The organism is Limosilactobacillus sp., assembly GCF_051873075.1.
Taxonomy (GTDB): domain Bacteria; phylum Bacillota; class Bacilli; order Lactobacillales; family Lactobacillaceae; genus Limosilactobacillus.
Map to the genome: position 1 here is coordinate 86328 of NZ_JBJEEM010000035.1, position 56500 is coordinate 142827.

58 protein-coding genes and 1 riboswitch (1 of these 59 running past the window's edge) are annotated in these 56500 nt (G+C 51.4%); of the genes, 27 read left to right on the top strand and 31 right to left on the bottom strand.

The features are described from left to right. Window positions 1-2: 2 nt before the first annotated feature. On the bottom strand, window positions 3-1577 hold the full coding sequence (locus ACI31J_RS04420; protein WP_439773226.1) for an amidohydrolase: 1575 nt from the start codon (window positions 1575-1577) through the stop codon (window positions 3-5). A 217-nt stretch (window positions 1578-1794) separates the two neighbouring features. On the opposite strand from ACI31J_RS04420, the gene ACI31J_RS04425 reads away from it, so the two are divergent. Further along, the gene (locus ACI31J_RS04425) at window positions 1795-3078 is read left to right on the top strand and encodes a dicarboxylate/amino acid:cation symporter (RefSeq protein ID WP_439773227.1); all 1284 of its coding nucleotides are present in this window, start codon (window positions 1795-1797) and stop codon (window positions 3076-3078) included. Between the two features lie 107 nt (window positions 3079-3185). On the opposite strand, the gene ACI31J_RS04430 is transcribed toward ACI31J_RS04425, so the two are convergent. Continuing rightward, entirely contained in the window at window positions 3186-3653 is a 468-nt protein-coding gene (locus ACI31J_RS04430; RefSeq protein WP_439773228.1) for an Lrp/AsnC family transcriptional regulator, read from the bottom strand. A 234-nt stretch (window positions 3654-3887) separates the two neighbouring features. Between ACI31J_RS04430 and ACI31J_RS04435 the strand changes: the two genes are divergently transcribed. Further along, a complete protein-coding gene (locus tag ACI31J_RS04435) occupies window positions 3888-4352 on the top strand; it encodes a universal stress protein (protein ID WP_283595062.1) in 465 nt (154 codons plus the stop codon). A 111-nt stretch (window positions 4353-4463) separates the two neighbouring features. Here the strand turns inward: ACI31J_RS04435 and ACI31J_RS04440 are convergent, their stop codons facing one another. The 4 genes from ACI31J_RS04440 to ACI31J_RS04455 all read right to left on the bottom strand — a co-directional run bounded on the left by ACI31J_RS04440 (window position 4464) and on the right by ACI31J_RS04455 (window position 11249). After that, window positions 4464-6419, bottom strand: a complete 1956-nt coding sequence (locus tag ACI31J_RS04440; RefSeq protein ID WP_439773229.1) for a glycoside-pentoside-hexuronide (GPH):cation symporter — start codon at window positions 6417-6419, stop codon at window positions 4464-4466. 280 nt (window positions 6420-6699) lie between these two features. Further along, window positions 6700-8136, bottom strand: coding sequence for an NADP-dependent phosphogluconate dehydrogenase (gndA, locus tag ACI31J_RS04445; protein WP_439773230.1), 1437 nt, complete (start codon window positions 8134-8136; stop codon window positions 6700-6702). Between the two features lie 138 nt (window positions 8137-8274). Then, window positions 8275-9756: a glucose-6-phosphate dehydrogenase gene (gene zwf / locus ACI31J_RS04450; RefSeq protein ID WP_439773231.1), complete on the bottom strand. Its 1482-nt coding sequence runs from the start codon at window positions 9754-9756 to the stop codon at window positions 8275-8277. Between the two features lie 323 nt (window positions 9757-10079). Then, a complete protein-coding gene (locus tag ACI31J_RS04455) occupies window positions 10080-11249 on the bottom strand; it encodes a CynX/NimT family MFS transporter (protein ID WP_439773232.1) in 1170 nt (389 codons plus the stop codon). Window positions 11250-11438: 189 nt separating this feature from the next. Between ACI31J_RS04455 and ACI31J_RS04460 the strand changes: the two genes are divergently transcribed. Continuing rightward, window positions 11439-11879, top strand: coding sequence for a VOC family protein (locus tag ACI31J_RS04460; RefSeq protein ID WP_439773233.1), 441 nt, complete (start codon window positions 11439-11441; stop codon window positions 11877-11879). A gap of 176 nt (window positions 11880-12055) precedes the next feature. Here the strand turns inward: ACI31J_RS04460 and nrdI are convergent, their stop codons facing one another. Then, window positions 12056-12523 (bottom strand): class Ib ribonucleoside-diphosphate reductase assembly flavoprotein NrdI, encoded by a 468-nt coding sequence (gene nrdI, locus ACI31J_RS04465; protein WP_439773234.1) that lies wholly within the window; start codon window positions 12521-12523, stop codon window positions 12056-12058. 195 nt (window positions 12524-12718) lie between these two features. Between nrdI and ACI31J_RS04470 the strand changes: the two genes are divergently transcribed. From ACI31J_RS04470 to ACI31J_RS04480, 3 genes are read left to right on the top strand one after another with little or no spacing between them, the layout of a single operon-like run. Further along, window positions 12719-13582, top strand: coding sequence for a multidrug ABC transporter ATPase (locus ACI31J_RS04470; protein WP_439773235.1), 864 nt, complete (start codon window positions 12719-12721; stop codon window positions 13580-13582). Window positions 13583-13594: 12 nt separating this feature from the next. Then, the gene (locus tag ACI31J_RS04475) at window positions 13595-14125 is read left to right on the top strand and encodes an NAD(P)H-binding protein (protein WP_439773236.1); all 531 of its coding nucleotides are present in this window, start codon (window positions 13595-13597) and stop codon (window positions 14123-14125) included. 14 nt (window positions 14126-14139) lie between these two features. After that, window positions 14140-14667, top strand: coding sequence for a DUF1836 domain-containing protein (locus ACI31J_RS04480; protein ID WP_439773237.1), 528 nt, complete (start codon window positions 14140-14142; stop codon window positions 14665-14667). A gap of 126 nt (window positions 14668-14793) precedes the next feature. Here ACI31J_RS04480 and ACI31J_RS04485 read toward each other — a convergent pair whose 3' ends face one another. Together ACI31J_RS04485 and ACI31J_RS04490 are read right to left on the bottom strand one after the other, a co-directional pair. Further along, window positions 14794-15897, bottom strand: a complete 1104-nt coding sequence (locus tag ACI31J_RS04485) for an AI-2E family transporter (protein ID WP_439773238.1) — start codon at window positions 15895-15897, stop codon at window positions 14794-14796. Between the two features lies 1 nt (window position 15898). Next, window positions 15899-16732, bottom strand: a complete 834-nt coding sequence (locus ACI31J_RS04490; protein WP_439773239.1) for a TIM barrel protein — start codon at window positions 16730-16732, stop codon at window positions 15899-15901. A gap of 96 nt (window positions 16733-16828) precedes the next feature. Here ACI31J_RS04490 and ACI31J_RS04495 point away from each other — a divergent pair, with 96 nt between their 5' ends. Further along, window positions 16829-17719: a hypothetical protein gene (locus ACI31J_RS04495; RefSeq protein WP_439773240.1), complete on the top strand. Its 891-nt coding sequence runs from the start codon at window positions 16829-16831 to the stop codon at window positions 17717-17719. An 82-nt stretch (window positions 17720-17801) separates the two neighbouring features. Here the strand turns inward: ACI31J_RS04495 and ACI31J_RS04500 are convergent, their stop codons facing one another. Then, window positions 17802-19235, bottom strand: a complete 1434-nt coding sequence (locus ACI31J_RS04500) for a C69 family dipeptidase (RefSeq protein WP_439773241.1) — start codon at window positions 19233-19235, stop codon at window positions 17802-17804. A gap of 74 nt (window positions 19236-19309) precedes the next feature. After that, window positions 19310-19816, bottom strand: coding sequence for a Cys-tRNA(Pro) deacylase (gene ybaK, locus ACI31J_RS04505; protein WP_439773242.1), 507 nt, complete (start codon window positions 19814-19816; stop codon window positions 19310-19312). 140 nt (window positions 19817-19956) lie between these two features. Between ybaK and ACI31J_RS04510 the strand changes: the two genes are divergently transcribed. Next, window positions 19957-20688 (top strand): GntR family transcriptional regulator, encoded by a 732-nt coding sequence (locus tag ACI31J_RS04510; RefSeq protein ID WP_439773243.1) that lies wholly within the window; start codon window positions 19957-19959, stop codon window positions 20686-20688. Window positions 20689-20745: 57 nt separating this feature from the next. Here ACI31J_RS04510 and ACI31J_RS04515 read toward each other — a convergent pair whose 3' ends face one another. Continuing rightward, window positions 20746-21858: an acyltransferase family protein gene (locus tag ACI31J_RS04515; protein WP_439773244.1), complete on the bottom strand. Its 1113-nt coding sequence runs from the start codon at window positions 21856-21858 to the stop codon at window positions 20746-20748. A gap of 265 nt (window positions 21859-22123) precedes the next feature. Here ACI31J_RS04515 and ACI31J_RS04520 point away from each other — a divergent pair, with 265 nt between their 5' ends. Further along, window positions 22124-24535, top strand: a complete 2412-nt coding sequence (locus ACI31J_RS04520; RefSeq protein WP_439773245.1) for a phosphoketolase family protein — start codon at window positions 22124-22126, stop codon at window positions 24533-24535. A gap of 147 nt (window positions 24536-24682) precedes the next feature. Here the strand turns inward: ACI31J_RS04520 and ACI31J_RS04525 are convergent, their stop codons facing one another. Continuing rightward, window positions 24683-26080 carry a GHKL domain-containing protein gene (locus ACI31J_RS04525; RefSeq protein WP_439773246.1) on the bottom strand — a complete coding sequence of 466 codons (1398 nt, stop codon included), beginning with the start codon at window positions 26078-26080 and terminating at the stop codon, window positions 24683-24685. A gap of 69 nt (window positions 26081-26149) precedes the next feature. Here ACI31J_RS04525 and ACI31J_RS04530 point away from each other — a divergent pair, with 69 nt between their 5' ends. Next, window positions 26150-26728, top strand: a complete 579-nt coding sequence (locus tag ACI31J_RS04530) for a hypothetical protein (protein ID WP_439773247.1) — start codon at window positions 26150-26152, stop codon at window positions 26726-26728. Here the strand turns inward: ACI31J_RS04530 and ACI31J_RS04535 are convergent. Continuing rightward, window positions 26721-27479, bottom strand: a complete 759-nt coding sequence (locus ACI31J_RS04535; RefSeq protein WP_439773248.1) for a DNA-binding response regulator — start codon at window positions 27477-27479, stop codon at window positions 26721-26723. The genes ACI31J_RS04530 and ACI31J_RS04535 overlap by 8 nt on opposite strands. Window positions 27480-27676: 197 nt before the next feature. Here ACI31J_RS04535 and brnQ point away from each other — a divergent pair, with 197 nt between their 5' ends. Genes brnQ through ACI31J_RS04560 form a run of 5 tightly spaced genes read left to right on the top strand, consistent with a single transcriptional unit; the run spans window position 27677 to window position 30969 of the window. Then, entirely contained in the window at window positions 27677-29029 is a 1353-nt protein-coding gene (gene brnQ, locus ACI31J_RS04540; RefSeq protein ID WP_439773249.1) for a branched-chain amino acid transport system II carrier protein, read from the top strand. A 46-nt stretch (window positions 29030-29075) separates the two neighbouring features. Further along, window positions 29076-29984 (top strand): ROK family protein, encoded by a 909-nt coding sequence (locus tag ACI31J_RS04545; RefSeq protein WP_439773250.1) that lies wholly within the window; start codon window positions 29076-29078, stop codon window positions 29982-29984. 1 nt (window position 29985) lies between these two features. Continuing rightward, window positions 29986-30261 (top strand): HAD hydrolase family protein, encoded by a 276-nt coding sequence (locus ACI31J_RS04550; RefSeq protein WP_439773251.1) that lies wholly within the window; start codon window positions 29986-29988, stop codon window positions 30259-30261. Then, a complete protein-coding gene (locus ACI31J_RS04555) occupies window positions 30254-30784 on the top strand; it encodes a Cof-type HAD-IIB family hydrolase (protein ID WP_439773252.1) in 531 nt (176 codons plus the stop codon). Before ACI31J_RS04550 ends, ACI31J_RS04555 begins: the two co-directional genes overlap by 8 nt. Next, the gene (locus ACI31J_RS04560) at window positions 30781-30969 is read left to right on the top strand and encodes a hypothetical protein (protein ID WP_439773253.1); all 189 of its coding nucleotides are present in this window, start codon (window positions 30781-30783) and stop codon (window positions 30967-30969) included. The genes ACI31J_RS04555 and ACI31J_RS04560 overlap by 4 nt, the downstream gene beginning before the upstream one ends. Before the next feature lie 66 nt (window positions 30970-31035). On the opposite strand, the gene ACI31J_RS04565 is transcribed toward ACI31J_RS04560, so the two are convergent. Together ACI31J_RS04565 and ACI31J_RS04570 are read right to left on the bottom strand one after the other, a co-directional pair. Further along, window positions 31036-32961 carry a GTP-binding protein gene (locus ACI31J_RS04565; protein ID WP_439773254.1) on the bottom strand — a complete coding sequence of 642 codons (1926 nt, stop codon included), beginning with the start codon at window positions 32959-32961 and terminating at the stop codon, window positions 31036-31038. Window positions 32962-32974: 13 nt separating this feature from the next. Next, complete coding sequence (locus ACI31J_RS04570; RefSeq protein WP_439773255.1) at window positions 32975-33433, bottom strand: universal stress protein; 459 nt, start codon at window positions 33431-33433, stop codon at window positions 32975-32977. Between the two features lie 180 nt (window positions 33434-33613). On the opposite strand from ACI31J_RS04570, the gene ACI31J_RS04575 reads away from it, so the two are divergent. The 3 genes from ACI31J_RS04575 (at window position 33614) to ACI31J_RS04585 (ending at window position 35586) form a co-directional block, all read left to right on the top strand. Beyond that, the gene (locus tag ACI31J_RS04575; protein ID WP_439773256.1) at window positions 33614-34627 is read left to right on the top strand and encodes a lipoate--protein ligase; all 1014 of its coding nucleotides are present in this window, start codon (window positions 33614-33616) and stop codon (window positions 34625-34627) included. A gap of 93 nt (window positions 34628-34720) precedes the next feature. Next, window positions 34721-35131, top strand: coding sequence for a hypothetical protein (locus ACI31J_RS04580; RefSeq protein ID WP_439773257.1), 411 nt, complete (start codon window positions 34721-34723; stop codon window positions 35129-35131). Further along, a complete protein-coding gene (locus ACI31J_RS04585) occupies window positions 35128-35586 on the top strand; it encodes a hypothetical protein (RefSeq protein WP_439773258.1) in 459 nt (152 codons plus the stop codon). The genes ACI31J_RS04580 and ACI31J_RS04585 overlap by 4 nt, the downstream gene beginning before the upstream one ends. A gap of 253 nt (window positions 35587-35839) precedes the next feature. Here ACI31J_RS04585 and ACI31J_RS04590 read toward each other — a convergent pair whose 3' ends face one another. The 3 genes from ACI31J_RS04590 to ACI31J_RS04600 form a co-directional block, all read right to left on the bottom strand. Beyond that, window positions 35840-37006 carry an MFS transporter gene (locus ACI31J_RS04590; RefSeq protein ID WP_439773259.1) on the bottom strand — a complete coding sequence of 389 codons (1167 nt, stop codon included), beginning with the start codon at window positions 37004-37006 and terminating at the stop codon, window positions 35840-35842. 178 nt (window positions 37007-37184) lie between these two features. Beyond that, window positions 37185-38042 (bottom strand): SAM-dependent methyltransferase, encoded by an 858-nt coding sequence (locus tag ACI31J_RS04595; protein WP_439773260.1) that lies wholly within the window; start codon window positions 38040-38042, stop codon window positions 37185-37187. Between the two features lie 9 nt (window positions 38043-38051). After that, the gene (locus ACI31J_RS04600) at window positions 38052-38465 is read right to left on the bottom strand and encodes a helix-turn-helix domain-containing protein (protein WP_057806894.1); all 414 of its coding nucleotides are present in this window, start codon (window positions 38463-38465) and stop codon (window positions 38052-38054) included. Between the two features lie 121 nt (window positions 38466-38586). On the opposite strand from ACI31J_RS04600, the gene ACI31J_RS04605 reads away from it, so the two are divergent. Then, the gene (locus ACI31J_RS04605) at window positions 38587-39570 is read left to right on the top strand and encodes an alpha/beta hydrolase (RefSeq protein WP_439773261.1); all 984 of its coding nucleotides are present in this window, start codon (window positions 38587-38589) and stop codon (window positions 39568-39570) included. 13 nt (window positions 39571-39583) lie between these two features. Next, window positions 39584-39940 carry a DUF1304 domain-containing protein gene (locus tag ACI31J_RS04610; protein ID WP_320610075.1) on the top strand — a complete coding sequence of 119 codons (357 nt, stop codon included), beginning with the start codon at window positions 39584-39586 and terminating at the stop codon, window positions 39938-39940. 43 nt (window positions 39941-39983) lie between these two features. Here ACI31J_RS04610 and ACI31J_RS04615 read toward each other — a convergent pair whose 3' ends face one another. The 5 genes from ACI31J_RS04615 to ACI31J_RS04635 all read right to left on the bottom strand — a co-directional run bounded on the left by ACI31J_RS04615 (window position 39984) and on the right by ACI31J_RS04635 (window position 45085). Continuing rightward, complete coding sequence (locus ACI31J_RS04615; RefSeq protein ID WP_439773262.1) at window positions 39984-41966, bottom strand: cation:proton antiporter; 1983 nt, start codon at window positions 41964-41966, stop codon at window positions 39984-39986. Between the two features lie 124 nt (window positions 41967-42090). Next, entirely contained in the window at window positions 42091-42429 is a 339-nt protein-coding gene (locus ACI31J_RS04620) for a DUF4870 domain-containing protein (protein WP_320610657.1), read from the bottom strand. Window positions 42430-42467: 38 nt separating this feature from the next. Beyond that, window positions 42468-43121 carry an energy-coupling factor transporter transmembrane component T family protein gene (locus ACI31J_RS04625; protein WP_439773263.1) on the bottom strand — a complete coding sequence of 218 codons (654 nt, stop codon included), beginning with the start codon at window positions 43119-43121 and terminating at the stop codon, window positions 42468-42470. Continuing rightward, window positions 43118-44521, bottom strand: coding sequence for an ATP-binding cassette domain-containing protein (locus ACI31J_RS04630; RefSeq protein WP_439773264.1), 1404 nt, complete (start codon window positions 44519-44521; stop codon window positions 43118-43120). Before ACI31J_RS04630 ends, ACI31J_RS04625 begins: the two co-directional genes overlap by 4 nt. A 6-nt stretch (window positions 44522-44527) precedes the next feature. Further along, a complete protein-coding gene (locus tag ACI31J_RS04635; protein WP_439773265.1) occupies window positions 44528-45085 on the bottom strand; it encodes an ECF transporter S component in 558 nt (185 codons plus the stop codon). 83 nt (window positions 45086-45168) lie between these two features. Continuing rightward, a riboswitch (TPP riboswitch) is annotated at window positions 45169-45258 on the bottom strand. Between the two features lie 116 nt (window positions 45259-45374). Here ACI31J_RS04635 and ACI31J_RS04640 point away from each other — a divergent pair. Both ACI31J_RS04640 and ACI31J_RS04645 read left to right on the top strand, forming a co-directional pair. Then, a complete protein-coding gene (locus ACI31J_RS04640) occupies window positions 45375-46160 on the top strand; it encodes a sulfite exporter TauE/SafE family protein (protein WP_439773266.1) in 786 nt (261 codons plus the stop codon). Window positions 46161-46170: 10 nt separating this feature from the next. Then, a complete protein-coding gene (locus ACI31J_RS04645; RefSeq protein ID WP_439773267.1) occupies window positions 46171-46677 on the top strand; it encodes a TetR/AcrR family transcriptional regulator in 507 nt (168 codons plus the stop codon). Window positions 46678-46733: 56 nt separating this feature from the next. Here the strand turns inward: ACI31J_RS04645 and ACI31J_RS04650 are convergent, their stop codons facing one another. Further along, window positions 46734-47696, bottom strand: coding sequence for a nucleoside hydrolase (locus ACI31J_RS04650; RefSeq protein ID WP_439773268.1), 963 nt, complete (start codon window positions 47694-47696; stop codon window positions 46734-46736). Between the two features lie 174 nt (window positions 47697-47870). On the opposite strand from ACI31J_RS04650, the gene ACI31J_RS04655 reads away from it, so the two are divergent. Next, complete coding sequence (locus ACI31J_RS04655; RefSeq protein WP_439773269.1) at window positions 47871-48869, top strand: NAD(P)/FAD-dependent oxidoreductase; 999 nt, start codon at window positions 47871-47873, stop codon at window positions 48867-48869. An 86-nt stretch (window positions 48870-48955) separates the two neighbouring features. Here the strand turns inward: ACI31J_RS04655 and ACI31J_RS04660 are convergent, their stop codons facing one another. Continuing rightward, complete coding sequence (locus tag ACI31J_RS04660; RefSeq protein ID WP_439773270.1) at window positions 48956-49198, bottom strand: hypothetical protein; 243 nt, start codon at window positions 49196-49198, stop codon at window positions 48956-48958. 189 nt (window positions 49199-49387) lie between these two features. On the opposite strand from ACI31J_RS04660, the gene ACI31J_RS04665 reads away from it, so the two are divergent. Continuing rightward, on the top strand, window positions 49388-50035 hold the full coding sequence (locus tag ACI31J_RS04665; protein WP_439773271.1) for a L,D-transpeptidase: 648 nt from the start codon (window positions 49388-49390) through the stop codon (window positions 50033-50035). Here ACI31J_RS04665 and ACI31J_RS04670 read toward each other — a convergent pair. Continuing rightward, window positions 50013-50231 (bottom strand): hypothetical protein, encoded by a 219-nt coding sequence (locus tag ACI31J_RS04670; RefSeq protein WP_439773272.1) that lies wholly within the window; start codon window positions 50229-50231, stop codon window positions 50013-50015. The genes ACI31J_RS04665 and ACI31J_RS04670 overlap by 23 nt on opposite strands. 12 nt (window positions 50232-50243) lie before the next feature. Beyond that, a complete protein-coding gene (locus tag ACI31J_RS04675) occupies window positions 50244-50810 on the bottom strand; it encodes a hypothetical protein (protein ID WP_439773273.1) in 567 nt (188 codons plus the stop codon). Window positions 50811-50894: 84 nt separating this feature from the next. On the opposite strand from ACI31J_RS04675, the gene ACI31J_RS04680 reads away from it, so the two are divergent. Further along, a complete protein-coding gene (locus tag ACI31J_RS04680; RefSeq protein ID WP_439773274.1) occupies window positions 50895-52124 on the top strand; it encodes a D-alanyl-D-alanine carboxypeptidase family protein in 1230 nt (409 codons plus the stop codon). A gap of 46 nt (window positions 52125-52170) precedes the next feature. Here the strand turns inward: ACI31J_RS04680 and ACI31J_RS04685 are convergent, their stop codons facing one another. From ACI31J_RS04685 to ACI31J_RS04695, 3 genes are all read right to left on the bottom strand, one after another. After that, window positions 52171-52692, bottom strand: a complete 522-nt coding sequence (locus ACI31J_RS04685) for a GNAT family N-acetyltransferase (RefSeq protein ID WP_439773275.1) — start codon at window positions 52690-52692, stop codon at window positions 52171-52173. Between the two features lie 156 nt (window positions 52693-52848). After that, window positions 52849-54981, bottom strand: coding sequence for an LTA synthase family protein (locus ACI31J_RS04690; RefSeq protein ID WP_439773276.1), 2133 nt, complete (start codon window positions 54979-54981; stop codon window positions 52849-52851). Between the two features lie 120 nt (window positions 54982-55101). Further along, window positions 55102-55362, bottom strand: a complete 261-nt coding sequence (locus ACI31J_RS04695; RefSeq protein WP_439773277.1) for a hypothetical protein — start codon at window positions 55360-55362, stop codon at window positions 55102-55104. A gap of 173 nt (window positions 55363-55535) precedes the next feature. Between ACI31J_RS04695 and ACI31J_RS04700 the strand changes: the two genes are divergently transcribed. Continuing rightward, on the top strand, window positions 55536-56189 hold the full coding sequence (locus ACI31J_RS04700) for a histidine phosphatase family protein (protein WP_439773278.1): 654 nt from the start codon (window positions 55536-55538) through the stop codon (window positions 56187-56189). A gap of 125 nt (window positions 56190-56314) precedes the next feature. Continuing rightward, window positions 56315-56500 carry the 5' end (the start) of a basic amino acid/polyamine antiporter gene (locus tag ACI31J_RS04705; protein ID WP_439773279.1) on the top strand. The gene runs 1233 nt beyond the window's last position, so the window shows 186 of its 1419 coding nt (coding positions 1-186); it begins with the start codon at window positions 56315-56317; its stop codon lies off the right edge, out of view.

Consider the following 56500-nt stretch of genomic DNA (forward strand, 5'->3'; position numbering starts at 1 on the left):
GGTTAGTTTTGGTAGACGCGGTGTCCACCGATCCATGTTTCACTTACTTTAACATGTTGTAAGTCATCAGGCGAGACCGTGAAGATATCTTTATTCAAAATTACGAAATCGGCGTCCTTGCCGGCCGTCAGGGTTCCATTGTTAGTGAAGCCGCCGATCTTGGCAGCGTCACGGGTGTAACCCAGTACTGCTTGGGGAACCGTAATTGCCTCGTCAGCGTTTACCACGTCGCCGTTAGCGGCCTTCCGAGTAACGGCGGCATAGATGCTGTAGAAGGGACTGTCCGGCTCTGCCCACGGCGTACATGGCGCATCAGAGCTCAACCCAAGGAAGGCAGTGGAATCACGCATGGTCTTAACCCGGTAGGCCGTCTTAAATTGTTCGGGGGAGAGGTAGGTGCGGTAGGATTCATCCTCGGCAAAGTAGAAGATCGGCTGGGTGACCAGGGCGTAGTTCATTGGGCTCTCGTCGATTTCTTTGAACATTTCATCCGTCATCAGTGAAGCGTGTTCGATCCGCACTGATGGCATCTCCGTGAGCCACGGCTGGAGGTCTTTGGTGACGTCGATGACCCGCTGAATGGCGGCATTGCCCATCGCGTGGATGGCAATCTGGAGCTTGTTCTTTCTAGCGAATTCAACCTCCTGCTTGAGCTTGGCAACACTGGTCAGGCTGACTCCCATCTTGCCGGACGGGTAGGGTTCCTTGTTGAAGGCCGTCTCACCGGAGATGCTGCCGTCCATGAAGACTTTGATCCCGGCAACCCGGAGCTGCTGATCACCGTTTGGCAACAGGGGTGTAGCGGGATCAAGTTCGTCAAAGACGTAGTAGATCGAGGCCTTCGGGGCAAAACCCTTGGCAACGGAGTCCTGGTACAGCTTGAGGGTCGTGTAAGGCTTCATCCGGCCCATCATCTCCCCGATGGCAACCAGACCGTTTGCCAGGTAGTGGGCCGAGCTGTTGACCATGTTGGTCAGGTCGGTTTGATAGCTCTGGGCGGACTTAGCCCGGATCAGGAGCTGGGTCGCCGCAACTTCGCGCATAAACCCGGTCGGCCGCCCGTCAGCGAAGCGTTCGATCTTACCGCCAACCGGATCGGGGGTGTTATCGTCGATCCCGGCCAGCTCCAGGGCCTTGGAATTGCCGACAGAGGAATGGCAGTCAGACCGGTAGATGAAGATTGGCTGTTCGGTGGAGACGGCATCGAGGTCGTCTCTGTTCGGGCTGCGGTGTTCTGCCAGTTTGGTCTCGTCAAATCCCCAGCCCTCGATCCAGGTAGCTGGGCCCTGACCATAGCTCGGTGACTTGCGCAGGGCTTCCTGCATTTCGACAATGCTATTGACGTTTGGCGGCGTGCAGGCGGTGCCGTGGAGGGCGTCGGCAATGTACTTCGGGTGGGTGTGACAGTCGATCAGTCCCGGAAGGACAGTTTTGCCGGCCAGGTCGATCACGGTGTCGGTTGGTGTCAGGTCGTCGCCAACCTGCTTGACCTTACCGTCCTCAATGATCATTGAGTTGGCAAAGGTGTGTTCGTCGGTGCCGACAAAAATCTTACCGTTAACATAGGTAGTTAGCATAGTAGAACCCCATTTCTTAAATTAGTCTCTCAGTATTATCCTACCTGACTTTTAGACATTGTAAACCGCTTTCACCTGTTTAAATTAAAAAGTGAATGCCGTCATTACTATCAAGTAAACTGTTCGGCTTTTGATGTGAAATTCTTAAAATTTCGCGAAATTTAGTTAAAAATATGCTAAAGTAGAACAAGACTTATCTGAGAGGTTTGATGGAAAAGTGAAACACTATCGCTTTAGTCGGCTCAGCATGGGCTGGCAGATTATGATTGGGTTGGTACTGGGGATCATCTGCGGGGTGATCTTCTACCACAATAACGGGGCCATCGTCGTGATGCAGAGCCTCGGAACTATCTTTATTCGCCTGATCCAAATGATCGTGATGCCGATCGTGGTTTCCTGCCTGACGGTGGGGATTGCCAACATCGGTGATATCAAGAAACTGGGCCGGATCGGTGGGAAGACCCTGATCTACTTCGAGGTCTTAACAACGATTGCCTTGATACTTGGGATTACCATGGCGAATGTCACCCACCCGGGGACGTTTATCAATATTCACGATCTGCACGGGACGGATATCTCCAAGTACATGGCCACCGCAAAGACGGCTGAGCATAACAGTGGTTTCTGGCCGCTGGTCCTGTCGATTATCCCGACGAACATCTTCAAGTCGATGTCCGATGGGGACATGATGCCGGTGATCCTCTTCTCCGTACTCTTTGGTTTGGGAATCGCAGCGGTTGGTGAGAAGGCCAAGATCCTGATTGATGTCTTAAATGGGGTGGCCGAGGTAATGTTCAAGGTCACTAACTGGGTCATGAAGATTGCCCCAATCGGGGTCTTCGGACTGATTGGAATGACGATTGCCGAAATGGGACTTGGGGCCCTGCTGCCACTAGGCTACTTCATCCTGATTGCCTACGTGACGATGCTGATCTTCATTGTGGTTATTCTCGGGATCACGGCTCATATTTTCCACCTGCGCTACTGGAAGACCATGCACGTCATTTTAGACGAGATTGTTCTGGCCTTCACCACGGCCAGCTCTGAAGTTACCTTGCCGCGTCTGATGCGCAAGACCCACCAGATGGGGGTGAACAAGGGGATTGTCTCCTTCGTTATTCCGACGGGTTATACTTTTAACCTGGATGGCTCGGCGATCTACCAGTCACTGGCCGCCATCTTCCTGGCTCAGGCATACGGGTTACACCTGTCCCTGACCCACCAGATCACGCTGTTGATTGTTTTGATGATCACTAGTAAGGGGATGGCCGGGGTCCCTGGGGCTTCATTTGTGGTCCTGCTAGCCAGTGTCTCCACGATTGGGGTGCCGATGGCTGGACTGACCTTCATCGCCGGGATTGACCGCTTTGTCGACATGGGCCGGACCGCCGTTAACGTGGTTGGGAACTCAATCGCAACCCTGGTCATCGGTGAATCCGAGGGTGAGCTTGACCGCAAGCAATATAATGAGTACCTCGACAATTATGGGAAAAATAAATAGTTAAGCTGGGGAAAATACTAAAACGCTTCACATGGCTAAGGTTTTCCCGCATAAAATAAAGGGCTGAGAAAAAAATTGCTTTTCTCAGCCCTTTATCATTGCTTGCTTTATTTGTCTTTTTCATCCTCGTCGTGCGGTTCGGCGAGCTTTACGCCCCGGTGGTCAACGCTAGTGCTGAAGACGATTTGGGTGCTGGTCTTGCCGAAACGTTGCTGAATGGTGTTGATGAAGTCGTCAAGGTTGGTTGTCGATGGGAAGACGACCTCCATGATTTCGGAGTAGTCGCCAGTAACACAGTTGCACTCGATGACGTTGGGAATACTTTGGATGTAAGGGTAAAATTCCTGTTTTTGCCGAGGCTCTAACTGGACTTGGATGAAGGCCTTGACGTGAAAGCCGATTTTCTCCATGTTGATGCTGGAGTGATAGCCGGTGATGATTCCCGCTTTTTCCAGCTTCGTGATCCGGGCCGCGATTGCTGGTGAGGAAATGAAGCATTCCTTAGAAAGCTCCTTGAGCGAGGCCCGTGCATTGGTCTGTAGCAGGTTAACAATTTTCCGATCGATTTTATCCATAATAGCCTCGCTTCCTAAGATTATAAAACATTCATTTTTTAATCATTACTTAATATACTTTCAAATTGTAGGAGATTTTTTGTGAAAAGTCAATTTTCCAGCAGAAAAGAATGGCGACCGACCGATAATTGACAAATAGGCAAAAAATTGCCAGAACAGCAAAGCAATGTTACGTAGAAACCACAAATAATGTTACAATATATACAAAAGCTGTTTGAAGTGGAGGCTGAAAATATGGATCAAGAATACCAAAACATTTTAGTACCAGTTGATGGCTCAAAAGAATCAGAGCTGGCTTTGCACCGGGCAATCTTTGTTGCTAAGCGTAATGGCGCTCACATTGACATCTTAAACGTAATCGACACCCGGGCAATGGCATACAACTTTGCAGGGATGTCCGATGGAAGCATTGCTTACCAATTGGTTGATAAGTCTAAGGAATACCTGGATGGTCTGCTGAAGGACGCCAAGTCCAAGGATGGCTTTGACAACCTTGACATCCACATTCGTCTTGGTAACCCAAAGACCATCATCTCCTTTGACTTCCCACACGACCACCACAACGACATGATCATCATGGGTGCTAGTGGTCTTTCCCGGATGCAGCGTGCGGTAATGGGCTCCGTTACTTCTTATGTTAAGCGGAACGCACCGGTTGACGTATTAGTTGTCCGGACCGCTGTGGACCAAGTTAAGTAATTGATAAAATAAGTTCAGGTTGACTGGCAGCTTGTCGGTCAACCTTTTTTTATACGCAAAAAGCCACTCGCGAGTATTTCTCGCGAGTGGCTTAGTATTTAATCGGCTTGGCTATTCGTTAGCCTGGTCCTTCTTGGTAACCTTCAGGATGTTATCCATGCTGGTAACCTCAGCACCGGCCTGCTTCAGCATGTCAAAGTCGAACTCTTCGCTGTTCGTGACGGTGACAATGACGGTATCATCGAGACCAGCCTTCTTGATGGTTGGGTCCCAGAATTCCATCAACTCATCACCCTTTTCAACGTGCTGGCCCTTGTCGAAGTAGGTGACGAAGCCAGTACCGTGCAACTTAACCGTGTCGATCCCAATGTGGATCAAGAGGGCAACCCCGCTATCGGAGACCAACCCAACTGCGTGCTTGGTTGAGAAGGTAGCCCGAACGGTTCCGCTGAATGGTGCGAAGACCTTACCATCAGATGGCTTGATGGCAAAACCTTGACCCATGCTGCCGTTGGCAAAGGCTGGGTCCTTAACATTCTTCAGGTCAACGAGGGTCCCGGCAACTGGTGCAGGAATTTCAGTAACGCCTGGTTGTGGTTGCGTTGCTGGTTCTTCAGCATCAGCATCTTGGCCGCCCTTGTTGAATTGCTTACCCCAAGTTTGTTCCAGTTCAGCAACAATCTTGGCGTGAGAGGATTCATCCAGCTTAACCTTGAGGGCAAAGATGATGATCCCGACAACGATCAGGGCGATTGGAATTAAGAACATGTAGATCTTGAAGATGCTTACGCCGTGTGCAGTAATTGAAGCGGCAGTAGCACCACCGGTCATCCCGGCAGCAACGGTAGCGGCACCAACAACACCGTTGGCAACGGCACCACCGAACTTATCAAGCAGTGGACGAACTGACAGGGTCAATGATTCATCACGGTGACCCAGCTTCAATTGACCATATTCAACAGAGTCGGTAATCGTCATCAGAACAACCAGGAAGATGATTGGTTGTGGGATGAAGAACAGTTCGGCACCAAGTAATACGAGCGCCAGGGACTTGCCGGCGAAGGCAAAGATCAATGCACCGACAACTTCGATCGAAGCAGCACCGTAGAAGAGCTTGTGACGGCCGACCTTACCAGAGAAGAGTGGGAATGCGAAGACGGAAATCACACCGACAACCGTGTTCAGACCACCCAGGATGGAGAAGGCCTTGGAGTCACCTAAGATGTAGGTGAAGTAGTAAAGTTCAAAACTGTTCAGCAGGGTCTGACCAGTTGTGAAGAACAGGTAAGACATCGCAATGGCCAGCAGTTGGTCGTTCTTAACCAAGATCTTCAGGATATCCTTGAACTTAGTCTGTTCCTTGTTTTCACGAAGGAGTGACTTCTGTTCGTGGGTGAACATCCCAACACCGATCGCAGTGATGGCGGAGATGGCAGCAACAATGGCAGCAAAGGTGAACCAACCACGGTCATCACCAGTCCCACCATTTTGGTTGACGGAGAAGAACAGGACCATCGGCATGATGACAAAACCAATGATTTGACCACCAATGGTTGAACCAACCCGGGCAAAGGTAGCGATCTTGTCACGTTCGTGCGAATCGAATGACATCGCAGGAACCATGGACCAGAAACCAACATCATTAAAGGAGTAGAACACATCCATAATAATGTAAATAATAGCAAACAGAACTAAGTAGAGCATCGGGTTGCTCATGTTCAGACCACCCAGTGGCGTGAACAGTGCAGCAAGCAAGACGGCTGAAATAATACCACCGCCGACAACCCAAGGCTTGAATTTACCCCATTTGGTGTTGGTACGGTCAATTGCGTTCCCGATCATTGGGTCGATGATTAATTCACCAATCCGCAGAACAAGAATAATCAGTGTGACATAACCGACCATCTTATTGTCGAAGTGCTTATCACCGGAATCAAACAGGTGACCGGTGACGTACATCATAAAGTAAGTAGAAAGCAATGCAAAGAACGCATCATGACCAAAGGCCCCCAGCGAGTATGCCAGGCGCGAGCGGACAACATGCTGTTCTTTCTTTGAACTATCCATATTGACTCCCCTTTTCTGCAACAGCTTTGATATAACTTACAACTGTTATGTTAAGCGCTTTCAATAAAGATGTCAATGATTTTTAGTAAAGTTTTACGAAAGTTGCCGATTGCTAAGCGGAGATTCATATACAAATTTACCGAATGTGTCGGGTGAATTACGGGCTTAAGACGTGTGATCCGCGGCCCCAAGCGGTCAGGTAAAAGTACTGGGTAAATATTTATACAAAAAAACAGCCGACAAGCAATTGCTCATCGGCCGCAGTAGTTTAAATATTAGATTATTGTTCAGTGTACCAGCTGTAGTGGAAGTTGCCTGGACGGTCAACCCGCTCGTAAGTGTGAGCACCGAAGTAGTCCCGCTGTGCTTGCAGGAGATTGGCAGGAAGAACTTCTGCCCGGTAGGAGTCGTAGTAGCTGATCGCAGCACTAAGGGCTGGAACAGGGATCCCGGCCTTAACGGCAAGGGCAACCACGTCCCGGATGGCCTTTTGGTACTTCTTGGCAATGTCCTTGAAGTAGTCATCCAGCAGCAGGTTCTTCAGGTCAGGGTTCTTATCAAAGGCATCGGTGATGTTTTGCAAGAATTGAGCCCGAATGATGCAACCAGCCCGCCAAATTTGAGCTAATTCACCCATCTTGAGGTTCCAGTTGTAACGTTCGGAGTCGATCCGCATCTGTTCGAACCCTTGGGCGTAAGACATAACCTTGCCGAAGTAGAGGGCTTGACGAACCTTTTCAATCATTTCCTTCTTGTCGTCAATGCTGATGGATTCAGTGACTTCTGGTAGTACCTTGCTTGCGGCTACCCGTTCGTCCTTCATCATGGAGATGTAACGAGCGTAAACGGCTTCGGTGATGACTGATTGTGGGGCACCACCGTCAAGAGCAGTTTCAGAACTCCACTTACCAGTACCCTTGTTGGCACCACGGTCAAGGATCATGTCGACGATTGGCTTGTCCTTGTCGTCGCCCAGATCATCCTTGCGCGTCAGAATGTCAGCGGTGATGTCAACCAGGTAGCTGGACAGTTCACCCTTGTTCCATTCGGCAAAAGTCTTAGCGATGTCGTCAACCGGCATCTTCAGGACGTTGCGCATGATGTTGTAACTTTCGTCGATTAGCTCTTCGTCACCGTATTCGATCCCGTTGTGGACCATCTTGACGTAGTGACCGGCACCGTTAGGACCGATGTAGGCAACACATGGCTTGCCGTCTTCTTCGGCCTTGGCGGCGATCTGGGTCAGGATTGGGGCAACCAGGTCGTAGGCTTCCTTTTGGCCACCTGGCATCAGGGCAGGACCGTGAAGGGCACCCAATTCACCACCGGAAACCCCCATGCCGATGAAGTTGATTCCTGATTCGTCCAGCTTGGCATTCCGGGCCATCGTGTCGTGGAAGTTGGTGTTCCCACCATCGATCAGAACGTCACCCTTGTCAAGCAGAGGGAGTAATTCATTAATTACCGCATCAGTTGGCTTACCAGCCTTAACCATCATCAGGATCCGCCGTGGCTTTTCCAAGGAGTCTACAAAGTCTTCAATTGTGTAACTTGGCACGAGCTTCTTGTCGCTGTGATCCTTCATCATTTCATCAGTCCGGTTGCGGTGACGGTTGTAGATACCAACCGTGAAGCCCCGGCTTTCAATGTTAAGCGCCAGGTTCTTACCCATGACCGCTAAACCAACAACACCAATTTGTGCTTTTTGATCAGACATTAAAGTCACTCTCCTCATAAAACTTGTATTTCGTTTCACAATGTCCATTATAACAGATAAGTACTCGTCTGCAATCAATCCAATGGATAAATTAAAAAGACTTTAAAACTTAACGTTTTAAAGTCTTTTGGTTAATTATTAGTGGTTAAGCCGGTAAACCCACTTGCGGCCGTCACGAGCCAGCAGTTCATCAGATGCAGCTGGGCCCATTGAACCAGGCGTGTAGTTAGGGAATTGTGGCTTCTCGATGTCCCAGAGCTTCCGGATAACATCAACGAACTTCCAAGCATAGGCAATTTCAGCCCATGATGCGAAGTTGGTGTGGTTACCTTCCAGAGCATCGTGGAAAAGACGTTCGTATGGTTCTGGAGCTTCCTTCTTGTCAGAGTCGCTTTGCAGGTAGCTCAGGTTGACTGGTTGGGTAGTGAAGCCTTGACCAGCGCGCTTAGCGTTCAGTTGCATAGCAAAACCGGACTTTGGTTCAACAAAGATCGTCAAAACGTTGGAGTTCAGGGATTGGTCACTTTCGTTGCGTGGGTCAGCGAAGATGTCGATCAATGGCTTCTTGAAGACAACGTCAATTCGAGTGAACTTATCAGCTAACTTCTTACCAGTCCGAACGTAGAATGGCACGCCTGACCAGCGGTAGTTGTCAAACAAGAGCTTGGCAGCAACGAAAGTTTCAGTACCGGACTCTGGGTCAACCCCGTCAGCGTGACGGTAAGCTTCCGTGCCGTCGCCAGCGTCGTATTGACCACGGACAAAGTTAGCAGCTGCTTCAGATGGAGTGTAAACCCGCAAGCTCCGCAGTGCCTTGATCTTTTCAACCCGCACATCGGTGTCCGTGAAGGAAACTGGTTGTTCCATTGCTAATTGGGCAACGATTTGCATGATGTGGTTTTGAACCATGTCACGGAGGGCACCAGAATTGTCGTAGTAACCGGCACGTTCTTCGACACCCAGCTTTTCACTCAGCGTTACTTGGATGTTATCGATGTAACGGTTGTTCCAGAGAGATTCGATGATCGTGTTACCAAAGCGCAGTGCTTGGATGTTTTGAACCATTTCCTTACCCAGGTAGTGGTCGATCCGGAAGATTTGATCTTCGTCGAAGGTCTTGGAAAGTTCGTCGTTCAGCTTCTTGGCAGAGTCGAAGTCACGACCGAATGGCTTTTCGATAACCAGCCGGTTGAAACCATCGTCAGACAGCAGACCTTGCTTCTTCAGGTTCAATGCAATGGTGCCGAAGAATTGTGGAGCCATTGACATGTAGAAGAGCCGGTTGCCATCTGTGCCGAATTGCTTGTCTAATTCAGCAATCCGATCCTTTAAGATGGTGTAGTGTTCAGGCTTCGTAACGTCGTGAGCCTTGTAGAAGAAATGCTTGGAGAAGTCGGCAGCTTCACCATCGCGAGTTTCTTCGATATCCTTGATTGAGTTTTGAACCAACTTTTGGAATTCTTCGTCGCTCATTTCGTGACGAGAAGTACCAAGAAGGGCAAAGTGGTCAGCCAAGTAGCCCTTTTGATAGAGCTTGAAGAGGGCGGTGTACAACTTACGCTTAGCCAGGTCACCAGTTGCCCCGAATAATGTAATGACAGCTTTATTTTCTGTAGCCAAAAAAGTTCACTCCTTCTGAGATTTCAGAAATTCTATAACGCCCCAATTATATACTTTTCGTGGCTTTTCTGCACTAAAAAAGGAACCGTTTTCGTGATAATAATAATTTGATCGTAAATGGAATACCGGGATTAAAGGGCGTCATAGTGGCCATTTGTCAAGCGGTTATCATTTAATGGTCTAGATCAAAATTTTTTGGAATTTTATGTAGCCTGTTGTATATATGGAAAAGGTGCTGGAGAAAGAGAAGCTTCCCAGCACCTTAATCTTTATACAATAATCAATCGCGGAAAGCGCTTGAGCGTTTTTCAGCTTATTGAGGGTTAAATATATTGTTTCCGCTCAGCCAAGACACCACAGACGGTGAAGAAGATGGCCGCGATGGCAATCACGATCAGGCTGGCGAACCAGTTATGAGTTTGCGCGTTGAGGTTGCCGACGATGATCGGTCCCAATGCGGAGATCAGGTACCCGACGGACTGAACCATCCCGGACAGGTTTCGGGTATCGGCTGCATTCTTGGTCTTAAGGCCAAACAGGGTCATTGCCAAAACGAAGGTGGTGGTGGTTCCCATCCCCAAGAGGAGGGCGACCACGCAGTAGTAGGCAAATGAGCCGATCGGGAAGAACATCATAATTGTTCCCGCCAATGATGAGATACCGGCAAAGAGCATGATTGGCTGCCGGTTGTGCATCTTGGTGGCAATGACTGGTACCAAGAAGGCAAATGGGATAGAGAAGAGCTGGAGCAGGCCGGCAATCAGGCTGGCCTGATCACTGGAAAGGCCAGCGTCCATAGCGATGGATGGCAACCAAGCCACGATGCTGTAAAAGACGAAGCACTGACCACCGAAGAAGAGGAGGAGCCACCAGGCGTTCATGTTCTTCCACATATTGGTTCCCTTGGCCGGCTCTTCCTCATTTGTGGTGGCCCGCTCGTTGTACTTGAGGTTTGGCAACCAGACGATAGCCGTGATCAGAGCGATGGCACTGATAATCGTAACGGCAGTCTGCCAGCTGCTCTGGTGGGTGATCGGCGTAATGGCGTACGCACCGATGGCTGCAAACAGGGTCATGGCGGTGTTGTACATCCCCGTAACGCTCCCGATCTTGTCAGGGTACTTGTCAGCGATGATTGCTGGCAGGAGTACGTTGATACAAGTAATCGCGATCCCGACCATGATGGTTCCGATAATCAGGGATGTAAAGTTGAGGATCCGGAGATAGGAACCGATAAACATGATCACCATGGCGACTTCAAGGGTTAATTCATTACCAAAGCGCTGGGCGGTACTGGACACCACTGCCGACAGCAGGCCGAAGCACAGCAGGGGAATTGTCGTCAAGATTCCCAGACTGGTCGGGGCGACCCCAAAGGTATGGGCGATCTCCTTGATGACTGACGGGATAGCCGTGATCGGCATACGCATGCAGACACCGAGCAAGAGAAGCCCGAGAATGAGCAGCGGACTGTGTTTTTTTACTGCTTTCACGAGATGTTCATTCCTTTCGTTTTGAGTGTAAGTAAAACATTAAACTAAGTAAGCCATACCATTATAGCATAAAGCATTTCCAGCTACGGTTAAATAACAATGAGAGCATAATAAACCATTTAGTGAAAATTTGACGTGGACCCAATTGAACCATATAATCAACGGTGAACATGGATCCGGAGGAAAACTATGACGGCAAAAATATACCCGTACTTAACATTCAAAAATGCCAAGGAAGCTATGGACTACTATGTCCAGGCTTTCGGGGCGGAAATCACGTACCACCAGTCGTTTAATGAAGAGCAGGCGGAAAACCTCGGTATGGCCACGGATGACGAGAGCCTTCAGAAAACGACGCTGCGGGGTGAATTTACCATTGCCGGGCAGAAAATTATCTGTGCGGATGTAACAATGGGTACCCCCCAATCCTCGGCATTGGTTTCAATTATGCTGAACTTCGATGATGCTGCTCAGGCGCGTCAGCTCTTTGATCGTCTGGCTGGGTCGGATGACCAGCGGGTGACGGTACCGTTTGGCAACTGGATGTTTGACAGTAAGATGGGCCAGGTTGTTGATAAGTACGGGATCACCTGGTTAATCACGGCCGCCGCTAATTCACCACAGAAATAGTAAGAGAGCAAAACAGGAGTCGGTTACGATTCATCTCTTGCCATGTAGCTAGTTACGGGGGAATTCCCGTGAGCACAAATAGGCCTCAGGCGTTCGGGCTTTCCGAATGCTTGAGGCCTATTTGTGTGCTGTAAATTTGGAGAATGTCTAAAGGGCTTATGGCACTGCCCTAAAAATTAGGCGTCAACCTTGCTCCATTGGTCGCGAAGAACATCGTAAATATGCTCGGCGTCGCGGGAGGTGCCGCGAAGCTCGTAGTCTGCCAAGAAGGGGGCATGGAACAATCTGGAATATTTGCGGGCGGTCAGACAATACTGTTCATTGAAGTTCTTGTTGCCGCTGCCGACCACGCCGATACAGTACTTGGCATTGCCGTTAGACGCGATGTATTCGCCGAGGGAGTTTGTCATGATTTCGGTAAAACCGGAGTCAATGCCATTACCGCCGGTTAAGTAGGTGGGCACAAAAGCGAAGAAGGGGGCCTGTTCAGCTTCCGGAACTGTTTGATCGCTGATTTCTTTTGCGTTAATAAGCGGGTTGACCTCGTTGAAGGTGTGTTGCTGTTCAGCGTAAGCGCTGAGCCGCTTGATGAAGGCACGCGTGTTTCCCTCGATTGAGGTGTAGATGATGTTAATTGGGGCCATTGGCAATACTTCTTTCTAAATTCTAAGGGTCAAATCTTGGTTAATTATACTACATTTATGTCGCTGACAATTTGTCAGTAGTATTACGTTTGCCATAATAGCTTGGCCAAAACTGTTTTGCAAAGATGTTCCCGCTAGCTGATATAAAATGCTAAAATTAAGGATAAGCTGTGAGAATAAGGGGGAGCGGGAAAGTTGAGTAGAATTAGCTTAAGTAACCTGACGTTTGCGGCTAAATCCGGGGACCAGCTTGAAGATGTTTCAATGGAGCTAACCTCTCCGCAAATGATCGCAATTTGTAGTAATGATGATGGAGCTGCCGCGTCACTTGAGCAGTTGATCACTGGTGCGGGGAAAGTTTTGGACGGGTCAGTGACCGTCAACGGGCAGGATTTGAAGAAGCTCCGCCGCCATCATGACGACGTTGTTGCCAATTTGGCGGAGGTTGAGCTGCGCGGCCGGACCGTTGAACGAGCAATTCAAAAGGCCTGCCGCCACCAGGATGGTGCCTTGAACATGGACGCGATTCTGGCGATGCTCCAGCCGCTGAATATCCAACCAGAAACCAAGCTTGCTAGTCTTAACGATAATCAACAGCAGGAGTTGAAACTGATCATCCTGTTGGCGCTGCGACGGTCAATCGTCGTTTTAGGCCATGGCCTCGACAAACTGACGGAGCAGGCGCGGCTGACGATGGGACAGCTGCTTAAGGACTACACCCGAAAGACGGACTCGCTGGTCTTCTTTACCAGTGAGAATGTTTCGACTATGATGCGCTTTGCCGATGTGATCTACTACTTCAACGGCAGCCGTTTGACCTCTGTGCGGGCTCTGCGCCTGGGGGATGGGGTTGATTGCACGGTCACCGTGACTGGAACGGGCCTGCCGGTAGAGATGGCGGTCCGGATGGGAGCCCACATGCTGGAGGAAGCACCTAATGAGACGCGGTTCCTCTACACTGGAAATATTCAAGCCCTCCTGCCGCTACTGGAACAGAGCACGATCACTGACGTGCGGATTGAGGATGCCTCAGTTGAAGACGAACTGATGGCCTACTAGAAAGGAAAGATAATGGCACGAATTGTGGTAATCAGCCGCCGCCACGACCGCTTGACCCGGCTGATCATGGAAAATTCATACGCGGCCATAGCGGCAAACAACTTTGACGTTGAACTGGAGGCCGGCGATGTCCTATGCTGGCTTCCCCAGGCCAATGACCCGGTCGACGATGAAGTCCAACAATTAGCCGCCCTAGTCGATCGCTCCCTTTTTCCCCCGCAGAAAATTGTGATGCTCTCGATTGCCGGAACGGCTGACGATGCGGCTGAGGATCAGCTGAAGCAATGGTATGGCAAGCATGCGATGCAGGATGTGTGGGCCCACCAATACGCAATCAAGATGATTGATGAATTGGAGTTGCCGTATGTCGTGGTACGGGCCTTGCCATTAGGCAAAAACACTGGCCAAATCCAGGTGGTGGACGAGGGCCAGCCGCTGTCAGGCAAAAGCATTAGTGAGGAGCAATTGGCCACGGTCCTGGAGACGGCCCTGAAGACGGGAAAGTTTGATAACCATTCAATTGGCGTCATGCCAAGCAAGTGAAATGAGGTAACAGTATGAGAGAAGTAACAGATTACCAACACTGGCGAGAAACCGTTCAGCATGTTCACCTACCGCGCTGGAAAGAGCTGCCCACCCTGGGACTGTATGTGGATCAGGTGGTGACGGTGGTCAATGAACAGCTGGCCAGCTTTGATGTCGAGCCGCTGACCAAGGCGATGGTTAACAACTACGTCAAGAAGAAGGTCATCCAGGCGCCGATCAAGAAGAAGTACGCCGTTAACCAGCTGGTCGACCTGCTCTTGATTGGCTTCTTCAAGGTCAGTTTCAACATCGACGACATCCGGGCTGGCATCGCCCAGCTGACGATCAGTACGTATCCTCAACAGGCTTATGATCACTTTGCCACGGTTTTGGAAGCAATCCTGACTGATCAACCGGTCGATGATGATGTTGAGATTGACCCTGCCAACCAAGAATTGATGGAAGCAGCCATCCGGGCCGTGTTAGCCCACCTCAAGGCTGAACACATCTTTGCGGACATGCGGCAAAAGCAGGCGCCGCTGAAGGTTGAAAAAGGGTAGTCGGATCAAAATTATGCAAAGCAGTGAGCTAAAAAAGCATCGGCACAAATGTCGATGCTTTTTCTAATGGTTCGCCTGTTGCTTGAACGGTAATGCTCCGTCCCGTTGGCTAATGATCGCTGGCCATTATTGAGCAGCCTTACGGTGTTGCACGTCTTCGGCCACCAGCTTGTAGATGGCGGCGAACATTGGCACAGTGAGCATCATCCCCAGGATCCCGGAGATTCCTCCGCCGACGATCACGGCGGCGAATACCCAGACGCTGGGCAGGCCGATACTTTTGCCGACCACCAGGGGGTAAGTAATCCGGTTGTCAAACTGTTGAAGAACGATGATGAAGATCAAGAAGATCAAGGCCTTGAATGGCGACACGGCAAAGATCAAGACAACCCCAATGCTAGCTCCCAGGATGGCCCCAACGATTGGGATCAGGGCGCCAAAGAAGGTGACGACCCCAATCATGGAGGCGTAGGGAATCCCGAGGAGCTTCATCCCAATAAAGCAGGCGACTCCGAGGATGGCAGCGTCCTTGCACTGGCCGACGATGTAGTTGCTGTAACTCTCGTCGAAGGTCTTGATGACGTGCATGACTGGGTATTTGATCTTGCTGAAGTAGGTGTCCATCACCTTATTGAACTGCCGGGCCAGCATCTCCTTATAGATCAGGAGGTAGATCGAGAAGAAGAAGGCGATTACGGCGGTTGTCGCGGTTGAAACGATCGAGCTGGCAGTAGACATGACGGTCTTCATGGTCCCGCCGACCCCGTAGCCGATGTACTTGCCGACCTTGTTCCATTCAATGCGCTGGGGATCGAAGTTCTTCCAGAAGTCCTTGAAACTGCTATTTTCCTGGATAGAATCAATCAGGTGGTTGATGACCCGGCTGTGGTTGGCGATCAGGAGCTTGACACAACTGACGATTTCGGGAATCACCAAGCGGATGACCAGGGCCACGATGATGATGATCGATAGGTACGAGAGGACAATGCTGATCGCCCGTTTGAACCGGCGTGCTCGTGGGTTGGGAAACAGCCGCAGGTAAAGGTGCTCGTATTGGCGAAGAAGAAGATTGACGATATAGGCAACCACACAGCCGATCAAGAGGGGCATGGATGCGCCCAGGATGGTTTTTAAGAATTGAGCGACAGTCTCCCAATAGGTGACTGCTAGGAAGAGGAGAAAGAGGGCGAGGACAAGCGAGAGGTGGCGGCGATGAATATGAACTTTCACACTAGTCCTCCTTTAATTGCTGATAGATTTTTGTTAGGTAACGGTGACTGGCCAACTGTTCGGTACAGATATTTTGATCCTTCAGATTGATTTCGTAGATACTGGTGGCACTTGGGTTGAGCAGGGGCAATACCTTTGCCCAGTCGATTTTCCCGGTCCCCAGTTGGAGACTATCGTGGGTCTGACCCAGTGAGTCAACCAGGTGGTAGTGGACAACATCGGGTGCCAGATGTGCCAGCGAATGCTGGAGTCCGGCATTGTCGCCGTGGAGTTCGATGAAGCAGTGAGAGGTGTCAAACGCCAGCCGGTAATGGTGGGCCAGGATCTCGTCTTCCTGGTCCGGGTGACCGTAGGCGAAGACCGGGGCAATCGAATTTTCAAACATGATCTGGCTGCCGCCCTCATCCGCGAAACGGTCGAGCCGATCGTATACCGCTTGGCGGGCGTCCTCAACACTCGGGTAGAGGTCGACCATGTGCTGGACTTCTTCCCCGGAGTAGCCCCCATGGACTAGGACCTGAACATTGAGGTCGTGGCCCAGGCGGATCAGTTGCTCGGTGGTGGTTTCGATGAACCGGTAGAGGTCCGGGTAGTACTTTTCCGGGGCGACGACTTCAGAGTGATAGTTCTTAAACTTCATCGGGTGGTGGAGAACAATCTGGGAGATTCCCCGTGATTGTACGTACTGTACGGCGTCGTAGAGTCGCTTGTAACCATCGCCAGTGAAGTCACTCGCTGCCGTGTAGAATTCATAAACTGTCGGCTGATACTGGAGGCGGTCATCAATCTGCGTGCGATCGCTACTGCCCTTGAGACCGAGAATTGGTTGATACATTATTGCAGCACACTCCTTCGTTCAAAATTACTTACCTCAATAATAGCAGATTTTCGTGTGGTAAGATTATATTTGAAATGAGAGGAAGTGAAAAAGGTGCCGGATAATTGGCCGCGTCAGCCGTTAATCTTAACATCACAGCTCCCGTTGGCATGGGGAGCCAGCTATTGGTGCCTTGCAAGCATGTTGAGGGGATGCCTGATCCCGGTTGCAACTCCACACAGTGACCAGGTGGAGTTAGCGCTGATGCTGGCCCTGGGCTGGCTGGTGGCCGGGGCATACAACCAGCTGTTGATTTATCGGTATGTTCCCGGACTTGACGCTGGGGCCAACCGGCTTGCGGCGATCGGCAACGCCCTGACGTTGATCTGTATGATTGTGCTGACCTGGGGGAAACCGGCCGTGGTCCTCTTCCCACGCCGATTTTCGCCGCTGGTAATCTTGCTGTTGATCCTTGCCCTGGCCCTAGCCGGACTGGGTAACTACTTTGTCGCCCAGCTTTGGCAAGCAACGAACCGCCTGCCGCTATGGCTTGGCCCGGGCACCCTGGCAGCCATGACCATCGCTGTTCCTTTGGCTTTCAACGGTAATAATCGTTGGAGCTGGCTATTGGCCCTGGTCATAGTAGTAGGAATCCAGCTGACTTACTTCAGGCAGCTTCCCAGGTTATTGGCCATGGTGGCGGCTAGCCGCAGTGCCCTCTACAACATGCTGGTGGGGGCCGAGCTGGCGGCTCTTTTTTCCAGCCTGCTCCTGGGGATAATCAGCTGCTACCAGCGATTTGCACAGGGCATCCTTAGCCGGTTGAGCATTTGCTGGGGAAGTGCTGGTATCTTCTTGGGGATCGGTGCCATGGTGCTGGCAGCCTGCCAACGCTACCACAACGACTTTCGTTACGGTCACGCGATCGGGTATGAAAACTGGCTTGTCGCCGTGGGGGCTTTGGGCTGGGTTGGAATCCTGGTGGGGCTGATCCTGACCCTGTGAATTCAATTTAAAAATAAAAAGTTGCGGTCGGAATCCAAGTTAGATTTCGACCGCAGCTTTTTTAAGCGTTGGTTATTAAGTATTACAGATTCTTATCCATGATGAAGGTCAGCTTGGAAAGTTCTAGCCCATGCATGATCAGTTGGGCCATCAAAGCCTTGGTCCGCTTGGCCATCTCGGCGACCATCTTGTGGGATTCGGCGCTCAGAAATTCGCTGGCTTGCTTGTCATCCATCCCCTCAACTTGCGGCGCGGTCTGGTTGACCCACCGGTAGAGGTATTCCCGTGCATCCTTCAGGTAGTCCAGGTCTTCCTTGGCAAACTCGGCGTGGTGGGATTCCACGATCATCGACAGGGCCCGGTACATCCAGTAGGCGCTCTTCAGGTTCATGTCGAGCTTCATCGGGGTCTCACGGTATGAAACGTCGATATCATCCGCGTTGCCGAAGAACGGCACGTATGGGGTGAAGGTTGGCACACCGAAGCTCATCCACAGGATCGTGGAGGCCGCCTCTGGGAGATCGGGGCGAACTTGGAGGACGTGGGAGTTCTGGGTCCGGTTAAGGGAGATCGGCCGGAAGAGGTGCTTTTCTTCTTCGGTGCCGTGACCCAGCGGATCGTAAGGGGTGCCCTGGTAGTGACTGCTGAGAACCTTCTCGACGTCTTCTAGGGCAATCTTGTGGTTAGTCCGCATGATGAATGGCAGGTCGAAGTCTAGCGGATCCTGGTCCACACCTGGGTTGAGTAGCTTGTGGCCGAACCATTGCCGAGGCGTGTTGTAGTGCTGGTCGAAGACATCGGCCGTCCCAAAGATGTGGCGGAAGTCCCAGCCGTGCTTGTCGGGATTAAGGTGGTTAGTCTCGACGAACTCCCGGATCCCTTCTGACCACATGAAGTTGTCCGTGTCGTCAAAGTCGACCTGCTGGATAGCGATCCGGTTACCAGTGACGGCGTAGGCATCGTCAGGAATGCGTTCGGCAACCCAGTGGTGACCGGTGACGATTTCCATGTACCAGATGTCGTTCTTGTCGGAGAAGATGACCCCGTTACCTTCGGCGGAACCGTATTTCTTGACCAGTTCCCCGAGGTAGCGAACCCCGTCCTTGGCACTGTCGATGAACGGCAGGGTGGCAGCGACGATCAAGTCTTCGTTGATTCCACTTTCCGTGTTCAGCGGGTCACAGGCGAGGACTCGTTCGTTAGCGTAGACACTCTCCGTGGCACTCATACCGACGTTCTTTTCGTTAAAACCACTTTCGTCGAAGACCCCTTCGTGAACGTAGTCGATGTTTGGGGTTCCCTGGTAGCGGTAGCCATCGGCGGGACGGTCAACCACGCACTTGTTCAGGTAAGCTTTCACCTGGTTGGGGTGGTTGTGATATGCCGGGTAGGCCACCAGCTTCATTGGGTTGAGGGGACCGAAAGTATCATCGTTTCGAGCGGCCATTGTGGAGCCGTCGATGGTTGCGTCCTTACCAACTAACACCGTCGTGCAGGCGGACAGGTTTTTCTTCATTTCGTCAGAACCTTTCTAAAAAAATTAAGTTACAAGTCATATTTTAAACGTCTATTAATTGGCGGTCAATCCAATTACTTTTGCTCAAGGTCAGCGAATTTGGCATGGACCAGGTTTGCCAGATCCTCGGCATTGACCCGCACTGAACGCCCGATCTTACCGGAAGAGACGTAGATGTCACCCTGCTCCTTGGCGGCGTTGTCAATGAAGATCGGGTAGTGATGCTTTTCATAGATGCCGACGGGGGTATTGGCACCGTGGACATAGCCGGTCGTCTTCAACAGGTTCTTTAAGGGCACCATGTCGACCTTCTTATTGCCGGAAACCTTGGCCAGCTTCTTCTCGTCGAGGTGGGCATCAATCGGGACCACACCGACCAGGGGACCGGTGGTCGGCCCGGACAGGACGAGGGTCTTGTAGATGTTGTGTTCATCGATGCCAGTGTGGTCAACGGTCATCGTCCGCACGTCGCCGTCTTGGTGCGTAGGGAACTCTTTTTGCTCGTAAGCGATGTGATTCTTGTCCAAGATCTGTTCGACCTGGGTCTTCTTCAACTTGCTTTTCTTATTTTTCTTGCTCATTTTGACACTGTGTCCTTTCTTTTCTTTTTCTGGAACGGACCAATTTTTATCGATAAGGTACCAATTTTGACAGGTTCTGTTATACTGGAAAGTGAAGTTAATCGTTAAAACTAGTTTATATGGTCCGAGGAGTTAATTACATGGCAGATTTAGTATATCGCTCCGTGATGCGTGATATAAAACAAAAAATCTTGAAAAATCAGTATCCGGGGATGCGGCTCCCGGATGAGCGCACCCTCAGTGAAGACTACGGGGTTAGCCGGAGTTCGATCAAGCGTGCACTGGGTGTCCTCGCTCAACAGGGGATTATTTTCAAGAAGCGCGGATCGGGAACTTTCATTAACCCGCTGTACCTGAAGAACCGATCACTCTTCCACTATGAGGGCAGCAACCTGGGGGTCACGGATAGTTTCCAGCTCGACGGAAAAAAACAAAGCATCAAGCTGCTTGACTATCAAGTGGTGCCGGCCGATCCCGATATCCAAGAGGAACTCTTCCTTAATGATAATGATTTTGTCTACCAAATCAAACGGTTGCGCCTGATTGATGAGCAACCATTCATGATCGAGACGGGCTTTATCCCGATCAAGATTATTCCCACCCTTTCACCTGCCATCGTTGATAATTCAATCTTCAACTACTTGGAGGATAGCAAGGGCAAGCGGGTTACCAAGTCGTTCATGACCATCAGCGTGGCGCCATCGGACGAAAACGACCAGCGCCTGCTGGGGCTCAAAGACACAGAACCGGTCGGCCTGATGGGCGGGGTCTTCTTCCTCGACGATGGGACGCCGTTTGAGGTTTCCAACATGCGGATCCACTATCGCTATATGAAGTACAGCACCTTCGTCAACCTGGATCAGGAACGGTAATAATAAAATGAGACGCCTTCAACAGCCCAAAACGGGCCGGTGAAGGTGTCTTTTTAGTCAGCCGTTGGTCAGCTGGCGGTGGATGCCCAGCAGGTCCTTGAACTTGACCCAGATTAGGTGGAAAGAAAAGGCCGACAGGAAGGATAGCACCACCGTCAATAGGAACAACAGGGGGAAGCCGATCATCAGCGGCAGGCAAAGCGGCTTCAATAGTTTCCAGCACCAATAGAGCCAGAAAACGTGGGAAAGGTAGGCCCGGTGAGCGTAGAGGGCAACCCAGTGCACCAGCGGCAGCCATTGGTTGCGGTCCTTTTGCATGTACAGTGCAAAGGTAGCAATCAGGCCGATCGTGGCTAGGTTGTAGAAAATCATCGATGGTAGGTAGTAGGGGGCGTTGGTCAGCCGGACCGGAATCCCGTAGCTGAAGAAGTTGAGGGTGACGTAATAGAAGAGGGCCAGCCAGATTACGACCTGACTCAGCCAATGCTGCTTGAGGAACGCGGCCAACCGGGGATAGCACTGCCAGAGGACCGTCCCCGCGGTTGCAAAGACCAGAAAACTAGGGAAGACTCGGTCGAGCAGGTACCAACGCTGGGCTTCCGGCCCGTGAAACACCCGGAGTGCATAAGTCAGGTGCCAGCTGAGCTCAAATATTAACACCAGGATGAAAATGCCCACTGCCCGCCGGGGGCGTCGGTCGATCCACCGGGCGAGCAGCCAGAAGAGGGGCATGATGATGATAAACTGGAGCATCATCACGTTATACCAGAGGTGGGGTGCGGCGTTACCACTGATAAACTGCCAGCAAAAGCTTGCCAAGTTATGATAGTGCCCGTGTTGCTGCAACTGGGGTAAGAACAGCAGGTAGACCGTGGTCCAGAGGATCGAAGGAACAAACAGGACGTGCCAGCGATTATGTATAAAATGCGGGTAATCGTGCCAGCCGGCGCCCGGGTGGGTCCTGATTGTTGAGAACAGAATTCCGAAAATAAAGGCAGATGCACTGAATTTGGCTAATTCATAGAAGCCGCCCAGAAAAAATTGCTGGCCAATCGGGGGCTGGCCCTGCATTAAAAAGGTGATGACCGATTGCAGCATTACCGTGGTAACCGCGAACATCTTCTCAAAATCACCGATATCGGCGTTGCTGTTTGAACCTAAATGCTCCATGTTAACCATATTCCTCCTTAATCTAAGACTAATTTTAACATTCTTATCCCGGTGGCAAAAGCTTAAGAAAGTAAGTCAGGCCGGGGATGACGGCACCGCTGCTGGGGTAAAAAAGTAAAGAAAATATTAATTGGACCGTATCAATTTTCAAAAAGGTTGACTTTAAATAAAAACAGGTTATCATAAAAGATGTAAATTGAATGATTTACGTTAGTTGTTTGAATTACACGAACGTATTTATTTATTCAGAAGGAGTGTATTTTTGATGGCAGTAGATTACGATTCCAAGCAATACTTGGAAAGTGTTGACGCTTACTGGCGTGCAGCCAACTACCTTTCAGTTGGTACTCTGTTCTTAATGAGCGACCCACTGTTACGTCAACCATTACAAGCTAAAGACGTTAAGCCAAAGCCAATTGGTCACTGGGGTACGATTGTTCCTCAAAACTTCATTTACGCACACTTGAACCGTGTAATTAAGAAGTACGACCTTGACATGTTCTACATCGAAGGTTCCGGTCACGGTGGTCAAGTTATGGTTAACAACTCATACCTTGACGGTTCATACACTGAAATTTACCCTGAATTTACTCAGGATGAAAAGGGTATGGCTAAGCTGTTCAAGCACTTCTCATTCCCTGGCGGAACTGCTTCACACGCCGCACCTGAAACTCCAGGTTCAATCCACGAAGGTGGGGAACTTGGTTACTCACTGTCACACGGTGTTGGTGCAATCTTAGATAACCCAGACGTTATCGCTGCTGTTGAAATTGGTGATGGTGAAGCTGAAACTGGCCCACTGGCTGCTTCATGGTTCTCAGACAAGTTCATCAACCCAATCAAGGATGGTGCCGTATTACCAATCATCCAAGTCAACGGTTTCAAGATTTCTAACCCAACTATCCTTTCCCGGATGAGCGACGAAGAACTTACTAAGTACTTCGAAGGTATGGGTTGGGAACCACACTTCGTTTCCGCATACAAGGAAGCTGACCGTGATGGTGAATTCAACGGTTACAAGGACCACATGGAAGTTCACGAAGAAATGGCTAAGACCCTTGATGCTGTTATTGAAAAGATCAAGGCTATCCAAAAGAACGCCCGTGAAAACAACGATGACTCACTGCCACAATGGCCAATGATCATCTTCCGTGCTCCTAAGGGTTGGACTGGTCCAAAGCAAGACTTGGATGGTAACCCAATCGAGAACTCATTCCGTGCTCACCAGATTCCTATTCCGGTATCACAAGATGACATGGAACACAAGGACATGCTTGTTGACTGGATGAAGTCATACAAGCCTGACGAACTGTTCGACGAAAACGGTCACCCAGTTGCTCTGGTTGAAGAAAACACTCCAGATGGTGACCGTCGGATGGCTATGAACCCAATCACCAATGGTGGTAAGGATCCTAAGCCACTGGTTCTGCCTAACTACCGCGACTTCGCTGTTGATGTTCAAAAGCCAGGTACGGTTATTAAGCAAGACATGCTTGAATGGGGTAAGTACCTCAGCAAGATGGCAGAACTGAACCCAGACACGTTCCGTGGTTTCGGTCCTGACGAATCCAAGTCAAACCGTCTGTACGCATTCCTTGACAACGACAAGCGTCAATGGATGGAAGGTATCCACGAACCAAACGATGAAGACTTGGCACCACAAGGTCGGATGATTGATTCACAACTGTCCGAACACCAAGCAGAAGGTTTCCTTGAAGGTTACACTCTGACTGGTCGTCACGGATTCTTCGCAACTTACGAAGCATTCGGTCGTGTTGTTGACTCCATGCTGACTCAACACATGAAGTGGTTACGGAAGGCTAAGGACCTCTACTGGCGTAAGCAATACCCAGCATTGAACTTCGTTGATACTTCAACTGTCTTCCAACAAGACCACAACGGTTACACTCACCAAGATCCAGGTCTGTTGACTCACATGTTCGAAAAGGAACGTCCAGACCTCGTTAAGGAATACCTGCCAGCTGATACTAACTCACTGATGGCTGTTTCTAACAAGGCCTTCAACGACCAAGAATGCATCAACATCTTCGTAACTTCCAAGCACCCACGTGCACAATGGTTCTCCATTGACGAAGCTACTGAATTGGTTGACAACGGTCTTGGCTACATTGATTGGGCTTCTACTGACCAAGGTAGCGAACCAGATGTTGTCTTCGCTTCTGCTGGTACTGAACCAACTGAAGAAGCTCTTGCCGCTATCGACATTCTTCATGACAACTTCCCTGAATTGAAGATTCGTTACATCAACATCATCGAAATCATGAAGTTGATGAAGACCGACAAGAACCCAGAAGGTCTGACTGACGCTGAATTCAACCGTTACTTCACTACGGACAAGCCAGTTATCTTCGCATGGCACGGTTTCCGTGACATGATCCAAGCTCTGTTCTTCGACCGTGCTAACCGGAACGTTCACATCCACTCATACGAAGAAAATGGTGACATCACCACTCCATTCGACATGCGTGTATTGAACGAACTTGACCGGTTCCACCTTGCTAAGGACGCTATCCAAAGCGTACCTGGCTACGAACAGAAGAGTGCTGCATTTGTTGCCAAGATGGACAACATGATCAACAAGCACAACCACTACATCCGTTCAGAAGGTAAGGACTTGCCGGAAGTTACTAACTGGACTTGGAAGGGTCTTAAGTAATCGACTGCTGATTACTAAATAACACTCATTAAATAAAGAGGACGTTAATTTAACGTCCTCTTTTTTGTTATATGTGGTGAAAGCCGCTTGCTCGGTTGAAGCTGATAGCTGGATCAGCTCGGCTGGGCAAGCGGCTTTTAAGATTGGTTATTTCTTGGGAATGATGATTCGCTGTTCAAAATAGTGGTTCTTTGCGCTGCGGTCATTGCTGATTCTCGGATAACGGGCGAGGATGATCTGGAGGTTGCGGAGCCCCAGGTGGTGGTTTTTCCCCAGGGTGACGGTATGGGCGATGGCGGTGAGCCGCGCTAGATCCACCTTTTCCTCGGCGGTCGAATTACCAACCACGATGAATTGGGCGAACTGGTTTTCGTAAAGGCTGAAGTTAATCAGCTTCTTTTCTGAGTTTTCTGCTGCCTTGATGGCGTTGTCGAAGAGAATCGTGATGATTCTGATTGCATCAACCTGCTGAAGGGCCTGGGTGAGCTTAATGGGGTCGGCAATCTCGACCTCCAAGTTGAGTCCCTTATCCATGGCCGTTGAAATCTTGTTGAAGACGACCGCCTTGATCCCGGGATCCGCGATGTTCTTGAGGGGGCCGATTATTCCGGTGGGGACCTTGATGCTCCGCTGGGTGGCCCTGGTCAGGTGGTTGAGGGCCCGCTTGGCGTAGTCCAGGTTATTGGTCTCCAGGGCGCTGGTGAGGCTGTAAAGAATGTTTTGGTAATCGTGGCGGAAGCGGCGCAGGTCATCCGTCATCACTTCCAACTGGCTGGTGTACTTGGCCAGGTTAGCCAGCCGGTGTTCGGTGATGATGACTCGGTCGCGATTGGCGAGGTACTTGCTCGTTACTGACATCAGGATGAGTACGACGACGAAGTAACCGATAACCACTGCCAGGTACGCTAGGTAATCGGCAAGTGGTGACGCACTTTCCGGGAGAATTGGTGGTAACATCAGTCGCTTATTGTAATGGGTATAGTAGAGAAAGTAGCACAGTGGCAGGAAGGCCATACTAAACAGCCATTCGGTAAGGGGATGGTTGTTTTGTAGCCGGGTTAGGTATTGGTGGAAAAAGTTCCGGGTGAGCAGGATGATGATTAGGGCGACGCCATAGCAGATCAGGAGGATGACGCTTGCTAAGAAAAAGGCGACGTCGGTGCTAAGGCGAAGTAAGTGGACGATCTTGAGTGTTTGAATAACCTCCGGAACGCTAGCTTGCGTAAAATAATAAATTAACATGCTATAGCCGAAGCTGGCCACCAGGTTGGTTAGTGAACCGTTGCCGTGATCTGCCCACAGGTATGCCAGCATGATGGTGATGATGATCCAGATCAGATCATTGAGCAGAAAATAGAACGGTAAGAAGAGGGCGCCAATGCCGATGATCAGGTAGAAGTACCACGGCAGCCTTTGTGGCTGGAGATGGTTATAGGTACCGAGAAGAAAGATGGGATAGAAAACAGAATCTTTAATTATCCAGCCGATCAAGTAGCTGATCGACGGGGTTAATGTAAAGGGATTGATGAGATTGAAATAGATCATGTTCTTAAAACAGCCTTTGCAAAAAATATTGTATACTTAAAGTCATACATTAATTTGGGAGAAATGACAATGAAAAATAAGGAATTAAGCATTACCTGCCCCCATTGCGGTAAGTTGAACGTGATCGGCAGTCGGCGGTGCAGCAACTGCGGGCAGCTGTTGCCCGCCCAAGAGCACTGGGAGTGGCGAGAGCAGCGCCACCTGTCTAGACGGGTAATCGGGACGATCATCACCTGTGTAGTCGTTCTGGCAATGTTGCTGCTGGGGATCAGTATTCAGCATAACCAAGTGTTATCCTACACGACCTTTGTAAACTCCGCTCCGCAAAAGGTGCTGTTTTACGATACCCACCACCGCCACGTTAAAACGATTTACTTAATTGGCGACCGGCGAAAGAAAGTGGCCGATGGGATCCGGGGGACACTTGTGGTGGCCAAGCAGATTTACCCTAGCGGTAAGTTGAGGTCAGTTCGTTATACTGATAGTCGCCAGCGCGGCACGCTTAAGATTAATTCGGCACCGGCAATGACGTTTTACTACCCAAGCCGCACCGCCAAGCTGAAATCCAATGGCCGCTGCAAGATTGCCGGACATCCAGAAGTTAAGTACTTCAGCTGGCAGGGGACTAGCGGCAGTATGACTAAATAATTTTCAGTGGCGACTCGAGGGACTTCAGCCGGGCAAAGAGGAGCCTCGTCCGGAGCCGGGAGAACGGGTAATCCTGTTTGTCACCCTTAAAACGGAGGGTGTGATGCTTGAGGTTCACGGAAACAACCTTAAGTGGGTTAATCAGGTAATGACGGTGAGCCCGAAAGAGGACGGTAAACTCGCTTTCGAGCTCGTTTAACGTGGCGTTAATGGTAAGTACCTGATTGTCCGTAGTATGGAGTAGCGACTGGTGTGAGTTGGTGGGGCTGGGCTCGAAGTAGTAGATGGTGTTCAGGTCCTCTTTCAAGTATCCCGCGTTGGTCTTCAGTGTCAGCCATTGAACGGGGCGTTGGTGTTGGAGCTTCTTGGTGATAAACACAAAGTCGTCCTTGAGCTTGGCCGCAATGTTGTCCTGGTCCTTGGCAATGAAGTCTAGCGCCTCGCTCTTGAACTTGTAAGTAGTGGCGAGGAATTCATCGTGGACGGTGACGAAGATAATTGTGGCAAAGGCATCGTGTTGCCGAATCTGCTGGCTAACCTGCAGGCCGGCTTTTTTGTTGCCGGCGATCTCGATGTCGAGGAGGAAAACATTATTAACGTTTGGCTTCGGGAGCTGGGCCGTCAATGAATTGGCATCGGTGAAGGAGAGAATATTCATCTCGGGGACCTTCAGTTCTGCCTGAATCTTGCGGAGCGTTTGCTCGAGATAACGTTGTTCGATCCATTTATCTTCCAGAATAAAAACGTTCATTATTAATCTCCCCTTAAATCTGTTCATTAATCATGATAATGGCATTTTCACTGAATCACCATCGTTTCAGTAATTATGTACCTTTGACTGAAGAAAACGTCACTTTACTGAAAAGGCGGCGGTCACGAGCCGCGTCCGGCTGGGTAGGCAAACTATGCTATAATTAGCAGGCTGATATTAACATGGAGGATTTTGGAATGAGTTCATTAAAACAAGCGAGTAAGACCTACTTAACGATTGGGTCATTGATATTTGGAATGATCTTTGGGGCGGGAAACCTGGTCTTCCCGGTTCACTTGGGACAGCTGGCTGGTGCTAACTGGCTGCCCGCCGCGGTGGGCTTCATTGTCTCTGGGGTATTCCTGCCCCTCTTTGCCCTGCTGGCCATCAGTATTACCCGGTCCCGGGGACTCTTTGAGCTGGCTCTGCCGGTGGGTCCGTGGTTTGCCCTGATTTTTCTGGTATTGGTCCACGCCACGATCGGGCCGCTTTGTGCAACGCCGCGTTCGGCCACAGTGCCGTATGCGATTGGGGTGGCCCCCTACCTCAGCGCGGCCATGCAGCCGTGGGGCTTGGCAATCTACACCGGGCTGTTCTTCCTGCTGGTGTACTTCTTCGCTACCCGGGAGGGCAAGATCACGGAGATCATCGGGAAGGTCCTCAACCCGATCTTTCTAGTGATGCTTTTTGTCATCTTCCTCATGGCTTTTATCCGGCCGATGGGGAGTATGTATGCGCCTAAGCCGACGAGCGAGTACTTGCAGCATGCCTTTTCTAGCGGCTTCTTGCAGGGATATAACACGATGGATGCCCTGGCGATGCTGATCTTTGGGGTGGCCATCATTGCGGCCGTCCAGCAGATGGGTTTTGAGCGGGGACAGCAGACCTCCCTGGCAACGGTTAAGGGGGGCACAATCGGCATTGCCGGTGTCGGAGTCATGTACTTGGGGCTAATCTACCTCGGAACGACCAGCCGTAACCACTTTTCCATTGCGGCTAACGGTGGGACAACCCTTAACCAGGTGGCCCACTACTACATGGGCAACTTTGGAAATGCCCTGCTGCTGACCCTGGCCACGATTACCTGCATGACGACCGCAATGGGACTGGTGATTTCATTTTCCCAAGACTTCCACGACCGTTTCCCACAGATCTCCTACAAGACTTTCCTGCGTCTGAACTGCCTTCTGTCGTTTGCCATCGCCAACCTGGGGCTGGATAAGATTGTAACCTGGTCTACTCCGGTCCTGATGCTCCTGTACCCGCTGGCGATCGTTCTCATCCTTTTGGGGATGCTTTCACCGCTGTTTGATAACGCGCCGGTGGTTTATCGCTGGGGGCTGCTGTTTACCTTCGTCCCAGCCGTCCTGGACATGGTCAACGCCTTCCCGCCGGTGCTCCGTAACTTGGCGGGCAGTCAGGCGCTGATTAGATTTGCCAGCCACCTCCCCCTGTACCAGTTGGGGCTCGGCTGGGTATTGTTTGCCATCGTTGGGATTGCTTGCGGCCTGCTGGCTTGGCGGCTGGATGCATCGCGTAGGCAACGGTAGTGTATTATAATGTAGGTATCATAAATGTGGCGAGGAGGTGACCATTTTGGCTAGACAGTATTTGAGCATTGATGTCGGCGGGACTGCGGTGAAGAGTGCCCGGATCGACCATTCAGGCAACATCATTGTCAAGCGGCGGGTTGCAACGCCCCGTGACCAGCAAAGCTTTCTTCACCTGCTGACCAGTATTGTAAATCGTCAGCCAGGGGTCGCCGCCATCTGTGTGAGCGTGCCAGGCATCGTCAACCCGGCTACCGGAGCAGTTAAGTTTACCGGGGCCCTGGCCTTCATGGGCAGCTTCCCGCTCGCGGCCTACCTGCGTCAATACGCTGGTTTGCCGGTCTACGTTGGCAACGACGCCAACTGCGCAACCCTGGCGGAACTCTGGCTGGGTAACCTGACCGATGTTGAAAACGGGGCCGTGATCACCCTGGGGACCTCGGTCGGCGGGGGCCTCGTCATCAACGGTCAGCTGGTCCATGGGCCCCACTTCCGGGCAGGGGAACTCAGCGCCATCATCAATAACTATGACCATACCGACCCGCACCAGGCGACGGTAGGGGCCAGTACTTCGGCCGTTAAGATGATCATGGCAGTCGCCAAAGCCTGCCAGTTGCCGGACCCCACGGACGGTCGGCGGGCGTTTGAGAAGATCAATAAACGCGAGGAGCCGGCCTGGCCCATCTTTACTGCCTTCTGTCGGCGGGTCGCGGTCCTGCTGATCAGCGTGCAGGCGGTGGTTGACCTGGACCGGATCGTGATCGGCGGGGGGATTAGCGCTCAGCCGATCCTGATCAGTGAGATTTGCCACCAGTTTCGGCTGCTTCAGGAGGGGGATCGGCGGCTCATGGATGACATTGAAATGCCGACGATCATGGCGGCCCGCTTTGGGAACGGGGCCAACCTGCTGGGCGCCTTGTATGGCTTGCTATTGAAAATTGAGGAGGATGAATAGGATGCGGGCAGTGGCAACAGACATTGACGGGACCTTTTTGACCAGCCAGCGCGACTACGACCGGCGGCTGTTTGCTAAGGTGTATGCAAGGCTGGTGGAAAAGAACATTAGATTCATCGTAGCCAGTGGTGACCAGTACTACTTCTTGCGCAGCCTTTTCCCAAAAATTGCTGACCAACTAGCCTTTGTAGCGGAAAACGGTGTGCTGACGATTGACCGGGATGCAGAGGTCCACTGCGGCCAGTTGGCGGTAGCGGATGTCCGGGCCGGTGATTGACTATCTGGAACAGCTGCCGGAGGTTAACTTTGTTGTCTGCGGCCGCCGCAGCGCCTACGTTCTGACCAGTGCACCGGCCGACTTTCGGGTGGGTGCGCGGCGGTTCTATACCCGACTCAGGGAGGTTGCCGACTTCTCGGCAATTTACGATGACGTGATCTTCAAGTTCGCCCTGGTGGTCCCGCCAGCCCAACAGGAGCAGATTTCCCGGGAAATTGCCACCCGCTTTGCCGGAACCATCCGGGCAACCTCCAGCGGTAACGGGGCGATTGACCTGATCATTCCCGGAATGGACAAGTCCCACGGCCTCAAATTGCTGCTGGCGCGATGGGGGCTCGGTCCGGATGACCTGGTGGTGTTTGGGGACGGCGAGAACGACCTCGAGATGTTTGCCTTGGCGAAGACCAGCTACGCGATGGGAAACGCGCCGCAAAACGTTCAGCAAGCGGCGACGCACGTCATCGGGACCAACGATGAGCAGGCAGTACTGCACACGCTGGAGAAATTGGAGGGAGTAAAATGAAAGTTCAATTCAAACATAACTTTTACCGCGGCATTGGTTTCTACGTTAATCTTGTTCTGGTTGGCATCTGTGTGTACAGCTTTACGGGCGATACGTCAGTCGGGGAGTACATCATCGACAGCATTTTCCTGCTGGCATTTATCATGGGCCTGTTGTTTGAGATTTTTAGTGTGCAACGTAAGTAGGAATATATGAGTAAAAAATAACCTAAGGCGATCATTCGGTTGCCTTAGGTTATTTCTATTTTAAGATCATTTTTTCATGTAAGGGAAATGGGCCATCTCGGGTAGGCGGTCCCAGCGTACTGGGTAACCGGCGCCGTGAGCACAGAAGACCGAGTCGGGGGTGTTTTCCAGGTCCGCAACTGGATCGTAGTGCCGGTCCATAATGATCTCTTCCGCGTTGTGACATGGCTGGTAGCCGGCGACAACACACTCAAGCTGCCCCTGGCCGTGGGTGTAGTTCCGCACCGCTTGGGCATAATCACGCATCGTCGCCACCGGAGCCTTGCCGGTGATAGTGGTGGCCACTCCGTTATCTGTCCCGAGCTGGAAAGTGCCGGCCATCCGTTGAATGTCATTGATGGCCCGGCCGACCTCGGTCTGGGGGACCGTTAGGCGGAATTGATACCAGGGTTCCAGTAACTGGCACTTATCCTGGGCCCGGAGCTCCATCAACCCCTGTCGTACTGCCCGCCAGGTAGCCTCCCGGAAGTCGCCGCCGACCGAGTGGACGATGCTGCCCCGGCCACCGACCAGGGTAATCTTGACGTCGGTCAGCGGGGCGCCGATCAGGACCCCACGGTGCTCTTTGGCACCCAGACTGGTCATGATCTGCTGCTGCCAATTATGGCTGAGGACATCGGTACGGCACTGATCGGCGAAGGTCAGCCCGCTTCCCGGTTGGCCAGGTTCCAGCAGGAGGTGAACCTCGGCGTAGTGACGAAGGGGTTCAAAGTGGCCGACTCCCTCGACTGATCCAGTGATCGTCTCCTGATAAAGGATGCTTCCCTGATCGAAGCCCAGGTGAAGCTGGAAGCGTTCGGCCAGGAGTTGTTGGAGAACTTCGAGCTGGACCTCGCCCATCAGGCGAACGTGAATCTCCTGGAGGTGCTCCGACCAAGTGACGACCAGTTGGGGATCTTCATCCGCCAGCTGCCGCAGCGCCGTCAAGCAGGCATGAAGATCATTTCCCTGGGGATCGACGGCGTAGCTTAGGACCGGCTGAAAAGTGGCTTGCGGCAGGTCTTCTTCGTTCCCCAGGCCCTGCCCGGGGAAGGTCGTCTCGAGCCCTGTGACTGCACAGACATCTCCAGCAGGAACGGTCTGTTTAATATCAAACTTGGCCCCGTTGTAGTCACGGAGCTGGTTGGCCTTTTGCTCGCCGACCAGTGTGGCCTTCGCCTGGAGTTGGCCGCCGGTAACCCGCAGCCATGTCAATCGGTCATTTTTATCGTGGGAGATCTTGAAAATGCGGGCCCCGAACTTCTGATGGGGAGTAAACGGCATGGTCCACTTGGCAAGACCAGCCAATAAGTCATCGACCCCGGTCAGCTTGAGAGCCGCCCCGGCATAACATGGGAAGACCTTTCGTTCACGGATCAGCCGTTGGATCGTTGCGGACTGGAGCTGGTCAATTTCCAGGTACTCGGTCAACGCAGCGTCATCCTGGCTGGCGATGGCCTCGATGGTGTCAGTGTTGAGCGGATCAAAGAACTGCAGGCAGCCTGGTGAACAAGATTTCTGCAGTTCTTTGAGAACGGCAGAAACGTCGGCCCCAACACTGTCCGTCTTATTGATAAAGATGAAGGTGGGAACCTGATAGTGGCGAAGAAGTCGCCAGAGCGTCAGCGTGGTCCCCTCAAGCCCGTTTGTCGCGTCCACCACCAGGATGGCATAATCGAGGACTTGCAAGACCTGTTCTGTCTGGGCCACAAAGTCGATGTGGCCGGGAGTATCCAGCAGGGTGATTCCCAGGTTGCCGTATTTAAACTGGGCCTCGTGAGAGAAGATGGTAATTCCCCGTTTCTTTTCCAGCTGGTCAGGGTCAAGGAAGGCATCGCCATTGTCGACCCGGCCGAGCTTCCGGCGGGCTCCTGTCCGGTAGAGCAAGGCCTCCGAAAGGGTCGTCTTGCCGGCATCCACATGGGCTACAATCCCCATCACGATCTTCTTCACCAAATAATCCCCCTTACTTTTCGATCTGGACAACAAGGACGTCACAATGGGCGGTCCGGTTGACATAGTTAGTAACTGATCCGACCACGAATCGTTCGAAGCCGGAAAGCCCGGTGGTCCCAATGACGATCAGGTCGTTGTGGTGGTCTTTAGGGAATTCGCGAGCAATAACCCGCTTGGGGTTCCCAAACCGAATGTGGATGTTGACGTCCTTAACGCCGGCCTTTTCTGCCCGGGCCTTGAGATCGTCCAACCGTTCTCTAGTAGTCCGAACAGCGTCGTAGGTGTTCTTTTCACTTAAAACGGCGTTGCTGTAGCCGTCGGTAATTTGGTCAACTTGGGTGACGTTTAAAATGTCGAGGCTGGCATCATTCCGGATGGCGCTGTCGATTGCGGCGTCGAGGACTTGACTGGTGGCCTTGGAACCATCAACTGCAACTAGGATCTTGTGGTATTGGAAATCGTCTGTCATCTTCAAAACTCCTTACAATTTACTTATTTATCCCTATTATAAGGGGTTTAGCCTGGTCATAACATAAATATTCACGCTTTTAAGGGATATTTATTGAAAACGTTTACTAAGAGGACTACACTACAAATGTAGTTTGATTGTCAATTTAGAAACATGCTTTTGAAGAAGAGGGGCAAAAATATGCGTTATGTTTCAATGACATCCCACAACATCGGGATGAACCTAGCAACGGAACAGTATTTGATGAATGATAAGGATTTCGGCAATGAGCCGCTGGTCTTGTTCTACTACGAAGAACCATGCATCATCGTTGGCCGGAATCAGAATACTGCCGAGGAAATCAACCAGGATTACGTTAAGGAACACAACATCCGGGTTACCCGGCGGCTGTCTGGTGGTGGTGCGGTCTACCAGGACCTGGGGAACCTCTGCTTCAGCTTCGTGGTGCCAAGCGACAGCGAAGAATTTGGTGACTTCAAGTCCTTTACGCAGCCGATCGTTGATGTCTTGCACAAGATGGGGGCTACGGGTGCCGAAGTCAGTGGCCGGAACGACATCCTGGTTGACGGCAAGAAGTTCTCCGGCAATGCTATGTACTCCCGGAATGGCAAGACCTTCTCACACGGTACCTTAATGCTGGATGTTGACCTGAGCGTGGTTGCCGATGCCCTGCACGTTGCCAAGGACAAGATCGCATCTAAGGGGATCAAGTCAGTTCGCAGTCGGGTTACTAATCTGCGGCCATACCTGAGCGATGAATATAAGGATATCGATGTTCCAACCTTCCGCGATGACCTCATCAAGGGCCTCTTCCATGTTGACAGTCTTGACGAAATCAAGGATAAGCAGTATGTCGTAACCCCAGAAGATCAAAAGGAAATCGACAAGATCTATGAACAGTACTACAACAACTGGGACTGGGTCTACGGCAAGAACCCCGAATTTACGACTAAGCGGCGCAAGCACTTTGATATGGGAACCATCGATGCCCGGCTGGATGTCAAGGATGGTGTGATCAAGAACATCAAGTTCTTCGGTGACTTCTTCGGCCCACAGGACGTCACGAAACTGGCTGACCAGCTCAAGGGCGTTAAGTATGACCATGATGCCATCAAGCAGGCCTTAGACGATGCTGGTACTCAGCAGTACATTACCGGGATCCCAACTGACGAGATTGCGGACCTCCTGGCATAATTGAGCTTCACATGAATATTTAGTAAAATAGGATCAAGACACCAAATGTGGCCATCCTATTTTTTATTTGGCCAATAGAAAGCGAGTAATTATATGAAAAATTCTGAAAAGGTCATTACTGTAACGTCGTTTACGGCAATTGTTGCCTTGGTACTCGACGCCATCATGTTTGCCCAGCATGGTCTTTCCCTGCTGTCCATTAGCGTGTGGCCGCGGCTGGCACTGTTCATCATCTTGGCGGCGATCGTCGACGGCTTGGCCATGGTCAAGATGCGTTTCTGCGGGTACGCCACGATCCTGGTGAACCTTTACTTTGCGATTGCCTGTCTGGCAGCTTTCCAGATGGTCACACCGCGGACGAGTGCTTATGGCCTGCTGGTAGAGGCCCTGAGCATTATTGGGATCCTGCTGGGCGCAGCGGGAATCTACTATGGGGTCAAGCAACGTTCCGACTACACCAAGGCACGGATTGAGAAGCTGATGAAGAAGGCGAAGGAAAAATGAAGTTAACGGTTGATGACTACCTTAAAATGGTGACGACTGACAAGGTCCAAGTCAAAGATGATGACAAGACGGCTACCCAGGCCCAGCAAAAGAAGACCTTGACGGCAGCAGTTGAGTTTATGCAAGAGCAGCTCAACCGCGGTTACCTTGGCCAGTATCGGGCCAATGTGCGGATGAGAAAGGGCGATCCGGTCAGCTTCCGATTGGAGTGCAACCTAATCAACATTCCAATGGACGAGGCCGAGCGCCTGGATCCCAAGTTGCTGGATAAGGAGCCGGCCTATCCGGTGAATCTCTACATGATCGTGGAAAGTGATGACGTTAATAAGACGGGGCTCCGGATCGACGAGCTGGCCAATGAAACCGATCAAGCACAACCAGCTGGCTCTTTGGTAGCTAAGATTCAGCCATGGTTGGCTGATCACTTGGCAGCTGTGATGGAAGCACGGGCATAGTGTTTGCTTCCAGTAGTGGGATGTACTATAATACTAATTGCGATGAGTCGAGAGGTCTGGTAGCGACCCAAATTGCTGCCATTACTTTTTCGATATGTGGGGCACGTTAACCCACCGGATTGTGGGGTGCCCGGTTGATGACGAAGTGGACATCGTCACTAGCCTGAGATAGGATCAATACACAAAGAAAGGCGCGACACCGTGATGGTGCCGCGCCTTTTTGATTTCCTGGGAAATGTTTTCCAACTTATTTCTAATAACGCATGCCGGTGTACTTCTTACTGAGGACGATGATTAGGATCGTTGCCAGGATCCCGTAGACGGCACCCACGTAACCGAGGTGGTTCAGCGAGGTGAATTGGACCGCGGTTGAGGCAGTGAAGGAACCGAGGGAGATTCCGATGTTGGCGAAGATGGAGTTCAATGATGAAGCCAAGTCAAGGGACTGGGGATAGTCCTTTTCGGCAATGTCTAAAAACATCAACTGGGTAGATGCACCATAGCAGGAGAAGGCCACGCAGAGAAGGGCCACGACGATGATTGCCAGCCACTTAAAGCTCAAGAGGGGCCCAAATGCAATGTAGAGGATGGTCATGGCAATGTAGATGCTGCCAAGCCGATGGACCCCGCCCCGGTCGGCGAGGTAGCCGCCAAACTTATTACCGATGATGAAGAAGATCCCCATCCCGAACAGCAGCCAGTTTAGCCAGGTATTATCAAAGCCCATTTCATTGGTGATCAGTGGCCGGATATACGTGTAGATGGTGTAGTCTGCTGCGCACACCGTTACGATGAAAGTAACCCCGAGCAGGACCCGGCTATCCTTCAATAGGCTAAACTGTTTGCCGAGACTGCTTTGGACTTGCGGCGTATCCCGTGGCACGAGCCAGATCAATCCGGCAAAGACTAGGATCGTCAGTCCGGAGATCATCCAGAAGCTATCGTGCCAGGAGAAGGTAGTACTGATCACTGTCCCGATTGGGATTCCCACGACCGAGGCAATACTGAAGCCGGCAAAGACCCATGAGACCAGACTGGCCCGTTTTTCCCGTGGCGCGACGAAACTGGCCATGACGAGGACCATGGAGATGATTGCCCCGGCCACCGTCGCAGTCAAAATCCGGGAAAAGAGGAGGGAGTAGTAGTTGCTTGCCATGGCGGACCAGGTATTGCCGATGAAAAATACCACCATTAGGAATAAGAGGACCCGGTGTCTTCTCCAGCGGTTGGCCGCCGAGGTAATGATCGGGGTGAAGATGGCGTAGATCAGCGCGAAGACCGTTACTAAGAGGCCCAGCCGGGAAAGCGAGTCATGATACTCGTGAGCGATATCGGGGAGGACCCCGACGATCATGTACTCGTTGCAACCGAGCATGAAGGCCACGAAGACAAAGAGAATTGCTTGCAGACGATATTTCATAATTGCTACCGATCGACAGGCAGGAAGGCCGTCGAATTTTCCTTTCTAAAAGATTTCAAGCTCACAATAGTGTAACCGAGATAGACCAATAATGCCAGTCTAAAAAGGGCCGGATCACAAAATAGTTTAGATCCCGGCCTTTTTATGATTCTATTCATACAGAAAAAACTAAACCAATTTATTTGACCAAGTAGATCTGCTCATCGATCAGGTCAAATGAATGGAGCTGTTGGTTGACCTTCTGCAGGTCCGCATCCTGGCTGAGCTGGGCCGCTTGCCAGAACTTCTTGGAGTTGGTGGCTCCGTCCTTTTCACCGATAACCAGGAACTTGATGTCCGGGTAGTCCTGCCGTAAGAGTTGGAGGACCTCCCAGTCGCTTTCGCCCTTATCCGGTGCCCAGGACATGATGACATAGTCCACCTGTTCCCCGTACTTTTTGATCGCACTGATGGCGTCGAGCTTTTCGATCGTGGTGACGGGGTGTTTGCCGGTCTCATTTTCCTGGACCCAGGCCTGACTGTCAGTAGTGTAGATCTGCTGGTTGGCGTTATTATTGCGCAGACCCTTGGAAATGTAGCCGTTGCCCGCCATGATCTCGAGGACCGGGGCCCCATTCAGGTAGTCAGAAAGGGCCTTGGCAAATGGGGCGTTGACGTAGGACCACATTCCGTAGGTATCCTCGAGGTAGTCCCGGAAGTTCCGCAGGGCCCGATCCAGCTTCGGGAGGGCCTCACTGTACTTGTTCCAGAGCCGGTCACCACGGGGGTCGCCTTTCGGATACTGCTCGTTGACCTGTTTGAAGATGGTGTCTTGGATATCGTCCGGCAACAGCAGGGTCGGCAGTGGCTGCGGCAGGAGACCGTTCTTTAACAGCCGGTCGCTTTCTAGGGCGTTGTTAACCAGGTACTTGATTTCTGGAAAGTCGTCGAAGAGGTCGCGGTCATGCATCAGTTCACTGATATAAGGATCCTGGTGGACGGCTTGCTGGGCCTTCTTGACGCGTTTCTTAAGTTTCTTGAGCTTCTTTGGATTCATACAAATTCCTCACTTTAACTTCAAATCGAGTTGCTCCTGCTTGCCGTAGAACTTATCGGTGTCGTGCCGGTTGGTTCGTCCCTTGAGGTAGCCGTCGATCAATTGGAAAATCTCGTAACGGTCGTCGCTGGATAACACTGTGTTGTTAAACAGGAGATCCTTGTTGGAAAAGAAAAGTTTGGCGAGGTCAAAATCGTTGCGGTCGGTTTTCCCCGTCAAGTAGTCGAGACTCACGTTGAAAAATTCGGCTAATTTGCGGGCCTCAATGTAGGACGGGGTCCGGATACCCCGTTCCCAATTCCCAATCTGAGAGGCAGTGTTGGGCTTTTCGCCCGGCCCTAAGTGTTCGTTGAGGTGGTTAGCCAATTCCTTTAGTGTAATTTTCTGGCCCTTACGTAAAGCGCGCAGTCTTTCTGGAAACATGTGCTCACTTCCTTACTGTATCATTATTATTTTACCATTGACGGCGCCAATTGACAGGAAAACGGTATACAAAGTAACAGAAAGTGTGCTAAACTATTCGCATTATTTCAAAAAATACAACATGGGGTTAATCAAATTGAGTACAGTTGTTAAGAAAAAACGTCACCGTTTACGAAACTGGCTGATTGGGATCGTCAGCGTCATCATCGTCGCTATGCTGGCGGCGGGAAGCTACTTCTTCACGGTGGCGATGGTCCCGAGCCATAAGAGTTTCATTCACCAATCTACGTCACGAATCAGCCGCAGTGACCCGCTCTACCGCCAGAAGACCTGGTTCGCCGATGCCAAGAAGCAGCACTGGACCATGGAGTCGGCCAGTCGTCACTACCGGCTGGATGCTGACTACCTCCCGGCGGCGCACCCGACCGATAAGAGTGTGATTATCCTGCATGGCTTTATGGGTCGTAAGGAAGACATGGGGGCTTACGCGGCAATGTACCACCAGCTTGGCTATAACGTCCTGCTCCCAGATGCCCGCGCGCATGGTCACAGCCAGGGAAAGTACATCGGTTACGGATGGCCCGAACGCTATGATGTTCGCAAATGGGCGAAGAAACTGATTGAAAAAAACGGGACTGACAGCCAGATCGTGATCGCCGGAACGAGTATGGGTGGCGCTACCACCATGATGACCAGCGGGATCAAGCTGCCCAGTCAGGTAAAGGCCTTTGTGGAGGACTGCGGTTACACCAGTCTGAATGATGAGCTGAACTATGAAGCCGGGAACTTGTACCACATCCCGACCATTTTGCGTTGCCCGTTGATTGCCATCCTCAGCGGGATCAACCGGGTTCAGAATGGCTTCTTCACGGGGGAGGCCAGTTCGGTAAAAATGCTGCATAATAATACCAGGCCGATGCTGTTCATTCACGGTGGCAACGATACCTTTGTTCCGACTAAGATGGTTTACCAAAACTACGCCGCCAGTCGTGGGCCGAAGAAACTCTGGGTTGTTCCGGGGGCCAAGCACGCCGCTTCGTTTGACCACGACCCCAAGGCCTACCAGCAGCATGTCCAGGCCTTTTTGCAACAATACGTAAAGTAAGGAGAAAATTAATATGATAATGCTGATTTTATCTTTAATCGTAGCCGTCGAGCACCTGGGGATTATGCTCCTAGAGATGTTTGGCACGCCTCAGCAACAGGCCCAAGCGTTTGACATGCCATTAGAGTATGTCAAGCAAGCACCGGCCCGCGTGGCGCTGGCTAATCAGGGGATCTATAACGGGATGCTGGGTGTTCTGCTGATTCTCAGCTTCTTGCTCTTTCACGGCGCCGTCTTGGTTATAGTTTTGCGTCTGTTACTAGGCTTCATCGTGGTTGTGGCCTTGTACGGGGGAATGACGGCGACCCGGAAGATCTGGCTGGTGCAACTGTTGCCGGCCGCCCTTGCCTTGCTGGTTACTTTTTTATAGAACAGATAAAAAATACCGAGCCCACAATGGGTTCGGCATTTTTTTAATCTAGGGACTGGGAGTAGACTAATTCATCAGTTGAAATCTGTTCGTTCAAGGCGTTTGCCAGCTCCTGCGAGAGTTTCCCAGCGGCCAAGCGTTCCTGGACAAAGCTGTGTTCCCACTGGAAGGCCTCAATCGAGAGGTTGGTGATCATGTCCGAATCAAGATCCTGTCCACGGCTGAAGAGTTGCTTCTGCTGGAAGAAGACCCGGCGGACCATCGCGACCTCGTTGGCATTGGTGGTGTTCTCCACCGAATGAAGGTACTCATCCACATTGTTGTTGACGATTGTGAGCACCTTCAAAATAGCCTGACGTTGCTGCTTGATGGCCTGCACTGTCTGTTTGTGACTGGCGGCGGGCATAATGTCCGGGTGGTACGAACGGAGGTGGCGCTTCCGGAAGAAATGCCACTTGAGGCGATGCCAGAAAAGGCTCGTGAATTCGGTCAGCTGATGCTGCGGTGAGCGGAAGATTGACCGATTGACAAAGTGAGCATACATGGCGGCCTCCCGATCGCTGATGGCCCCGTCCGCATTTAGCTGGTCCAGGGTCTGCATTTCGACCTTATGAGCCCGGCTCATCAGCTGGGTAAAGCGTTGCTTATTGAACTGGTGGTACTGGTTCATCTGGGTGCTGAGCTGGTCGATGACAATTGCCCTTTCCCGTGAGTCCTCCGTCTGGGTCCGCAACTGGTTGATGGCGTATTGGACCGTGGCGATGAGCTGACGGTGAAATTCTTCTGGCGTGTAGCTTTGCGACTTAGCTGGCAACATGAGCGGGAAGACAATCGCCCCGACCAGCAGGCTGATGAGGATGACGATCGCTGCAATCAGGATCATGGAGTTCCGAAAGGCGAAGGCGTGGTGGTTGATCATTACCGGCAGTGAAAAGGCCAGTGACAGGGTGATTGTCCCGTGGATTCCCCCGATGGCCATCAGGATGCTGTCACGGTTGAGCTGGTCGTTGGCTGAGCCGATCCGGACCAGTCGGAAGCGGACCCAGCAGTACCGCAGCAGGGTCATGATCAGGTAGAGAACCAGCGAGATCACGAAGAGGCGTCCTAAGTTGGGAAGGCTGGTGCTCCTGAGAACCTGAGGGAGCAGGACTCCGAGGAGGACAAAGACCAGCCCATTGAGCGCGTCGCTGATGATTGTCCAAGTGGTGGTGGTGGCCATCTGGACCTTGGTCGAGGTCAGGCGCAGACGGTTATAGAGAATACTATGTACTACACCGGCGGCCACCACGGCGAGGATGCCGGAGAAGTGGAGTTCCTCGGCCAGCCAGTAAACGACAATTGGGGTCATAACGTTGATAGGGATGACGATCGAGCCGATGTCGACGTGGGATCGCATCAATTGGGTCCGCAGTTTAATCAAGAGAAGGCCCATGATTGCTCCGAAGATGATCCCCCCGAAGAAGACGTAGACAAAGATCCACAGACCGTGGCCGACTGAAAAGTCCCCCGAGCGGTAGGAAGCTAGGGCAAGGTCGAGGAGGACGATTCCGGAGGCGTCGTTGAAGAGCGACTCGTATTCGAGAGCTCCGTTGACGTTTTCGGGAACCGACATCCCCGTGGTGATCGACTTAACCGCCACCGCATCAGTCGGAGTGATGATGGCAGCGAGCATGAAGGCTAGGGCAAACGAGAAGGTCTGCGGCATTGCCAGATGAAGGATGGTTCCGGCAATGATGACGGTTACCAAGGACAATACCACTGCAATCGAGAGGATTGATCGGAAGTTGCGCGAAAGGTAGGTAAACGACTGGTTTTGCCCGTCGTTGAACATTAAGGGCGCGATGATCACCATCATGAAGATTTCTGGATGCATCGTGAAATCAGTCGCCGTGGTCGGCAGACTGGCGAGCAACACCCCAGCGATGATCTGGTAGATCGAGAGTGGGATCTTAGGGTAGATCAGGTGAATAACGTTGGCCACGACGACCGTGGTCAACAGCAAAATGATTCCCAATAGTAAAGCCAATGAAAAAACACCACCTTAAAGATTAATAATATTATAAACAGACTGCGTCATTTTAACATTGGGGGCGCGAATTTGACAACATACTGAAAAAACGAGGCTGGCGAAAATTTTCGCCAACTTCGTTCTATTCACGTCCCAGCAGCATCTTGACTGCCATTGCGATGTTGTAGATGAACAGCAATAGGGCAATCAGCAGGGCAAAGGTTAACAAAACTCCAAACAGGGCCCCGGCATGGAAGGTCGCCTGATACAGGGATGCAATACTCATTGTAAGGATCGCAAAGATGATGTAGAGCAAGGGGAAAATTTGTGACCAGAAAGCCTTGCGGGCGTTTTTAGTGATACTTGGGTCGTCGCTTGCCCGGGCGATAATCCAAACGATGAGTGGAAAAATCACCGGAAGAAACAAGATGCTAAGGTAGGAAAGGGCATTGACGATCCGGCTGGTGGTACTGCTTTGCATATTAAACATCCTTTTTTACGTTTATTATGCCTGATCAGTCAGGGGAGTGCAATGATAAGGCACTGGAGGACAACGACTAGGCCGATAAAAGTCGTCCAGTCCCGACGCGTTAAGGGAATCCGGTGCGCACTAGTCCGGGCCTGTCCCTCCACGAAACCGTGACTCTCCATGGCTTGGGCCATCTGATCTGCCCATTGGCTGGCAGCCAGGATAGCCTTGAAGTAGAGCCGCGGCGACCACCAGTGCAGGGTGATTCCCCGCATCTGGCCCGCAATTCGGATGAGGCGGACCTCCTGGTAAATGCGGGGGAAGAGGTTAAGGGCGGCTAGGACCCCGTATGCAAATTTACTCGGGAGATGGCAGTTCTGCTCAAGGGACCGCACCAGTTGCAGGGCGCTGGTGGTGCAGCTAACCGCCGACCCGGTCAAGACGTAGACGTAGAGCCGACTCACCAGGACCCAGGCAAAGTAGACGTTGCGGCTGGGACTGAAGAATGCGATGGTGACGAAGATCGCGACCGCCGGAATCAGGGTAACGGCAATCATCCAGGTTAGCCGGCGCCAGCTCACCCGACGGTAGATCAAGTAGGCCAGAGCCAGGATGATAATCACCACGTTGCTGAAAAGGTGATTGGTAAAGGTAACCTCCAGGGCGATGATAAGTACCAGAAATAATTTTAAGCTTGGATTCATTCTTGCACCCCCTGATAGAAAAGCTTTCCAGCATCTAGGTGAAGGTGGTAGTCCACCAGTTGGTCAAGCCCCGTCAGCTGGTGGCTAATGATTACGATGGTTTGGGGCAGGGCGTGTTGGCAACGCTTGATTAGGTCAAAGACGGTGGCCAGCGAGTCCCGATCAAGGCCGGCGAAGGGTTCGTCGAGCAGGAGTACGGGGTGGCCAATCATTAGCATGACCAACAACTGCAGCTTCTTGCGCTGGCCGCCGCTGAGCGAGTACACCACCCGGTCCTCCATCCCTGCTAGACCAAAGTCATTTAAGATCGTCTTCAACCGATTGTTAGTGAATACGGGCTGGCGCTGATAACGGGCACTAAGGGCCAATTCTTCGCCGACAGTAACGTTGAGGAACTGTTCGTTGGCCTGCTGGAAGGCCAAGCCGACTTGGTAGTGATATTTCCCGGGTGATAATTTCTGAATATCGTCTTTTAGGTAATCAATCTCGCCCTGGTAGGGGATCAGTCGGGTGAGCGCCTTGAAGAAAGTCGATTTTCCCGTTCCGTTTGCCCCGGTCAATAGGGTGATCTTATTTTTAATGATTGCCAGGTCGGGGATGGTGAGCAGCTCCCGATTGCCGCGGCTGATCTTGACGTCGTTGAGCCGGATGATCGCTGGCGCCGTTGTTGCTGGAACGGAAACCTGGAGTGGCGTACTAGCAGTGGCATCCGCTCGTTTAATGACGGCCGTTCCTTGGGCAGGGGTGAGGGCCGTCAGTTTTCCCGCGACGAAATGGAAGACGTGGGGGCTGAGTGTGGCATAGCCGTGACAATCGTGGTCGGTCACGATAAGTGTGCGGCCTGGTTGGGCGGCCCGCCACCGGACCAGCTGTTGGATTAAAAAATGCCGGTTGTGCTCGTCAATGGCGGCAAATGGTTCGTCGAGGAGAAGCAAGTCAGGGTGCATCGCCATGACGACTGCCAGGGCGACCTTCTGCTGCTGGCCGCCAGAGAGGGTCGTGATTTTCCGGTCGAGCAGGTCGCCGATTTGGCCAAAGGTGCTGGCTTCCTGGATTCGTGCTGGCATCTGGCCGGGTGCGACCTGGCAGTTTTCAAGGGTGAATTCGAGCTCGTGACGGGGCGTATCCATGGCAAACTGCATTGCTGGATCCTGAAAGAGCATCCCCATTCGTATTGGGTGCTGGTTGACGGTTGCCCGTCTGATCTGCCCGGCAGTCACCTGGCCGCCGTATTTTGGCAGCAAGCCGGCAATCAGCTTAAGCAGGGTGGACTTCCCGCAACCGGATGGCCCGATGATCAGGGCTGCTTCACCCGCTTCAATGCACATGTCGAGGCCATTGATAACGGGGTCCTGGTGTTCAAATTGAAAGCTGAGCCGTTCAATATTGATGGCCTTCATAATGATTTACCTCCGGATAACGTGGGCCCGATCAAGCATGTTAATGATCAGCTTGTTCAGCACCCCGGCAAAGAAGAAGATGGAGATGAAACGAACGATGAACATGACCACCAGCATCTGGCCGGCAAAGTGGCTGTAACCATTTCTGAACCAGTCCCAGGCGAAGGTAATGATGGTCGTCGAGGTCGTTACCATGATGATGGTTAGCCAGTTGTAGATGCGGTAGCCGGTGAGGGTGAAACCCAGCTCGGTCCCAATCCCTTGGACGACCCCGGAGATCAAGTTGGAAGCCCCCCACTGGTCACCAAGGAACATTTCAACTGCGGCGCCGAGAAATTCGCCGAGAAATGAGGACCCCGGAAGACGGAACATGAAGCCGGCAAGCGGCCCGGACATGCACCAGATCCCCATGGTAATGTCATTGGCAACGGGTCCGTAACCTACTGGGGTAAGCAGGAGAGTCAGCCCGTTATAGACGAACGCTGCTGCATAGTAGATTACCCCAAAGATGATTCCGATGAGGGCAAGTAGGATGATATCGCGTAAGTGAAAGCCTTTCTTCATAACTAAAACACTCCTTTGATAAATTAGGGCAAATAAAAAGCCCACAATGAAAGACATCGTGGGATACGGACTTATTTTATCAATGAAATTGTACCGAATCTTCCTCCGCTGGTATTAGCCAGGTCAGGTTCAATGGGTATTATCTCAGCCGAATGGCACCCCAGACATCGTGTTAATTCTACCCCCTTATAATACATAAAATGTGCTTAAAGTTCAAATAGCAGAAAGGGCGTGCAGAAATTTCCCGGAACAGGTACAATGAAAAAAGATTAAAAAAGGGTCGAGGGAAATGTCTGAATTAGCTTCAATTGTCTTGTTGATTGTCATTGGGATTATGGCGGGGATCACCAATGCCGCAGCCGGGCTGGCCTCGCTGGTTTCGTACCCATCGCTTTTAGCAATGGGGCTTTCACCAGTGATGGCCAACGTTACCAGCTGCTTTTCGACCGTGGCCAGCGGTTATAGCTCGGTCGTGGCCTCCGCGCGGGAGCTCCGCAACAACCGTAAACAGGTGTGGATAATGATCCCCGTGGTCCTGGCCGGTGCGTTCATCGGCGCGCTCCTGCTCTTCACCCTGCCCAGCAAGTGGTTCCAGGAGCTAGTACCGATCTGCATTGGCATGGCAGGAATCGTCCTGATCGTGCCTCATCGGCCACGGCAGGCCCGCCCGGAGCTGGTTCAGAACAGCCGGGCGTTTGGTCGGTCCCGCCTGTATCGTTTCATGGCCTGGGTGGGGATCTTTATTGTGGGGATCTATGCTGGCTATTTCAACGCTGGTGCCGGGGTCATGATGCTGACCTTGCTGACGGTGGTCAATCGCCAGCAGTCCTTTGCCGTTAACAACGCCCTGAAGAACGTGGCCATGACGGCGACCAACACGATCTCCGCCATTATTTTTGCCATTGAGGCGGTTATTTACTGGCATTACGTCCTCCCGCTGTTTGTTGGCAACATTATTGGCGGAATCTTGGGCCCGATCATTGTTCGTCGCTTGCCTGGTCGCCTGATGCAGGTCGTCGTCGGCAGCGGGGCTTTGATTTTGTCCGTATCGCTGGTTATTCGCAATATGATGTGAGGGTGAAATAATGCCAAGTCGTACCTTTCAGAACTTGAATGATGAGAAAAAACACCGAATCACTGCGGCACTATTGACCGAGTTTAGTCAGCACAACCTGCCCGATGCCGAGGTGGCGCGGATCATCAAGCGGGCGGAAATCTCGCGGGGGGCCTTTTACAAGTACTTTGTGGACCTCGAAGACGCCTACCAGTACCTGTTTGTAGTCGTGATGGCCAGAGTCCATGCGCCGATTACCGCACAGGCGGGCGATTTGACCGCGGCTGATTATTACCAGATGGTGGCGGGCTTTGTAGACCGGGTTCACCGCAGTCCTTATCGTGATTATATTCGCCGCCATTTTTTGACCAATGAAGGTATGCTTCCCAAGCAGCGGGCCGCGGAGCCGCGCAATGATACCGAATGGGCGGTGATGATCCTTTGCCACGCTGCCATCAATGAGTGCCTTCGGGATCCTGCTGACCAGGCCCGGGTATTGACAAGTCTGCAGAACACTTTGCAAAAATTGCTAGACTGAAAAAAAGCTGCCGACGAACAATTTGCTCGTCGGCAGCTTTTTCAGTTTTGCTATGACTAGTGTTCCTTGAATAGGTTAGTCAAGTGGTCCATGAAGACCTTCAGGTAACGTTCCTTATCAACGTTGATGGCAACCTTAACGTTCGGGTTAGGGTCGTTCAACTTGGAGTTGTCACCGATGATCCGTGCGTAGTATGGACCTTCTTCGTAGACACACTTAACGAAGAGGCTCAACGTGGTAACGAAGGTTGGGTCGATCCCGACACCGACAGCCAGTGGGTCGTGAATGGCACAACCGTTCTTGTCGATGTCCAGGTTGTAGTAGGCATCGATGTAGAAGTCGGTAATGTCGGCGTAGGCCTTACCAGCCTTGGTACCGAGTTCACGCCATTGTTGAGTTTCCTTCTTGGTCAGCAGCGTCCGCAGGGTAACATCCAAGCCAACCATGGTCAGTGGCAGGTCAGAAGTCAGCACTTCGTTAGCAGCCTTTGGATCCTGGTTGATGTTGGCTTCGGCAACCGGGGTAACGTTCCCTTCAACCGTCAAGGCACCACCCATGAAGGTAACGTTGCCGATCAAGTGGGCAATTTCAGGGTCCTTCTTAAGGGCAGCAGCCAGGTTGGTCATTGGGCCAGTTGGGATGATGATCAAGTCCTTGCCGTACTTGTGAGCGGCGTCGATGTAGAAGTCGACCCCGGATTCTTCTTCAACGCTCCGGCTTGGGGCAGGGAGTTCAACTTCCCCGATCCCGTTATTTCCGTGAATGTCCTTGGAAACCTGCATAACATCAAAGTGGTCCGTCGTGCATGAGTGTGGCAGGCCCTTAAATACTGGAATATCGGTGTGACCGAGCAATTCCAGCAGCTTCAGACTGTTTTCGGCACAGACATCGAGCAGGTTGTTACCGTAGGAGCTGACGATCCCAATCAGGTCAACCTCTGGGTCGGCCAGAGCGTAGGCGATTGCTAAAGCGTCGTCAACACCGGTATCCAGATCAAGAATCATTTTTCGTTTAGCCATATTAGTCCCTCCAAGATTAACTAAAATTTACTATCTACATTTCTATAATAAATTAGTTTTTTAGTAAACACAATAGGTAAAGCGTTAAACATGGTAGCGCTTTATTAAAATTTTAATCGGCTAAGAAAATGTTATAATGATTAAACAAAAAAGAAGAAAGCGAGGCCCGTATTAATGACGGAAGAAAGCTATGATGTAACAATTATCGGTGGTGGCCCAGCAGGAATGTTTGCCGCTTTCTATTGTGGACTGCACGAATTGCACGCTCAGCTGATAGAAAGCTTGCCCCAATTAGGGGGACAAGTCGCGGCCCTGTATCCCGAAAAGCAGGTTTGGGATGTGGCCGGTCTTCCTGGCGTCACTGGTCAGGAACTCGTTGACCGCCTGAAGGACCAATTGACGGTGGCGCCGATCGACCAGTTCTTGAACGAAACGGTCGATGACGTAATCAAGGAGGCTGATGGGACCTTTACCATCAAGACCGCCCAGCGAATCTCTCATTCCAAGGCCGTTATCATCGCCTTGGGAAATGGTGCTTTCACTCCACGGCGGCTGGCGCTTGATGGTGCTGAAGAACTTGAGGGGCAACAGTTGCACTACTTCGTCAATCACAAGGCTGATTTTGCCGATCAGCGGGTAGCGGTCTTGGGGGGTGGCGATTCAGCCATTGACATTGCCCTGATGCTGGAACCAGTAGCCCAAGACGTTTACCTGATCCACCGGCGGGACCGGTTCCGGGGATTGGAACACACCGTCAGCAAGTTGAAGCAGTCCACGGTACACTTAGTTACCCCGTACCTGCCAAAGAGCCTTGATAAGACGGGGGATGCGGTCACCATTGGGCTGAAAAAGATGCGCAGTGATGAAGAAGACCAGTTGACCGTTGACCAGCTGGTAGTGAACTATGGCTTTACTGCCAATAACGCGGCTTTAACGAAGTGGTCATTGAACTTGGTCAGCGAACGGCACCTCCTGAAGGTTGACTCCACGATGCAGACTAGCGTTCCCGGGGTCTATGCCATCGGTGATGGGGTGACCTATCCAGGAAAAACGGCCCTAATTGCGACCGCCTTTGGGGAGGCGCCAACCGCTGTTACCGCCCTGGCCAAGCAACTATATCCCGATAAGCGGCTGGCAGCCCACAGCTCTTCGATGAATATTAAACGCAAATAAAAAATAAAAAAGCCCGCCGAAAATGTGAAGCTGGAAAGAAGTAAGCCTGGAGGTTTCCCAGCCCAACTATCTGGCGGACTTTTATTTTATCGTTGACGAAGCAGCCGGTCGAGGATGTCAAGACCAAGCTTGAAGAAGAGACAGAGGTTCATCAACCAGAAGAATTTGTTGAAAACGTGCCAATGAATAACGGCGAGGGAGAAGTGGCAAAGGTTGTATACGACCACGAGGAAGATATAGAGGAGGTTGGCCCGCAGGATGTCCTTGGACCAGCGATGGCGGACGATGTAGTTCCAACACTTACGAAGATAGTTTAGAAGGCTTTCCATGACTATTCCCCTATAAGTTAGCGACCAGCGCGGCGACGAGAAAGAAGACGATGGCGGTTAGATAAGAAATTTTTAGGTTATCACGCATTAATATACACTCAGCTTTTCTAGTATTGAAGATTCCTTTTACTATACTATAATATAGTGTTGTTTTTGATTAATGTAAATTCATAAAAGGAGAGAGCGGGTTTGAGTAAGAAGATAAAGTATTGGGCGTATGGGCTCTTCTGCCTGGCGGTTATCCTATTGGCAGTTGTACCGCAATTGCACAGCACCCACCAGCGTGCCCAACAAACGACCACCCACCATGAGGCTGCCAGTCGGCCCGTCCAACGGGAGACAAGCAGTAGCCAGCATATGCGTACGCCGATTGATTGGCGTAAGTCTTCAGAGACAGTTCCCTACCCAGACCTCAACAAGGTTAAGGACCTTTGGGTAAAGGTCGACCTCAAGGGGAACCGGACCTACTTATATGATGGTCAAAAGGTTATTTACACGATGTATAGTACTGGCGGGATCTATGAGAAGGATGCTAAGACCGGCAAGCTGAAGAGCGCCACGCCGACTGGAACCTTCCATGTGCAGCAAGAGCGCGGCGACAGCTTTTACAATGCTAAATTGCAGGAAGGGGCCAATTATTACACTTCCTGGCTAAACCATGGCGAGTACCTTTTCCACAGTGTCCCGACCAAGGCGGATGGTTCCTATAACCAGAAGGAGGCTGCTAAATTAGGCAAGACCCAGGGATCGCATGGTTGCATCCGGTTATCGGTTCCCGACGCACGGTGGATGGAACAAAACTTACCGGTCGGTACTAAGGTTGTTGTCGTTGGTTAATCAGCGGAATGGCCACTTTTAGGCCGATCAGGACCGCGTTAATTAAGATAAATACAATGATAATTGCCAGCCAGGTGAGCTTAACGATGGGGATAACCATCGCCAGCAAATTGTAAAAGATGGTTAGGATAACCAGGCCCCCGTTACTGATGAGCAGGGAGCGAAGAAATTCTGGGGTTATATATTGCTTATACATGTGGCGCCTCCTTTAGTGAATGGTAACCTTGGTGTTCTTAGGCAGGCCCTGGAGCCATTTTGCATCCGGCCGGGACAACTGGATGGAGTTGGGAAAGTTGAAATCAGTCTTTAGCCAATTCTTTTTTACCTGCTTCTGGTCAATAGCTGCTGGGGCGATGATGTAACATTGCCGGTTCAGCGCTGACCAGTCGCAACCGGCAAAAGTGTGCCCGGCCTCAACGTGATCAATTTGTTGGCCATGCGGTCCCCGAAAGACAAGTGAGCGCTGGTTGGTCGTGACCCGGGCGTGCATGATGTAAATTACCCGGTGTCCTTCTAGAACGTAGACCCGCTTTAGGTCTGCTACCGCGATGATTCGCAAGTGGTCCCGTTGGCTTAAGTTCGGATAGCTTTTCTTTTCGGATGGCTTATTGATATTTGGGTGACGGAGCCGATTGACGTTGAGCACCTGACTCGTTTTACTGGCGCCGGTGATGAAATGACTGCTGTCTAAGTAGGCATGGATATTGATGAATAAGACAATAACGCCGAAGAGAATAGTCGTCAGCAGGATAAATTGTTTTTGCTTGCTGTTCATAATTGTTGGTCAATCCCTTATGATATTAGTATCAATCCTATCTTATCGTATTTTGGCGATTCATTAACCACTTTGGAGGAGAAAATGAAGAAGTTTTTTGCAACCTTAATGATGATTCCCCTGCTGCTTGGAATCATCGTGGCTCCTGTGCATGCGGCACCACTAATCGATGCCTCGGCGGCGATAATGGTTGATGCCTCGACCGGTCAGGTAATTTATGAACAGAATGCCCAGCAGAAGCTGCCAATCGCCTCGATCAGCAAGCTGCTCACGGCGATTGTGATTGAAGATGAGGTTCACAGCAATCAGATTACGGGCAACACTAAGGTTAAGATTGACAGCGGAATCGCCGAGATTTCCAACAACCCCAACTATTCAGCAATCGGCCTGCAGGAGGGGCAATCGTACACCGTTCGGGAGTTGTTGAATGCAGCCCTGGTAAAGTCAGCTGACGGAGCAACGATGGCGCTATCGGCCGCGGCCGGCGACAGCCTGGATGAGTTCAACATGAAGCTTCAGCAGAAGGCGCAAGACATCGGGCTGAAAAATTACACCATCGTAAATCCGGTAGGGCTGAACAATGGCGATCTGCTGTCACTGGCCTCTAAGCAGTATTCAGATAAGGCCGAAAACGAGATGACGGCTACCGATGTCGCCATCATGGCACGCTACCTGATCAAACACTACCCGCAGTTGCTCCAGGTAACTGCCCAAAAGCAGGCAACCTTCACCATTGCCAAGGGAAAAACGAAGACGGAAAAGAACCTTAACGAGATGCTGCCTGGGGGAAAGTATACCGTGCCCGGGGTGACAATTGACGGCCTGAAGACGGGAACGTCCGATACTGCGGGTGCCTGCTTTGTCAGCACCGGTAACTACCGGGGGCACCGGATAATCACGGTGGTCCTGCATGCCAACGGTAAGAACAAGGATAATCGCTTTGTTCAGACACAGCGCCTGTACCAGATGCTCAAACAGAACTTTCATCTGCAGACTATTGCCCTGCCGAAGAATATTCAAAAGCAGCCACTGGCTAACGGGCAACAGCGTCAGGTAACCCTTAGCCCGCGTCAAATAACTGTTTGGAGTACTGGAAATGATGTTCGCAAATACACGTTGGCGCTTAAGCTGAATAAACGCTACCTAAACGATAAGGGACAACTAGAAGCCCCGATTGCCCATAAACATAAGCTAGGGGAATTGGAACTGTCGAGCAGTCAGTTGAAGACCCTGTATGGTCAGCCATTGACCTACCAGCTTTCCAGCACGGATAACGTTGCCCGTGGGAACTTCTGGCAACGGTTGTGGTATTGATATTTAAAAAGAGTCCAGCAATTTTGCTGGACTCTTTTTTGGATGATTAGCTGAAGGTACGGCCGTTAAACCAGGCAAACATGTTGTCGACCTTAGCGTGGTCAATTTCCTGACTGGTCGACAGTAACTGGTAAGTGACCGCTGGGGTCTTGGTTAACCGGTCCGTCAGTGCAAAGCCGTTCTTCCGGTAGAAACGCAACCGTCGCAAGCGCTGATGATTGTTAGTGGCCACCGAGTTTGGCTGTTCAATATCCAAGATCAAGGTGTCGGGGGCGTAACGATGCTTTAGTTCATCGAGAATCTGGCTTCCGTAACCCTTGGAACGAACCTGGTCATTGACGGCCAGGTAGAGGACATAGTGAATCCCATGGTGGTGGATGACGTACGAAAGACCCACAAATTGTTCTTGGTCATAGAATACGAGAAAGTCAGCCCGCGAAAACAGCTGCTTGAAGAGCAGCCGGCTCCAGCTTTCTTGTTCATATTTAGGAAAGGCGCGGTAGTAGAGCGCCTTAACCTGGCGATATTCAGGCAAACTTGATTTTAGCGGTTTAACTGTTAAAGACAAGTACATCCCTCCTATGTATCTATAATGATTTTATCAGACTGGAAACGGCTTGCCAGCAAGCCTAGCTTAAACTTAGCAGATTATTAAGGAAGTATTTCCCGGGAAATAAAAAGGACCGCGATGAGGGAATCCCTCGTCACGACCCTAAATAGTACGTTACTTGTTATTAGCATCTGGGTTGGTAATCTTGATCCGGTTAGAATCGGTTGAAGAGTGGTTCTGTTCTGGCGCATCGGTGCTGAAGTCGTTTTCGGTCGACTGATCATGGTTCTCTGAGTAGAGACTGGTCGACTTATTCCCCTTCTTGCGTTCGATCTTTTCGGCTCGTTTCAGCCCATTTGAGTAGTTGTAGTCAGCCGGGTTGACGGCTTTGAAGCCCTTCGGATGGTAGAAGCGAAGGAGGTTCTTCTCGTTGAGCGAGTCGGACAGGCTCAGCTCGGTGTTGACCAGCTGGTGGTCCTTCTTGATCCGCTCCTGCTGCTTCTTGGTCAGCTTGGCTTCCTTGCCGGTCCGGTTATCGTAGACTGTGCCGCCAATCACCGTGTAGTGAGGGGTAACAAAATCTTGGTTACGGAAGGCGACCACTTGACTGTGCTGACTTGAGAAGAGGTCGGTTCCAAACTGGATGTAGCGCTTGGAAGAGATTCCGAGCAGATGGAGCAAGGTCGGCAGGACGTCGATCTCACCGCCATAGGTATGGTCGATGTGCCCGTGACCGCCAGAATTCGGAATGACGAACATCAGTGGAACCCGTTGGAGCTGGGCGTTGTCAAAGTCGGTCCAGTCATCGGCATTCTTGCCCAGCACGCTGGCCAAAGAGGTGTTCTCGCTGTTGGAGATTCCGTAGTGGTCCCCATAGATCATGATGATCGAGTGGTCATAAAGCCCGCTCTTCTTCAGGTAGTTGAAGAATTCCTGGATCGACTGGTCAAGGTAGTGGGCGGTCACAAAGTAGTTGTCGACAGTGCTGTCCCCGGTATTGGTAGTCTGGAAGTTCGGATCTTTGTCCTCATCGTCCAGGTCGTACGGGAAGTGGTTGGTAACTGTAATGTACTTGACGTAAAACGGCTGCTGCAGGGTCTGCAGGTACTTGATTGAATCCTTGAAGAGCAATTTATCTTTCAAGCCATAGCCGGTTGCTTTATCGCCGGAAGTGTCATAGTAGCTGGCGTCGAAGAAGTACTGGTAACCAAGGTTCTTGTAGACGTTATTCCGGTTCCAGAAGCTGGCGACGTTACCGTGGAAGACCGCACTGGTGTAACCGGCCCGCTGGTTGAGGATTGCCGGTGCGCCCTGGAAGGTGTTGTCGCTACCCAAGGTGGCAAACAGTGAACCTTGCGGCAGACCGAAAGTTGAGGTTTCGAGCATGTTTTCCGCGTCGCTGGTCTTACCCTGGCCGACCTGGTGGAAGAAGTTATCGAAGGCATAGGTATCATTGCTGTGGTAGAGCGAATTGAGGAATGGAGTGACCTCCTGGCCGTTGATCTTCTTGTCGATCAGGAACTGCTGAAAGCTCTCCAGGTGAATGACAATCACGTTGCGTCCCTTGGCGATCCCAAACATTTGCGGGTTAGCCTTGGCATAGTGCTTGTCGGTGAATTTCTTGACCTTCTCCAACTCTGACTTGGTGGCACTCTGGCGCATGTCGTTGATGTGTTGGGATTTGACCAGGTCATAGCCGGTGAAGGCGTCGATCCCCAGGTACTTGACGATGTAGTTGCGGTCAAACGTCCGGCCCAACAGCTGTGGCCGGCTCATCTCACCACAGGCTAGGTTGACACCGAAGAGTACCAGCGACATCGAGGTGAAGGCAAAGGCCAAGCGACTGCCGATCGCGCGGGGGTCAAAATGGATCTTCTTGAACAGCATCAAGAGAATAATGACTACGATGTCGAGCCAGTAAAAGACGTCGTGAAGGTTGGTCAGGGCTAGCGAACTCCCGCTAAGCCCCTGGTTAACCTTGGAGTAGCCCGTCATCGTGGCGATAGTCATGAAGTCTGTGAACTCCCGGTAGTAGATCACGTTGAGGTAGAGCAGGAGCGTATTGGCAATGTCTAAGCCCATGATCACCGGGTAGAAGAAGCGCGCCCGTTTGAAATAAAACGCCAGGCTGTAAATTAGTGCGGTGGTTGCCAGGGGGTTGAAAATCAGAATCAGGAATTGGAAGATTCCCTCGACCCCGAGGCTGAAATCGGTAAAGTAAGCAAACAGGGTTTTGAACCAAAAAAGGACAACTAGGAGGACGAAAAAGCCAATCCTAGTGTCCACAAATTTGCTTAATTTTTTCATTAGGAATGTTCCTCGCAATCAAAGTGTTTGTTTAACTTGCCAGAATAAATTTAGCAAATCAAAAATATTTTATCACAGATTAGCGCGAAACATGATTTTCGGTTCAATCATTGGGAAAACTTAATTCTTTACGGGGGCCGTTGGTCCGGTCAGCCAGTCGTAATTAAACAGTTGCTTCAGATGGCGGTTAACCGGGATCCAGATCCCCGCGTTGAGGATGTCTTTTAAGGATGCCAGCCAGCTCTTGTCCTGGCGGTATTGCTTAGTGAGAGGAATTTTGATCTTCTGGCCGTCCTCGGTAACTACCTTGACGGATTTGCCACTGACGGCCACGATTCGGGCGGCGACGATGTCGGCGTTGCTTGTATCTTTTAATTTCATGTTAATCCCTTCCTTCTATGCTTTTAAGTTTAGCCGATGGTTGTGAAGAAAGTGCGACCAAAACCCTAAAGGCTGGATAAATGTTATTAAGAAAGAATTAAGGCCAAATCGCTACAATCGCTCAATTGGAAGCGGTACAATGAAGAAAATGGCTAATAGGAGGATGATTGTCGATGACAAAACTTAATTTGTACCTGGTTCGGCACGGGCAAACCTACTTCAACATCTATAACAAGCTGCAGGGCTGGAGCAACTCGCCCCTGACCGAAAAGGGGAAGCAAAATGCTCGCGATGCCGGAAAACGGCTCAAAGACATTCACTTTGCTGCGGCATTTTGCAGCGACACAACCCGGGCGATGGAAACCATTCAGACGATCCTGGACCTCAACCAGGCCGATTCGGTTGACCACCCGGTAACCTCACCGTACTTTCGGGAGGAATTCTACGGCTCCTATGAAGGGACCAACATGGACCTTGCCTGGTACAACGCCGGGGCCCCGCACGGCTACAAGAACTTCCACGACATCGTTACCGATCATTCCATCGGCACGGCTAAGGATTGGCTGAAGGATGCCGACCCCTTCCATGACGCGGAAAACAACGCCGAATACTGGGAACGGATGGACAAGGGGATTGCCCTGGTCCGCAATGCTGACCTGCCAGACGATGCCAACGTTCTGTGGGTTAGCCACGGCAACACCTTGCTGAGTCTGGTGGAACGCTTTGGCGGTGGTAAGTATGACGTCACGGTGCGGCCGAAGAACGGCAGTCTGACCACGGCAACTTTAACGGACGACGATTTTAAGATTGTTGATTACGATAAGTGATCCTAAACACAGCGCGGAGGCCATCACAGCCCCCGCTTTTTTATTTACTTTGTTATTGATAGCGTTTTCACGAGCTGATATAATAAGCCCATAATTTCCTAAATCGAACGTGAGGTGGAGAGAAAATGAATGAGAAAAAGGGAGTTAATACTAGTGAACTGACCCTGCTGATTATCGGTTCAACGATCGGGTCGGGGGCGTTTGGCATTACCAGTGACCTGGCGACTGCCGCTGCCCCGGGTCCGGCAATGATCGCCTGGGTAATCGTGGGGATCGGGGTCTTGACCCTGGTCTTGTCACTGAACAATCTT

Bases quoted from the DNA above. Each gene is read 5' to 3' on its own strand.
- ACI31J_RS04420 (WP_439773226.1), bottom strand. From the start codon at position 1,577: ATGCTAACTACCTATGTTAACGGTAAGATTTTTGTCGGCACCGACGAA.
- ACI31J_RS04430 (WP_439773228.1), bottom strand. From the start codon at position 3,653: ATGGATAAAATCGATCGGAAAATTGTTAACCTGCTACAGACCAATGCA.
- ACI31J_RS04435 (WP_283595062.1), top strand. From the start codon at position 3,888: ATGGATCAAGAATACCAAAACATTTTAGTACCAGTTGATGGCTCAAAA.
- ACI31J_RS04440 (WP_439773229.1), bottom strand. From the start codon at position 6,419: ATGGATAGTTCAAAGAAAGAACAGCATGTTGTCCGCTCGCGCCTGGCA.
- gndA (WP_439773230.1), bottom strand. From the start codon at position 8,136: ATGTCTGATCAAAAAGCACAAATTGGTGTTGTTGGTTTAGCGGTCATG.
- ACI31J_RS04460 (WP_439773233.1), top strand. From the start codon at position 11,439: ATGACGGCAAAAATATACCCGTACTTAACATTCAAAAATGCCAAGGAA.
- nrdI (WP_439773234.1), bottom strand. From the start codon at position 12,523: ATGGCCCCAATTAACATCATCTACACCTCAATCGAGGGAAACACGCGT.
- ACI31J_RS04475 (WP_439773236.1), top strand. From the start codon at position 13,595: ATGGCACGAATTGTGGTAATCAGCCGCCGCCACGACCGCTTGACCCGG.
- ACI31J_RS04480 (WP_439773237.1), top strand. From the start codon at position 14,140: ATGAGAGAAGTAACAGATTACCAACACTGGCGAGAAACCGTTCAGCAT.
- ACI31J_RS04490 (WP_439773239.1), bottom strand. From the start codon at position 16,732: ATGTATCAACCAATTCTCGGTCTCAAGGGCAGTAGCGATCGCACGCAG.
- ACI31J_RS04500 (WP_439773241.1), bottom strand. From the start codon at position 19,235: ATGAAGAAAAACCTGTCCGCCTGCACGACGGTGTTAGTTGGTAAGGAC.
- ybaK (WP_439773242.1), bottom strand. From the start codon at position 19,816: ATGAGCAAGAAAAATAAGAAAAGCAAGTTGAAGAAGACCCAGGTCGAA.
- ACI31J_RS04510 (WP_439773243.1), top strand. From the start codon at position 19,957: ATGGCAGATTTAGTATATCGCTCCGTGATGCGTGATATAAAACAAAAA.
- ACI31J_RS04515 (WP_439773244.1), bottom strand. From the start codon at position 21,858: ATGGAGCATTTAGGTTCAAACAGCAACGCCGATATCGGTGATTTTGAG.
- ACI31J_RS04520 (WP_439773245.1), top strand. From the start codon at position 22,124: ATGGCAGTAGATTACGATTCCAAGCAATACTTGGAAAGTGTTGACGCT.
- ACI31J_RS04525 (WP_439773246.1), bottom strand. From the start codon at position 26,080: ATGATCTATTTCAATCTCATCAATCCCTTTACATTAACCCCGTCGATC.
- ACI31J_RS04530 (WP_439773247.1), top strand. From the start codon at position 26,150: ATGAAAAATAAGGAATTAAGCATTACCTGCCCCCATTGCGGTAAGTTG.
- ACI31J_RS04535 (WP_439773248.1), bottom strand. From the start codon at position 27,479: ATGAACGTTTTTATTCTGGAAGATAAATGGATCGAACAACGTTATCTC.
- brnQ (WP_439773249.1), top strand. From the start codon at position 27,677: ATGAGTTCATTAAAACAAGCGAGTAAGACCTACTTAACGATTGGGTCA.
- ACI31J_RS04550 (WP_439773251.1), top strand. From the start codon at position 29,986: ATGCGGGCAGTGGCAACAGACATTGACGGGACCTTTTTGACCAGCCAG.
- ACI31J_RS04560 (WP_439773253.1), top strand. From the start codon at position 30,781: ATGAAAGTTCAATTCAAACATAACTTTTACCGCGGCATTGGTTTCTAC.
- ACI31J_RS04570 (WP_439773255.1), bottom strand. From the start codon at position 33,433: ATGACAGACGATTTCCAATACCACAAGATCCTAGTTGCAGTTGATGGT.
- ACI31J_RS04575 (WP_439773256.1), top strand. From the start codon at position 33,614: ATGCGTTATGTTTCAATGACATCCCACAACATCGGGATGAACCTAGCA.
- ACI31J_RS04580 (WP_439773257.1), top strand. From the start codon at position 34,721: ATGAAAAATTCTGAAAAGGTCATTACTGTAACGTCGTTTACGGCAATT.
- ACI31J_RS04585 (WP_439773258.1), top strand. From the start codon at position 35,128: ATGAAGTTAACGGTTGATGACTACCTTAAAATGGTGACGACTGACAAG.
- ACI31J_RS04590 (WP_439773259.1), bottom strand. From the start codon at position 37,006: ATGAAATATCGTCTGCAAGCAATTCTCTTTGTCTTCGTGGCCTTCATG.
- ACI31J_RS04595 (WP_439773260.1), bottom strand. From the start codon at position 38,042: ATGAATCCAAAGAAGCTCAAGAAACTTAAGAAACGCGTCAAGAAGGCC.
- ACI31J_RS04600 (WP_057806894.1), bottom strand. From the start codon at position 38,465: ATGTTTCCAGAAAGACTGCGCGCTTTACGTAAGGGCCAGAAAATTACA.
- ACI31J_RS04605 (WP_439773261.1), top strand. From the start codon at position 38,587: ATGGGGTTAATCAAATTGAGTACAGTTGTTAAGAAAAAACGTCACCGT.
- ACI31J_RS04610 (WP_320610075.1), top strand. From the start codon at position 39,584: ATGATAATGCTGATTTTATCTTTAATCGTAGCCGTCGAGCACCTGGGG.
- ACI31J_RS04620 (WP_320610657.1), bottom strand. From the start codon at position 42,429: ATGCAAAGCAGTACCACCAGCCGGATCGTCAATGCCCTTTCCTACCTT.
- ACI31J_RS04625 (WP_439773263.1), bottom strand. From the start codon at position 43,121: ATGAATCCAAGCTTAAAATTATTTCTGGTACTTATCATCGCCCTGGAG.
- ACI31J_RS04630 (WP_439773264.1), bottom strand. From the start codon at position 44,521: ATGAAGGCCATCAATATTGAACGGCTCAGCTTTCAATTTGAACACCAG.
- ACI31J_RS04635 (WP_439773265.1), bottom strand. From the start codon at position 45,085: ATGAAGAAAGGCTTTCACTTACGCGATATCATCCTACTTGCCCTCATC.
- ACI31J_RS04640 (WP_439773266.1), top strand. From the start codon at position 45,375: ATGTCTGAATTAGCTTCAATTGTCTTGTTGATTGTCATTGGGATTATG.
- ACI31J_RS04645 (WP_439773267.1), top strand. From the start codon at position 46,171: ATGCCAAGTCGTACCTTTCAGAACTTGAATGATGAGAAAAAACACCGA.
- ACI31J_RS04650 (WP_439773268.1), bottom strand. From the start codon at position 47,696: ATGGCTAAACGAAAAATGATTCTTGATCTGGATACCGGTGTTGACGAC.
- ACI31J_RS04655 (WP_439773269.1), top strand. From the start codon at position 47,871: ATGACGGAAGAAAGCTATGATGTAACAATTATCGGTGGTGGCCCAGCA.
- ACI31J_RS04660 (WP_439773270.1), bottom strand. From the start codon at position 49,198: ATGGAAAGCCTTCTAAACTATCTTCGTAAGTGTTGGAACTACATCGTC.
- ACI31J_RS04670 (WP_439773272.1), bottom strand. From the start codon at position 50,231: ATGTATAAGCAATATATAACCCCAGAATTTCTTCGCTCCCTGCTCATC.
- ACI31J_RS04675 (WP_439773273.1), bottom strand. From the start codon at position 50,810: ATGAACAGCAAGCAAAAACAATTTATCCTGCTGACGACTATTCTCTTC.
- ACI31J_RS04680 (WP_439773274.1), top strand. From the start codon at position 50,895: ATGAAGAAGTTTTTTGCAACCTTAATGATGATTCCCCTGCTGCTTGGA.
- ACI31J_RS04690 (WP_439773276.1), bottom strand. From the start codon at position 54,981: ATGAAAAAATTAAGCAAATTTGTGGACACTAGGATTGGCTTTTTCGTC.
- ACI31J_RS04695 (WP_439773277.1), bottom strand. From the start codon at position 55,362: ATGAAATTAAAAGATACAAGCAACGCCGACATCGTCGCCGCCCGAATC.
- ACI31J_RS04700 (WP_439773278.1), top strand. From the start codon at position 55,536: ATGACAAAACTTAATTTGTACCTGGTTCGGCACGGGCAAACCTACTTC.